The organism is Runella sp. MFBS21 (genome assembly GCF_029433105.1).
Lineage (GTDB): Bacteria > Bacteroidota > Bacteroidia > Cytophagales > Spirosomataceae > Runella.
On the sequence record NZ_JARNTW010000031.1, the window covers coordinates 1 to 50,960 of the forward strand.

Here is a 50,960-nt window from a genome sequence, read left to right on the forward strand (position 1 = left end):
TCGATACAGTTCAATGACATGCCATCGAAAGGCACCTGTTTTGTACTTTTTCTTTAAATTAATAAAGCTGCTCACTTTCATAACTTTACACAATTTGTGTCAAGCTATTTCAGGGATATACAGTTTGTTTTATAATTTACATTATGTTAAATAAAACATTTAAAAATAAGGAGCAAGTTACCTTGCTCCTTATTTTTGCTATTTTACTTCTTCACAAACAACTTTGTTTGTCTCAAAATCTTTCATTACTATTTCCAATTGCTTAAGGATTTCAACTACTTGTTCTTCCTCTTTAGCTGCCTTCGCTTTTATGAAATAAGGCTCTGATTGCTTGAATTTACCACAAACTTTACCTTGAAGTGCTTTCCCTTTGGTATTGTAATCTTTCATATCCATGCTATCGATTTCTTTTTTCATCTCGACGGCTTCGTTAAAATAAAACACACCCATGTTGAAAAGTGCATCGTAATTGTTTGGATCAGCAGCCAAAGCTTTGTTATAAGCCTCTTTTTCGGCAGTACGAGCTAGAGTTAACTTTTGATTCAGTTCGGCGATTTTAGCACTTACATCCCCTAGCTTAGCGGCTTCTTCTTTTGCTTGAGCTAGCTCCGTTTTTGCTTCTTCCCAAGCAGCTTTATTTTCCTTCAATTTGGTTTCAAGCTCTGCTTTTTGGCGCTTTAAGTCAGCGTTTTTAGGTTGCTTTACAATTAGACCTGAAATACGTTTTACTTCATCATTAAAGACTTTCTCTGTCTCTTCTGCCTCTTTGATTTTCTTCTCAATTGGAGCTAATTTTTTACTAGACTCAGTCAGCTTACGAATCTCTGCGGCATGTTGAGTAGCTTCATTTCCATTTATAATACCCAAATTGAGCGCATACTGTGCATTTTTAGGCTCCAATTCGATGAGTTCTTTTAGAGCTACTTTCGCTTCTTCCAACCGTTGAGTATCAAGCAGTACATTAACACGCTCAGCTTTAAAAGCATTTTTACTTTCAGGCAAAACTTTCATACCTTTATCAAGTACCGCCAACGCCTTATCATTTTGCTTCTCCATACGATAGAGCTGCGCCAAAATTGCAAAGTTACCAGCATCCTTACCGCCTTTATCGATATAGCTTTCCATCATCGTAGCAGCTACGTCGTTTTTGTTACTTTTCATGGCACTATAAGCGCCATACAAAGGCGCTAGCGTATCTTTGGGGTTTACTTCTTGCGCAACATTGAAAAACTTAATAGCACCGTCATAGTTTCCAATTTGAAATTTCTCGGCACCTTGTTTCACCAAAGACGTCCCGAGGTTGGTACCAGCATCATCTGTTCCACCAGTGAGGTATTTTTGAGCTTCTTTGGTCACTTTGCCAGGCTTAGCCGCATCCACTTCTACTGCTTTTTTGAAGGAGTCGTAGGCTACAAGAGCTGCACTTGAATCCATTTCTGTATAAAGACGCGCGATTTCATCATATAGCTTACCACGGTCGAGCCAAGTACTTGATTTGGCCATGGCCTTAGGATCCGTAATCGCTTTATCGCTTTTTTCTTTGTCCTTTTTTTTCTGCTCTAGCAATAGTTTGTCCACTTGCCCAAAGGCAGTGATTGCAAAAAAACTTAAAGCAGATGTTACAATCAACTTTTTCATTTTGAGATAAGTTAGTATGATGTTAAAAATTTGTGCAAAAAACGGGATTTTGTGGGAGATATTATGGATTTTTAGATTGTTGAGATTAATAAAAATTATGAAAGCTTTCATTACTAATAAATTACGTTCATAATTCTACTTATTTTTTCTCAACAATCTATTCCATTAAATTTCGCTTGATGGCTCAGTTTGTGGGGTAGCCCCCTCCTCCCCTGCTTCTAGTTCTTCTTTTTCTATACGCGTCACGGAGGAGATTTCGTCTCCATCGGTGAGTTTAATGAGACGAACTCCTTGAGTATTGCGACCGGCGATTCTGATTTCTGAGACCGACATTCTAATCGCAATTCCTGATTTATTAATAATCATCAAATCGTCACTTTCCACTACTTCTTTGATAGCGACTAGATTTCCTACTTTATCAGTAATGTTCAACGTAGTTACGCCCTTCGCTCCGCGATTGGTTACACGGTATTCTTCAATAGGCGAACGCTTCCCATAACCATTTTCAGAAACTACCAATAGCTGCTTATCTAAGCTACTTACACAAAGCATTCCAATCGCCTTATTGGTAGTGCCTTCTTCGCCTAAGTCAATTCCTTTTACGCCAGCGGCGGTACGTCCCATTGGGCGTACTCGACCTTCATGAAAACGAACCGCTTTTCCTTCTTTTGAGGCGATGATGATTTCGTTGTCGCCATTGGTAAGTGCCACGTCCAAAAGTCGATCACCTTCATTGATTGTAATAGCTGCAATTCCATTCGCACGTGGACGTGAATAAGCCTCTAGCAACGTCTTCTTGATGGTTCCTTCTTCTGTACACATCACAATGTAGTTGTTATTGATATAATCTGCATTGCTCAGCGTGCGTACATTGATTACCGCTCTTACCTTATCTCCAGATTCAATATTAATCAAGTTTTGAATAGGTCTGCCTTTTGCTACTTTGCTTCCTTCTGGTATTTCATACACTTTTAACCAAAACAACTTACCATATTCTGTAAAAATAAGTAGGTAGTTGAGCATAGTAGCAGAGAAAAGGTGTTCGGTAAAGTCATCATCTTTGGTCGTAACGCCTCTTGATCCGACTCCTCCCCTGCCCTGTGTACGGTATTCGCCCAGGGGTGTGCGTTTGATATATCCTTGATGCGAAATTGTAATGAGCATTTCTTCATCCGCAATCATGTCTTCATCAGCAAACTCCTCGGCAGCGTATTCAATCTTTGAACGTCGCTCATCGCCATAGCGCGCCCTTAAATCGACCAATTCATCTTTAATGATTTGGAATTTTCGGGCTTCATTAGCAAGAATATCCTTCAAATCCTCAATCAATTTCATGAGGTCTTGGTATTCCTGAACGATTTTATCACGCTCCATACCCGTCAATCGCTGCAAACGCATATCCAAAATCGCGCGCGCTTGCACTTCGCTGAGGCCAAATTGTTCGATGAGGCCATTACGAGCTGTTTCTGGGTCTCTTGCACTGCGAATAAGCGAGATTACGGCGTCTAAGTTATCAAGTGCAATCAAAAGCCCTTCCAAGATATGCGCTCTTTTCTCGGCTTCTTTTAGGTCGTATTGTGTGCGGCGTGTGACCACTTCCAACCGATGCTCCACATAATACTTAATGAGGTCTTTTAAATTCAACATTGCAGGTCGCCCTTTAACCAAGGCGACATTGTTGATACTAAACGACGATTGGAGTGGTGTATACTTATAAAGGTGATTTAAGACAATATTGGGGATACTATCTTTTTTGAGCTCAAATACAATCCTTATCCCCTCACGATCTGACTCATCTCTGATAGCCGATATTCCTTCTAGCTTTTTATCGTTAACCATATCAGCGATGCGTTTGATCATCTCTGCTTTGTTAACCATGTAAGGAATTTCGGTAATCACTATTTGGTCACGGCCAGTGCGGGTTTGCTCAAAATTAGCCACCGCTCGCATAATAACCCGGCCACGTCCAGTTTCGTAGGCAGCTCTTACTCCTTGATACCCATATATAATCCCCCCCGTAGGAAAATCAGGGGCTTTGATATATTGTATGAGTTCTTGGATCGTAATATCATTATTTTCAAGATAGGCGATGGTCCCGTCGATTACTTCTGTCAGGTTATGAGGTGCCATGTTGGTTGCCATCCCTACGGCAATACCCGATGAGCCATTGAGCAATAAATTGGGCAGTTTGGCGGGTAAAACGGTAGGTTCTTCGTCCGAGTCGTCGTAGTTGGGCTGGAAGTTAACCGTGTCTTTATTAATATCGGTCAACATTTCTTCGGCAATACGTTTTAGGCGAGACTCTGTATAACGCATCGCTGCAGGCGAGTCACCATCCAACGACCCAAAGTTTCCTTGCCCATCAACCAGCGTGTAGCGCATCGACCATGGCTGAGCCAGACGTACCATGGTATCATAAATAGAGGCATCACCATGAGGGTGGTATTTAGCCATCACGTCTCCAACGGTACGGGCTGATTTTTTGTAGGGACGATTATGCAAAAAGCCCGATTCGTACATCGTATAAAGCACCCGACGGTGCACAGGCTTTAGTCCATCACGGGCATCCGGAAGCGCACGCGAGATGATAACCGACATTGAGTAGTCAATATAGGCCGTCCGCATCTCTTCCTCAATGTTAATGGGGATAATGTTGCTGGTGTTTTCTGACATAAACAAAAATTAAATGCTTTTGTACAAAAATACACCAAATACTTCATAAAGGCAAAATTAGGCCTTCTTACGCCGCTTTTCGTTGGCTTGGTCACGTTTTTCAGCGGCAGTTCTCGGTCGTCCAAAAAAATAAGGCTTTGGAAAGGTACCTCGCCCTCGCACAATAGGTCCCCCGTGGCTATGTTCGTGACGAACTTTACAACCTTTAATAGGGCATTGACGATACCAGCATCCTCCCAGACCCATCCCCAAGAAAATCAGTAGCAGTAATTTTTTAAACATAACAATAATGGGTAGGAATACACTTTTATTTTTTATAACGGCTACATCATTCAATTTATTGGTTTGTGAAGACGCTACTTATAGAGGTTAGGCTATAAAAGCAAAAAACCTGACAGAAATTGTCAGGTTTTCTTGGAGCCCCCAGCCGGGATCAAACCAGCGACCTACTGATTACAAGTCAGTTGCTCTATCAGCTGAGCTATGGAGGCGTTCCGTATTTTGGTGATGCAAAGGTACGTGTTTAGTTTATATCACGCAAGCTTTCTAGCAAAAAAATTACAACTTTTTTAGAGTGCTTCACGCAAAATTTTCAGTTGATGCTTTAAATCAGCAAGTTGCTTTTGAGCTACTATAATTTTTTTCTCAAATTCTGCACGCACTTTTTCTCCATTTTTGGAGCGGCCAAAGAATTCGATATTATTTTGCCATATAGTCAAATCATTTTCGATTTGAGTCATTTTACGGCGAATATCCCCTTCTTTACGCTGCAAGCTACGAATTGATTCGCCGTCGGTAGCCATAGCTACTTCATTTTCCAAAATCACCTGCTCTTTTTCTTTAGTAGAGAGCTTCCCGATGGCACTTACATAGGAATTGACGGCATCAATGTAGCGTTTGTTGATACTTTGCATATCTTTTTTGGGCACAAAACCTACACTCGACCATTCTGCCTTAAAGGCATTCAGATCATTGAGATTGGCTTCACCTGGTTTAGCGCCTGCTTCTATTTTGGCACAAATGGCTTGTTTTTTAGCCAAGTTTTCAACAAACTCTTTCTCAACTTCTGAATTTTTAGCGCGTTTGCGATCAAAGTAAGCATCACAGGCCTTCTTGAATCTATCAAAGATAGAATCTTTAAATTTCTCTGGTACTTGCCCGATTTGTTTCCATTGCTTTTGTAGCGCAATTACTTTATCCGTATTCGACGAGTTATCTTCGCCCGTTGCCAAGATAGCTTCAACGGCTTCACAAAGCTCGGTTTTCAGTTTGAGATTTTGCTCTCTCTTAGCCTCCAATTGACGGAAAAACTCTCCTTTGTTATGGAAGAATGTTTTTAAGGTAGCCCAGAATTTTTTGCTTAACTCACGTCCTTCTTCACGTAGCATTTGTCCTTTGGCACTTACCCATTGCTCTTGAAGTGCGACTACCTCTTTGGTCTTGTCATTCCATTCATTGATACTATTGGAATTGAAAGACGTATAGGGTACTAAGGTCTCATATATCTTCGATTTGATTTCGTAGTTTTGAGCTAGTACTTGTTTTTGCTCTTCTGATTGGGCTCTACGAGCATCATAGAGAGAATCAAGCGCCGTTTTCATGCGTTGCCACAGCAACTCTTGTTCTGCTTTGGGGCCGGGTCCGATGTGCTTATATTCCTCAAACAAGCTATTAGCTTCTTCGAGCGCAGCTTTACCTAGTGACTTTTCCTTGAGATTCTCAGCGATAGCTTCTACCTTCTCTACCAGCTCAGCCTTCAACTGAAGGTTTTTTTTGCGGTCTAGCTCTTTAAGTTCAAAATAGATATTTCTGTTGCTGTAATATCTATCAATAAGTGCATGATAAGTGGCCCACAAGGTACTATTATGTGGAGAGGCTATATTGCCCGCAGCTTTCCATTCATCCTGAATTTTCTTAAACTCTTGCCAGCTAGTACCTGGATTTTTGGTATTGACTTCGTCGGCGTCCACTAGTTCTCTCAAGCGTTGAAGTAGCTGTGTTTTAAGGGCGAAGTTTTTATCTTTAGATTTTTCTAAATCTTGAAAATAATGATTTTTAATGTCCTTGATTTGACGATACAGCGTCTCAAAGCGCTGCGTCAAGTCATCGGGCTTGAATTCAAATCCGTCTTCTGAGTCATTTTCAGCAACAAACCGTTGCAATGCTTCCTCCCGTTCGGATTTTTTTATTTGGTCAAAAAAGACCTTTGCCTCCTTTAGGACTTCATCTACCCGTTTAAAATCACCAGGCTTGGCATTTTCATTTTTTGCAATTGCCAATTGGCTTTCCAACAAGTTTACAAAGCCGTTTTTGTCTAGTTGACTATAGTCAACTGACTGTTCCTCAACCACTTCAAAATCTTCCATGGCATCGACACTCTGTTGAGTGAGTTGTTCGCTTTCGCTTAGTTCTGCTCCGTCGTTAATCATCGTAAATGTGCTAGTCATCGCTTAGATTTGCAAAAATAATAAATATAGCCGTTTTTCGGTGTTTAAAATAGGTTTTTAGTTTTTCAAAAAAAATATACGTATGCCAACCTCCAAAATTGCAGACCTTCGAAAAGATTATTCATTAAACGGATTTTCGGAACAAGATGTTTTAGAAAACCCGATTGACCAGTTTAAAAGATGGTTTGACGAAGCTCTAAACGCCCAAGTGATTGAGCCTAACGCTATGCACCTAAGTACCGTGGATAGTGAAGGGCAACCTCACGGCCGTATTGTTTTATTGAAAGAGGTATACAATTCTAGTTTTGTTTTTTATACCAATTATAATAGCAATAAAAGTGCCGATTTAGAAAAAAATCCCCTTGCCTCACTCACCTTTTGGTGGGCCGAACTAGAAAGACAAGTACGGATTTTGGGTAAAGTCGAAAAAGTAAGTGATGCGGAGTCTGACGCTTACTTTGCCATTCGGCCGCGAGGAAGTCAGATAGGAGCTTGGGTATCTGACCAAAGTAAAGTAATAGAAAGCCGAGATGTATTGAATCAAAAACTTGCTTTTTATGAGGCGAAGTTTGCTAATATTTCCATTCCTAGACCTCCTCATTGGGGTGGCTATCGTCTGATTCCCAGCGAGATAGAATTTTGGCAAGGACGCCCTAGCCGACTCCATGATCGGATCAGATACCAATCCCACGAGCAAAATTGGAAATTCGAACGTTTATCTCCTTAAATAAGACCAAAGCCTTCTAAGTCTCTTCCTCAAACAATCCGTCTTCAATCACGGTTAAAGTTTTTGAAGTCGACTACTTGTATTCTTGTTTTAATCAGTATATTATTACCAAATTACCCGCAATCATACCCTACTTTCAACTTATATATTTACTTAAAATTATGTTTAACAAAAATCCCAATAGTCTAACCCGTATCGGAGTATTTTATGACGGCAACTATTTTTTGCATGTAAGTAATTACTATAATTACACTCACGAACGTCGCAGTCGAATTAGTATCAATGGCCTTCACGATTTTGTCAGACAAAAAGTAGCCGAATTAGAAAATAGCGAAACTAGATTATGTCAAATTGTTGATGCTCATTATTTTCGGGGGCGCCTCACCGCAGGCGAAGCTAGCCAAAGAGGAGATTTACTGTATTATGAACGCGTTTTTGACGATATCTTAATGTCAGAAGGTGTCACTACTCATTATCTTCCAGTAAGAAGCTCACTTGGAAAAAAATACGAAAAAGGAATTGACGTTTGGCTTGCACTCGAAGCTTTTGAAATGGCTTTTTACAAGCGTTTTGATGTGTTGGTACTGATTGCAGCTGATGGCGATTATGTACCTCTTGTTCGGAAACTTAATACTCTAGGGACTCGTGTCATGGTATTAGGTTGGGATTTTGAATATACCGACGAGGATGGTAGCAGATTTTATACGCGCACTTCTCAAGACCTGTTAGCCGAAGTAACCTACCCTGTTGCGATGCAAGATGTCATTAATGGTCGCGATGAAGCACTTACTAATCAACTATTTGTACCCAGAAACAAAGGAAAGATATTTACTAAACAAGGAGAAGTAGCTTCCGAAAACACCTCAGAGGTCTCGCCCGATACTGACTTAACGGGCGACCACCGTAAAGAAAGTTATATTTTATCTTTAAAAGAAGGTTTTGGATTTATAAAGTATCCTCCCAACAACGTATTCTTCCATTATACAAGTCTTCGTGATTATGATTTCAATGACTTACTCATTGGTGATCGGGTACAATTCACCCTCGAAGAAAAAGAAGGCGGCAGAGCAGTTGGGTATGATGTAGTGGTTTTACAGTAGTACTTTTAATTTTATATCAAAAACCTCCCTTGAGTTGCCTCTTAGGGAGGTTTTTGTATTTAGCCCCCCACTCTTTTCACTTAATGTTTATTACTTAATCGGCGTACTACCTCATAGCAAGCGCGACTGTTGTGATAAGGGCATTTCCAAAAACTCACTTTATCGCCTTTCACCTGACTATGGTCTACCTTGACAGTACCGTACCAATCTCCCTTTTGACGATCAATAAAATACATCTTGATAAACGCCCAACTCTTATCGGCTTTTACCCGAAAATGGCTTTCTCCGCTGAGTTGATACGCATTCAAAAACCCTACCATCTGCTCGGCTAGTACCCACCAGCTCCGGTCTTGGTTGCGGTGGCCGGTAGCGGGATCAAACTCATAGTCCAACGCCCCGTCTTCGCCAAGTCCAGTGCATGCGGCTTCGGCCATTTTGAGACACACTTTTTTGACGCGTTCGCTACGCTCATGGTCTCCAAGTACTTCGGCGGTCTCCCACAGAAGCCAAGAAGCTTCAATATCATGCCCATAAGAAATCGTCTCATCTTTGGGTTTCCAATTTTGGTCAAAAAACAAACGCAATCGATAAGTATCTGGACTTATTAATTTATCCAAAAAAGCATCTGTCAAATGAATCACCCGCTGACGCAGCAACGCGTCAGGCCACACTCTATACAAATTAGTAAAAGCTTCGATGATATGTAAATGCGTATTTTGGGATTTGTTCCAAGGCATCTTACTCAATATCAAATCATCCACGACACTCCAATCACTGCCAAAAGCCTCGAAATATCCTCCCTGAGACGAATCGTACCCATGCTTGTCTACCACTTGAAAAAGCTCTTTTGCAAAATCCAAAGCAGGCAAAAACTTGGATGCCGCATAGTATTCACTCAACCCATAGATGGCAAAAGAATGCCCATAAAGCTGCTTACGGGTTTCGAGCGGCGCGCCCAAAGCCGTAACCGACCAATACACCCCGCCGTTTTTAGAATCACGAAAATGATTATAGAGATAATGATAAGCTCTATCGGCCAATACCAAATACTTACGGCGTTTGAAGTGACGATAAGCCAAAGAGAACGTCCATAATACACGACTAATAAGAATAATAGACCGAGGAGCATCTAGCACAGGCTGGTTTTCGTAGGTAACACGACCGTGGAATCCTCCCCGCTCATAATCGGGCGTGTACTTTTCCCAATAAGCCAATATACGTTTCCATTCAGCAAGGTTTTCGCGGGCAAGAGTTTCCATATGTTGCGGAATTAGCAATAGTTTTGTTGTCCATTCTTAAAGAATCCCTTGACAAATATATAATCACTGATTTTAGTTTTCGGCTTCCGAACGTACATTCAATAAGCGTTTTAGCCAGTTTCGTTTTTCATCCTCTTCTGCCGTCTGTTCTTCTTGATTTTCTTTCAGCGTTGCCAAAGACACCATATCAGGCTGTCCTGCATCCACCCAGCATGTATACCAAAAATCGCCTATCATCTTCACTGATGTCCTCATTTGCCGCTCCACTTGTCGGTCGAGCATTTGATGATACTTTTGGCTAAATTCGCGAGAATAGGTTTTTACAATTACCCCATTCCGGTCTTCAAGTACAAACTTTTGCTCTGGTCTTATTTTTTGAGACAACTCACGCTCAAATCGCAACACACTGTCTAAAGCGGCATTGGCCTGACGTACCGCTTGCCATGCCCTATGGGCGACCTTAGGCTCATAAGAAGCGGCTCCTACAAACATATCATATTCTTCGGCAAACAATTCCGCTAAACGTGATTCCCAAAAAGCGTGGATTCCTTCCTGTCCAGTAAGCTGTCCGTTGTAGTTGCGAGTGGTATGCAATGGCACATTGGCATCGGCAATATAATGACCCAAGTCAGCGGCTACCCGCAGAATACGACTTGCGTTTCGTTGCCGAAATGCCTCTGTAAGTTGATATTTATACATCTGAATGGCCCACGGGACTATTCCATGAAGAGCCAAGGTATCTTCTCCGTATCGTTTGACAGCATCTGGCCAATAATAGGGCAACTTATACAAAGCACTATCTCCATACGCTTCTGCATCGATATAATGCCGAGGCGCTTCTCCCACTACTGCGTAGCGACGCTTATCGGGATTGACGGCATTGTCGGTAAGATAAGCGATATGTTTTTTGAAAAAAGGCTGCATTTCAATGGGCAATGTAAATACGGCCAAGCGATTGATACGCTGATGCGCCCAAAAACCCCACATCATTCGCTCTTTTGCGCCTAAAAAAAACAAACTGAGCCCAATGAGGAGATACATTTTATAATTAATCGCCCTCAGTATCCTCAAAAAAAGGATTATCCAACAAAATTTTATTTTGTTTTGACCCAAAAACCTATATTGTAAAATTGTGATTTTTGGCTTCATAAAATATGATTTCTATAAAAAAAATTGAATCAAACATAAAAATTACCCTTACAAAACAACTGATATTCAGAAAAATGAGCACTTTTTGATTTTTTTCACTTAAAACAGTAGTCAGCAATCTAAAAAGAGTGTTTTGAACATTTTAATATCATCATAATTTGATTTGGCAAAATTGTATATATACAAAATAGATACAATTATTTATTAAAAATATACAATTTTATTTTTTAAAAACGTTAATTTTGCAACGTATTCTAAAAATCAGTTTTTACCGTTATTTCAATCGATTCAATAAGTTTTCAATCATGAACAAGAAAAAAATCATCGGATACATCAAACCAATCTTTGGACTTTGCGTTTTTATGCTCATCATTTATGGTGCATATACTCCAAGCCAAAAAGCAAACATCCAAAAAATCGTTTGTATCAAGTTTAAAAGCGATGCTTCAGTGGCTGACATTGAGCGTCACATGAACGAATTTGCACAACTGCGCCGCGAAATTCCTCAAATGGTAGCTTACTCAGGAGGTAAAACTTTGAGCGTAGCTAGTAAGCCTGAATACGATGCGATGCACTATCTTACTTTTCGTAGCCAGGATGACATAACTGCTTTCCAAAATCACCCTAAGTACCAAGATTTTGTTAAAAACAACCAGAATATTTGGGAAAAAGAGCTGGTAATTGATGCCAATATCCTAAAGTAAGAGACGCTGATTATCAAAAAAGTCACAAAAAAACTCCGCTACTGGTAGCGGAGTTTTTTTTGTTTGTTCCTAAAAGGAAGCACCTAGCTAGTCACCTTACCCATCACATACAACTCCGATAAAGTAGGCACTGGATTTCCTCCTTTGCGTTCGAGGGTCACGGCAAAAGCATCCGCTTGCGGAATTGCTTTCATTTTTTGTAAGGAACCCGTCACATCAAACACCCCCAAATCTACTGGTTTGCCGCCTACTAATGCCCACAACTGATATTGCTTATCGGAGGCTGGTGTAGGCAATGAAAGCACATTTAGCTGTACTTCTTGGGTTTTGGCATTCCACACTACTCTCACCGCACTGCTGGGCGACTTCTCTACGCCTTTCAGGGTCACAAATTGATTATCGACACTGCTCAGCCCTGCTACTAACTCGGTTTGCTGTTGGAGCTGTTGTGTTTGTTGTTGCAACTCAGTTTGCTGCTTTGCTACTGTTTGAGATAGGGTATCTACTTTAGCATTAAAGTACACTACCGAGCCAATCAATGCGGCTACCGAAGCGGCAGCAACCCATCCCCACTGAAACGAATTATTGCGGGAATTGAGCGGTAATACCGGCGTCTCGTCTTCAGTACTTACTTCTTCTTGAACTTCTTCCTCTTTAAATTCCAATTGCGCCATAATTTTCTCTTTAAGCGACGCAGGAGGAGACACACTATGGGCAAAAGCATAGCGTTCGACTGCTTCACTAAGTTGTTCAAGCTCAGCCTTTATTTCAGGATAGATTTTAGAAAGGCACTCCACTTCTCGACGCTCTTGTTCTGAAACATTGCCCGAAAGGTAGTCTTCCAAAACCCCCGATTCGATATATTCTTTTGTGTTAATCATGAACTAAAAAATTTTCTTAAATCCCTGAGGGCACTTCTTACACGAGTTTTTACCGTTCCAAGGGGCATGCTAAGCCGCTGGGCGGCCTCCTCATGCGTGTAACCTCCCCAATATACCATTTCAATCAGCGTCTGCTGCTCCGGTTTGAGTTGCGAAACTATTTCACGCAGCTCGTTGCTATCTAGCTCGTTGTAGATGTTTTGATTCCCTTCTACCCAATATACGGCAGAATCAATCTCTTGGATTTCTGGACGATTGACCCTTAAGTAGTCGATAGAAGTGTTACGTGCGATATTGAGCATCCAAGTAAACAACCGTCCCTTTCCCACATCGTATTGGGAAATATTTTTCCAGATTTTAACGAAGATTTCTTGCAACAAGTCTTGTGCCGTTTCTTCTGAGCGAACGACCTTCAACACTATGCCATACAAAGCATCGGAGTAGTTGTCGTATAAATAATTGAATGCTTGACGATCTTGCCTTCGCAGCATTTCAACCAATTCGCCTTCATTGTATTTTGGCAATTTTCCTCCCATATAAAGGTTTTAGAGTCTTTCTGATTGTACTTATGTACACTTATCGTTAAAAGAGAATGGATTTATTCATTTTGCGAAGATGCAATTTCAAAAAAAAAAATCAACCCACGAAATCTATTTTAAGGACACTTGCCGTAAGTACGACAAAACAACCTCCAATCATGAAAGCAATCTTATCAAAAACACTAAAAATGTCGGCTTATACCTTGGCTATACTCTTTGGAGCTTTTGTGGTATATGCCAATTGGGAACCTGCTCCTATGCATGCTTATGTAAAACCCATAAGCATGACTATTTTGAAAGTAAACGGCCTTACTAATCTCAATGAAGCTAATGAAGTAAAGGAAAAAGTAAGTAAAACTTCGGGTGTGACTGCTTGCGCAGCCAATCCTACCAATCAGCTCGTAAGTATTACTTTTGACCCTGATCAAACATCCGCCCAATCACTTACGCAACTAGTGAGCAACATTACAAGCACAGATGTTCAAAACGCATCCTTTGAAGGTGAGGAGCCATCGGGCCCTGAATGCCCGGTTCCCCATGAGTACATTTTAGCTTTTGAGCGTGCAAAGTATGCCCTTTGTTTTCGATAAATAAACCCCCTCTAAAAAGACAACTATCCCAAACGTATGTTTTTATTAACACCAAACAATTAAAATTTTAAAGAACATGAAAAAGACATTATTGATTTTCTCGGTAGCATTAGTAACCTTGATGAGTTCTTGCAAAAAAGAAGAAGAGACTCCCGCACCTACCTTATACGAGCGCCTCGGAGGTGTCAATGCCATCTCAGCGGTAGTTGACCAATTCATCGCAAACGTAGCTGCCGACCCCAAAATGGTGCGTACTTTTAAACCATTACTTGATGAAGTAGCGGCTGGAAAAACGACTCGTGTAACTGCCCTACGCAACAATCTCATCGATCAAATCGGCCAAGCAAGTGGAGGACCACAAGTATATAAAGGCAAAGACATGGTGACTGCCCATAAAGGAATGAAAATCACCGACGATGAATTTAACTCCCTCGTTAATGATTTGGTAATGGCACTTGATAAGTTTAAAGTACCAACTACCGAAAAAAATGAGCTACTTGGCGTATTGGGAGGATTAAAAGGAATGATTGTAAATCAATAAAAAAGTACCAAACAGGTCATGTTAGATATGCACGGCCTTCGTTGATACTTCTACATAGATAGTTTTCAAGTAAGTAGTAAGAGGGTTGGATAGTTGAGTGTTACATCAGGGTCTTACTGAAAGACCCTGATGTTTTTGCTATTCAACCCATAGTACCAAACCTTTGAGGTAGCTTCCTTCTGGATGAAAAAGATTGACTGGATGGTCGGGTGGCTGGGTAATCTGATGTAGTACCCGCACCTGACGCCCTGCTTCGATAGCCGCCGCCACTACTGTGTTATAAAACAATTCGCGATCTACCACCTGCGAGCAGGAAAAGGTAAACAAAATGCCATTGGACTTAAGATGGCGAATCCCCTCTGCATTGAGTCTTTTATAGCCCTGAACTGCCCTGTGCCGAGCTGACATACTTTTGGCAAAAGCGGGAGGATCTAGTACCATCACGTCATAAGTATCAGAAGTTTTTTTCAAAAAAGCCATTACATCTTCCGCATAAGCTTGGTGGCGCTGTTCTTCTCCGAAATTAGCTTCAACGTTTTTGTTGGTTAGTTCAATGGCTTTCTTTGAGACATCTACCGAATCTACCGACTTGGCTCCCGCAGCTAGCGCATAGATGGAAAACCCACCCGAATAACAGAAAGCATTTAAAACGTCTTTGTCTTTGACATACCTCCCCAATAGTTGACGATTGTCGCGCTGATCTAGGAAAAAACCCGTTTTTTGGCCTGTCTCCCAGTCTATCATAAAAGTATGACCGTTTTCTTTGACACCATGCGGTACCTGACTTGTACCCATCAAATATTGATTCTGAATCGTTTGTCCAAATTGTTCGGGCAGGGTATCGGCACTTTTATTGTAGATTGCTTTGAGTTCCGTACCAAACACCTCAGCTAAGGCTTGGCTTATCTCTCCCAACGAACGGTACATTCCTATCGAATGGGCCTGTATCACCAACACCCCGTCATAATAATCCACAATGAGTCCTGGTAAGCCATCTCCTTCGCCATGAACAAGCCGATAGCAATTGGTAATATTTTCTACAATGCCTTCATGTAAGATTGATTTTCTTAGCATCCACGCTTTTTGAAGCTTTTGTTTCCAAAACAAAACATCTGGGGTAACCTGCTGAAAACTAAAAATTTTAACGGCAATATTGCCTTGGTGAAAATGCCCCGTAGCAAGGTACGCTCCTTTGCTGTCACATACTTCTACTACGTCGCCATCTTGGGGTTGGCCTTTGATGCGCCCTATGGCTCCCGAAAACACCCAAGGATGAAAACGCCGAATAGCTTCGTCTCGATGAGGCTTTAAAATAACTTGATGAAACAAGGACACAGTTTTTAGATTGATTGGTTTGAGGCGACAAAAATACTTAGACCCATGCAAGTAGAATGCTTTTTATTCGTTTTTTTGTTTTTTGAATACATCACTAACCAACTTATTATTCATGAATCGTCGCGATTTTATTAAGCAGTCTACCGCACTTGGAGCGGGTATAGTCCTAAGTAGCAGCCTTTTTGCAGAAGCCAAACGTCTCAAAAAATTTGGAGTACAACTATATAGTGTTCGTGATTTGATGCCCAAAGATCCCAAAGGTACCATGAAGCAACTGGCCGAAATGGGCTATACTCAATTTGAAAGCTATGGTGGGCCTGATTTTTTGTGGGGAATGAGTCCTAAAGAATGCAAAACATTTCTGGGAGATTTAGGGGTAAAAATGGTCAGTACTCACTTCGATATGAACAAAGACCTTGACAAAAACATCGAAAGAGGAGCAGAAGCAGGTCTAAAGTATATGCTGTGCCCCTATTTGGGCCCCCAAAAAAGCCTTGACGAATGGAAGAAAAAAGCGGAACTCTTCAACCAAGTAGGTGAAAAAGTAACCAAGGCTGGAATGAAATTTGGGTATCACAACCACGACTATTCATTTAAGGCAATGGAAGGACAAATTCCTCAAGAATTGTTGCTTGCCAATACGAACCCTAAATATGTAATGTTTGAGCTAGATTTGTGCTGGATTGTAGCCTCAGGACAGAATGCCGTAGCTCACCTCGAAAAATATGGCAAACGCTACGAGCTAGTTCACATCAAAGATATGGTCCTGGACAATGGTCGCGTATCCCAAAAGGACTTGGGCAAAGGCGCCATGGATTTTGATACTATTTTGAAAGCGGCGAAAAAAGCTGGAATTAAGTACTACATCGTGGAGCAAGAGCAATATCCTAGCTCTTCGATTGAAAGTATGAAAGTAGATGCTGAATGGATGAAACAGCTTTCGGTATAAGAAGGCGGATACTTACTTTCCGAAAGCCTTAGCAGCTTTCGGAAAGTCAAATATTTGGGTTTCTCTTACTCCTGCTTCAGGCTTCAATACATATACATCGAGCATTGCTTTGGGGCGCGCGAGGTATTCTCGAATGAGCGTTCTGACTGAGTAACCTTCTGGCACATCTTGTGCCGCAAACCCAATGGCATCAAGGCCTTCGTGCTCGGCCAAATACAGAGCACGGGCATTGTGAAAATTTTGCGAAATCACCGTCACACGCTCTTGCCCATATACCTCCCTACAGCGCACTACCGAATCATAAGTACGATAGCCTGCCGTGTCTAATAGCATAGCGTCTTCGGGTACACCTAGCTGGGTGAGTGCCTGCTTCATGGCTTTGGGTTCGTCGTAAGTCTCGGCTTCTTTGTTACCACTCAAAATTAAGTATTTTACTTTTCCTTCTTTGTAGAGAAGTGCCGAAGCTTCCATGCGATACCTAAAAAACAAATTTTCTTTTCCTCTTGCCACATACTTGCTCGTCCCTAGTACCAAACCTACATCCGTAGAGGGAAGTAATTTCAGATCAAAATAAACTTTACTACGGGTGGTATCAACGACAATCCAATTACATAAAAGCACTAGCACGACCACACTAAAGCCCACCCACAAACCAGCCTTAACGAGTTTTTTCATCAAAGAAACCCGAAGCCTACGTGAATAAAAAAACGCCCTAATATGGAGGAGTCCTGCTTTCAAAGTCAATTACACAAAATGAATCAAACCAAATCATTAACCATCCTAAAGTACATTTTTTAGGTTGATATCCCTAAAATTCTAACACTATTAAAAAATTATACACATTTAAAACAAACCTAACTGCCCATTATCATTTGGGGTATCATCACCGCCATTCGCGCCCTTGCCTTCCTCACTATCAGCACCTTCCACACTTTTCTCTTTTTTAGTTTCTGGCAATGAGCTAATTTGTTTAATGTCCTTAATTTTAAAATTAGATATTTTATTACCCAATGCTTTCCAACCTCTCACCTCTACCAAAGTATCGAGTACCATTGTTTCTTTTTGGATTTCGTGCTTGCTTTTTTCGATGACTACCTCCATACGAGGGTGGGCATCGGTCGACACAAACACTAGCTTTGACCCTTTGGTATCTCCAATAAAAGAAAACTTCTTATCTACCGTCGAAGTTTCTATTTTAAAACGTTTGGCAAAATGCTGCTTTTGTCCTGCCTCAAAATATACCACCGTGATAGGGCACTCTGGCTCAAACTTTTCTAGATGTACAATGTCTTTGGGTTCGTAACGGTTCGTGATATCAAAGCTCGTCAATTCATAACTACCTTCTTTGTAGAGCACGAGTATCAAATCACCGTTGTCGAAGTTTCCTAGGTAAGTCCCCCTTTCGTCACGATTAAGTCTGCCCATTACCTCGTCGTACCATAAATCCACTCCGCCCAAAGTAGACGCTCCTGCCGACTTAAAGGCTAGTTTTCGCACAGGATACTTAGTCAAAACATTGCCCATCGCAGAGCGATTTTTGACTGATAATTGGGCAAAGTTAAAATCAAACACCTTGATTCGCGCCGTAGACTGAGCCGTAAGGTTGACTGTAATCACCTCCGCTTCTCCGTTGTCGTTGGCACTAAAATACGTAATTTTTGATTTGTTGGTACCCAATGTTACGTCATATTCCTTATCTCGCGTGATACCCGTAACCGCAAAACGCTTCACATAAGACACTCCAGACTTACCATCTAAATAAGCCAAATTGTAGACTTTACGTTCATCATTTTTCTTGAAAACTGAAACATAAATAATGTCTTTTCCCACAAAGACTTTGTCCGAAACCCTTACTATTTTGTATTTGCCATCGCGTCTAAAAATAATAATATCATCAATATCAGAGCAGTCCATGACATACTCGTCTTTTTTGAGTCCGTACCCGATAAACCCTTCTTCCCGATTGACGTACAGCTTTTGGTTGGCCGCCGCCACCACTGTGGCTGCGATGGTATTAAAGGAACGAATTTCGGTACGGCGTTCGCGATTTTTTCCGTATTTTTTGAGTAAATCTTTGTAGTAATTAATCGCAAAACGGGTAAGATTCGCTAGATTATCTTCTACTTCTTTCAGCTCTTCTTCTAGCTTTTTCATGGCTTCATCAGCCTTAAAAGCATCAAACTTCGAAATGCGCTTGATTCGAATTTCAGTCAAACGAATGATGTCTTCGTCGGTAATCTCGCGATAAAAATCCGACTTATAGGGTGTCAGCCCCGCATCAATCGTCCGAATGACTGCTTCAAAACTCTCACACTCCTCAATGTCTCGGTAGATACGATTTTCAATAAAAATCTTCTCTAATGAACTGTGTAAAAGCTTTTCTTTCAACTCAAACCGCCTGATTTCTAATTCTCGCTTAAGCAGATGAACTGTCTGGTCATTACAATCTCTTAAGATTTGAGAGACCGTCACAAAATGCGGTTTTTCATCGATGATGACACAGGCATTGGGCGAAATACTCACTTCGCACTCAGTAAAAGCATAGAGCGCATCAATCGTAATATCTGGAGACACACCAGGAGCCAAGTGAATCACAACCTCCACGTCTCTAGCGGTGAGGTCTTCAACCGCTTGCATTCCTTTTTCGGGCTTTTTAATTTTGATTTTACCCTCTTCACTGGCTTTAATGATAGAGTCTTTGACGGAGGTAGTGGTCGTACTGAATGGTATCTCTTTGATGACCAACGTTTTTTTATCCACCTCCTCAATTTTGGCCCTTACTCTAACTTTACCACCACGAAGGCCATCATTATAATTGCTCACATCTATGTATCCTCCCGTCGGAAAATCGGGATACAGAGCATAAGGTTGTCCTTTCAAAAGAGCAATGGATGCTTCGATGAGTTCTATAAAATTGTGAGGTAAAATTTTGGTAGAAAGCCCCACCGCAATCCCCTCCACTCCGGTAGCCAATAGCAATGGAAATTTGACCGGCAAAGTAACAGGCTCTCGTTTACGCCCGTCATAACTCATTTGCCACTCGGTGGTGTCTTCGTTGAAAACAACGTCATTGCCGAACTTCGACAGTCTCACCTCAATATAACGAGCCGCAGCGGCACCATCCCCTGTTCGTATATCTCCCCAGCTTCCTTGGGTATCAAATAATAAATCTTTTTGTCCCATGTTGACAATCGCTTCGTTGATAGAAGCATCGCCATGCGGGTGGTATTGCATGGTAGCACCGATGACATTGGCAACCTTATTGAAACGGCCATCATCCATTTCTTTAAGGGCATGCAATATACGCCTTTGCACGGGCTTAAGGCCATCTTCTATGTTAGGGACTGCACGCTCTAGAATGACATAAGAAGCATATTCTAAAAACCAATTTTGGTACATATCAGCCACAGCCAACTGGTCGTGTAGTGCATCTTTATCGGGGTCTTTGTCTTCAGGTTGGGTTTCGTAGGTCTCGTTCATATTGGAAAAATGTGACTTGCAAAAGGTGCGTTTAATTCATTCAAAATCACCGCTTGCAATCAGCTTAGGCACTAAATTTAAAGTGTAAATATACGAAAAAAAGTCCAGATTTTAGCGTTTAAACCCAAGGAATGCCTTTTTTTAAAAGTGAAAGTGTATGGGCTTCTGGAGTATCAGGCTGGGGGCTATGATTGTACTCCCACTGCGCCTGCGGTGGAAGACTCATCAAGATAGATTCGGTACGACCACCCGTTTCGAGACCAAATTTTGTACCCCTATCCCACACCAGATTAAACTCCGCATAGCGACCTCTACGTAGGTATTGCCAGTGTTTTTGCTCTTCCCCAAAAGGCAATGATTTGTTTTTGGACATTAAATGGGTATAAGTAGGAGCAAAAGTCTCCCCCACCGCTTTTACAAATTCAAATAGCTCTTCGGTAGTTTGTTGTGATGGTTTGAGATAATCAAAGAAAATCCCTCCCACACCCCGCGTTTCTTGACGATGGGGAATATAGAAATAATCGTCGGCCCATTTTTTGAACCGGGGGTAATATTCGGGATGATACCTATCACAGGTATTTTTTAATTGTTGGTGAAACCACCGTGCATCGTCTTCTATTACATAATGCGGCGTGAGGTCTATTCCCCCCCCAAACCAATTGGTGCCGTTTGACATCTCAAAATACCGCACATTCATGTGAATAATAGGTACCATCGGGCTTTGGGTATGCATCACAATCGACACGCCAGTAGCAAAATAATCGGCCCGTTCGTTGAGATTCATCTGGCGCATTAGTGCCTCTGAGGTTTGGCCTTCTACTGCTGAGAAATTGACGCCCCCTTTTTCGATAATATCTCCCTGCTGAATCACCCTAGTACGTCCACCACCACCACTATGATGCTCCCACTTATCCTCCTGAAACTTCCCGGTGCCGTCAGTCAGTTCGATAGCCTGACAAATCTGATCTTGTAATTGTTGAAAATAGGTAGCTATAATTTTTCTCATGAGTTAATTTTTTTTGTTTTTTCTGTCTTTATTTTTTAGAAAATACAGAAGTTAAAAATTCAAATAATAGTCTTGTAATAAATCTTTAAAACTTTGAGCATACGTACCGTCCGCATTGTGAATATATAGATTTTGGACCTCGCAAGGTCGATTTTCTCGCTCAAATGTTGTAATCTGCCGAAACAGTGGCTTGTCTAGTTTTTGATAGATATTGCATTGTCTAACAGGGACAAAAGCCGTTTTGCCAGCCACTTCAACCAAACGTTGTGTTTCGTAAGGGGGCAGTAATACCACAAAGCGCCCCTTGGGTGCAATCAAACGCCTCACACTCTCCCACAACTCCTCTAAAGTAAGGGTTTCGGTATGCAAGGCGCGGTTACGCCTTTGATGGGTTGAGGGCAAATGATTCGCAAAAAAAGGTGGGTTACTCACAATAAGCTCATAAAGACGGGAATCTTTAGGTTCCCAATCCTGAATAGAGCTATGGTACAATTTTATTTGCGACCCAAAATCACTTTGCTGTATATTCATAGTGGCTTGTCGATAAGACGCCTCATCAATTTCGACGGCGCTGATTTCAATCGCTCTGTTGCGCTGAGCCATCATCAAGGATAGCAAGCCCGTTCCCGCCCCAATATCAAGTCCGTATCTAAAACCTTCTACTGATACATACGCTCCTAATATACACGCCTCAGTGCACACTTTCAGCGCGCTTTGGTCGTGCCAAACCGTAAATTGCTTGAATCTAAAAAAAGGATTTTTGGTGCGCATCGTCTGGTTTCGAAATGCCAAAATTACCTATTTTAACCGCTAAAGCACAAAACAAACGACACATACCTACCAAAATCCTCTTTTGACGAAGGCTGACGATTATTTTTTGGAAACCAAAAAGTATCCTACTTTTGCATCCAATAGATTTCTAAGGCATTAGATATTTAGTTTTTAAGCACCTCAAACTTCTCAATTTGTGAGCACCATTCCTCTCTTGCGTTCTGTCAATGTGACACGCTACGTCACTCCTCTACGAGAAGGAGGTTCTTTACCTGCCATCGTCGATGCCGACGATGATTTCATGTACGTGATGAAATTTAGAGGTGCAGGCCAAGGCCCTAAAGCCCTTGTTGCAGAACTGATTTCGGGTGAAATCGCCCGAGCGTTGGGGCTTCGAGTACCCGAAATTGTATTTGGCTATCTCGACGAAGCCTTTAGCCGTACCGAGCCTGACGAAGAAATCCAAGATCTCCTCAAAGCAAGCGTAGGTCTTAATTTGGGAGTACATTATTTGTCGGGTGCCATTACTTTTGATGCTCTTGTTACTAACGTCGGGACTCGCCTCGCCTCCCAAATCGTGTGGCTAGATTGCCTCATTACCAACGTAGACCGCACCCCACGCAATACCAATATGCTGATGTGGCACCGCGATTTGTGGCTGATCGACCACGGTGCTTCACTCTATTTTCATCATAACTGGGATACGTGGGCAAGCCAGTGTCGTCGTCCTTTTGCGGCTATTAAAGATCATGTATTGCTTCCACGTGCGGCCGAATTAGAGGTAGTGGACGAAGAATACCGCGCCATTTTGACACCTGCCCTAATAGAAAATATCGTGGCACTCGTTCCTGACGAATGGCTGAGCGACGACTCCACTAGCATGTCGCCCCAAGAGCGTCGCCATGTATATGTCCAATTTTTAAATGAGCGCCTAGCCGCCTCCGCTATTTTTGTCAACGAAGCACAAAATGCAAGAAAGACACTTATTTGAGTACGCCGTCGTTCGGGTGGTGCCTCGCGTAGAACGCGAAGAATTCATCAATGTGGGCGTCATTGTATATTGCGCCTCTCAAGGATTTTTACAGACTAAGTTTGAAATCAACGAAGAAAAACTCAAAGCTTTTTCATCCCCGCTTGATAGTGCCGAGCTATACGAGCGGCTTCGTTCGTTTGAACGTATCTGTGCTGGTCGAAAAGAAGGTGGAGTGATTGGTCAGCTTCCTATTGCTTCTCGTTTTCGGTGGCTGACCGCCGCGCGCAGCACCGTAGTCCAAACCTCCGCAGTGCATCCGGGTATGTGCATAGATGCTGAGCATACACTTAGCCAATTGTTTTCACAACTAGTCCAATAACACCAAAGAGGCTACCCAAAAAGTAATTGGACAGCCTCTTTGCAGCAAGTGTTTTTATTAGAAATTCGGTTTCAACAAATACTTGGCATAAAAATCATCAATTACTTTGACAGCCTCGTCGGCGGTATCTACCAAGCTAAAAAGCTTAAGGTCTTCGGGATTGATATTTCGCTCCGTCTCCAGCATTACTTCTTTGATCCAATCAATCAGCCCCGACCAATACGCACGGCCCACCATTACAATCGGGAAACGTCCAATTTTTTTGGTCTGAATCAAAGTTAAGGCTTCAAAGAGTTCGTCCAAGGTCCCAAATCCTCCTGGCATCACAATAAATCCCTGAGAATACTTGACAAACATTACCTTGCGGACAAAGAAGAAATCAAAGTTGATGTTTTTGTCAGGATCGATATACAAATTGCTATGTTGTTCAAAAGGCAGTTTGATATTGAGCCCAACCGACTTACCTCCCTGTTCAAAAGCACCTTTGTTACCAGCTTCCATGATACCAGGGCCACCACCGGTGATTACCCCATAGCCATGCCGTACCAACTTAGCGGCAATCTCTTCGGTCATTTTAAAATAAGGATGATCAGGTTTGGTACGGGCCGAACCAAAAATAGACACACAAGGGCCTATTTTTGCTAATTTGTCAAATCCTTCCACAAATTCCGCCAACACTTTGAATATTACCCATGAATCGGCGGTTTTTATTTCATTCCAGTTTTTATCTTCAAAGGCTTCTCTGATTCGTTTTTCTTCATTTAATAATTCAATTTCTGACATGGCTTTTTTCTTGCGTTTAAGGGTCTACTTATTTTTGTAGCTTCTATAAAGAAACTCAAAAACACCGACTTTGGTTACAAAAATATTAAAGTAGCAGGGTTTTTCGTGTGCATTACACTCGTACCTTTGCAGGACAACAATAACGAAAATAATTCTTAATATAGTTCAATTCATGGCTAAAAAAATTGCAATAGGTGGTGACCACGCAGGTTTTTTCCTCAAGCAACCTTTGGTAGAGTGGCTTACCCAACAAGGATATGAAGTAAAAGACTTTGGTACCTTCAGTGCCGACTCGGCCGACTACGCCGATTTTGCTCACCCAGTAGCCTTGGCCGTCGAAAAAGGCGAATTTGACCAAGGTGTATTGGTGTGTGGCAGTGGGCAGGGTGTGGCTATCACTGCCAACAAACACCAAGGTATCAGGGCTGCACTGGTATGGGACACTCCTTTGGCGGCGTTGGCTCGTCAGCACAACGACGCCAATATTATCTGTCTACCAGCCCGGTTTATTGCCCAAGAGACGGCGTTTGAGTGTGTTAGGATTTTTCTGACTACCGAATTTGAAGGAGGGCGTCACGCTATTCGCGTTGGTAAAATAGCTTGTTAGTGAAAAAAGAAATAGGCTAAGAATATAGCCGCCGTCACGCCAATAAAATCAGCAATCAAACCTGCTATAATCGCATAGCGGGTTTTTTTGATACCTACCGATCCAAAATAAAGCGCTACAATATAAAAAGTAGTATCTGCCGAACTCTGAAACATACACGACAATCGCCCCACAAACGAATCAGCACCAAATTGTTTCATTGAATCTATCATGAGTGCTCGTGCGGCACTCCCACTGATAGGACGCATCAAGGCCACTGGCATTGCATCCGTAAAATCGGTGTTAATCCCCGTAAGCGCAATCATGTATTTGAAACCTTCTACCACATAGCTCATCACGCCCGCATTACGAAAGGCGCTGATTGCTACCAGCATCCCTACCAGATAAGGAATAATTTTTACGGAAGTTTCAAAACCTGCCTTAGCTCCGTCGACAAAAGTCCCAAACAAATCGATTTTTTTGCGCAATCCTCCAAGCAAAAACGCCACTACGATTACTAGCAAGATTAGATTCCCGCCAACTTTTGAAATGATTTCAATTTGCTCCTTCGATTGTTGAGACAAATACCACAACAGCAAACCTAAGAGAAGGCTTATTCCACCTACCCAAGTCACAAAAATTCGATTGAAAAGATTGATTTTTTGCCAAATTCCCGTAATCACCATACTTGCCACCGTAGCGATATAAGTAGCGATAAGACAAGGTATCAGAATATCGGAAGGATCTTGAGCACCCAAAATCGACCGCTGGGCCATCACCCCCAATGGTATAATCGTAAGTCCCGATGTATGCAATACCAAAAACATGATTTGGGCGTTGGAAGCGGTCTCTTTGCTAGGATTAAGATCTTGTAAACTTTGCATAGCACGCAATCCAAAAGGAGTAGCGGCATTGTCTAGCCCTAGCATATTGGCCGAAAAATTCATAATCATCTGCCCATTAGCGGGGTGATTTTTAGGAACTTCAGGAAAAAGCTGGTGAAAAAAGGGGCCAATAATTCTAGCCAAAAAATTGATAGCACCCGCTTTTTCTCCAATATTGAGCAATCCCAAAAAAAATGTCATTACCCCAGCCAAAGGAAGCGCAATATCCATCACTGCCACTTTGGCCGAATCAAACATACCTTCGACAATCAGCTTGAATATTTCGGTATCCCCTAGGAAAATAAATTTGAGAAGTGCTACTACAAACGCAATCAAAAAAAACGCAAGCCAGATATAGTTAAGAGCCATAAGTGATGAAGGTGGTTAGGAAAAGCTAAAGATAAAGAAATGTGTTAATTTGAAAATAAGCGAATCGGAAAATAGGATATAAAATTTTGCTTATAAAAACAACAAAGCACTCAATTGATAGCAAGCCGCTAAAAATTGAGCGCTTTGTTGACTGTCTTATTTTAGGCTTTACCGATTACTTTCTTGGCAAATCCATACGTATGAATGATGCCCAGCCATACTTTACGCTTGATGGTATCGTAAGTATTGGCGCGGTTTACGTAAGAACTAAAACGGAGAGGGCCAAAGTTTTCGTTGATATATTTCTCGGCATTCTTTTCAGCATTCCAATAAGTCTCAGAGCTTGAATTGGCTTTGGTACCGCTGCCAGTAGTATCAAAAGCTGCGTGACGTGTATAATCTTCCAAAGTAAGATGCCTGAAGGTATAGCCTCTTTGGTACATATCATGCGACCAAATTGTAGCCGTATCCACTCCTTTCCAGCCTCCACCATAGCAGCCAATATCACCCTGTGGCAGAGTTTCTTTACGGTATTTTTCTACATCAATCATCGCACAATATTCATTGAGGCGGCATTCGGGCAATATATGCACACGCCCTGCTTTAAGCACCCGAAGCTGAATATCTTTACGAGGGGTATCGTGCGCCTCTGCCAAAGCAATGGCTTCTGCTTGCGTAGGTACGTACTGCTCAAATTTTGTCGAATCACACTTATTCCCCCAAGTTGGTCCCGCTGGGCAGCTCCAACATTGACCAATCGATCCTACGCCCGCGAGATTTTTAGGTCCTTTTTCAAACTCCTTAAGCATGTCTCCAATCATATCTCCGTAAAAAAGCATATCATTGTGCATGATACAGAGGTATTTTTTATCGGTCATTTCCAAAGGATATTGGTACAAAATACTATGCCGAAAACGGGTATCATTTTTAGCTCGCTCATAATCCGACACGCCCAGTCCCAAAAAATGGTGAGGATATTGAATTTCTAGCTTGACATCAGTGTTTCGGAAATAATCGATGATTTTGTAAATACCTATATAATCATTGTGGGGTTGGAGACGCTCGCGTGATATATAAATTTTGTCAATGTGCTGGCCACTATATTTCATCAAAGTCTTGATTGTTATAATGGCCTGATAGGGCTTTCCGTAAAAAGCAATACTGACATCTACTTTTTTACTCATTTGTAAGGGAGAATTGTGGTTTGTTTTGCTTAGATTCGCATTTATAAAAATTAAAAGGTCAAAATTACAACGAGTGACTCATTTTGCCAAAGTAAGTTGATTTTTCGTAACTTTACGGCAAGCAACAATTTGGCTTTTATTCACAAAATCGCTTTTTTGTTAAAAAAATACAAAAGTACTTAAACAGTCCTCTCCCTTGAAAGAATACGGAAGCAACGTCCAAAAATTAGCTGACTACCTTGTCAATATCCAAGATCGTGAAAAGCGCACTTTATATGCGCATATCTTGGTCGAATTGATGCGGCAAATACACCCCAATATGCGCGATGGCCAAGATTATTCCCAAAAACTTTGGGATGATCTCTACATTATGACCAATTTCAAACTTGATGTAGACAGCCCTTTCCCGCCTCCTTCGCCCGAAGCTGTGGGAAAAAAACCTTTACAAGTACCTTATAGCCAATCTGCTATCAGATATAAACAATACGGAAAAAGCCTATTGCTACTGGTCGAAAAAGCAATCAATTGCTCTGACCGTGAAGAAAAATTGGCTTTTATCTCTTATTTGATTCGTCAAATGAGAACATTCTACAACACTTGGAACAAAGATAATCCCGATGACAATGTCGTTTTTACGCAATTAGACGAAATCTCCAAAGGGCATCTCAGCGAAGAATTGGCTTATCTAAGACAAAATGGGCTGGTAGAATCTACCCCGCGCGACAAAGGTACCAATGTCGAACGCTACCAACGCAACTTACAAAACAACCAGCGGAATTTTAATAACAATAATAACCGCGACCGTAACAACAACAACAATCGTAATAATAATAATAACAACAATAATAATAGTAATAATAATAACAACCGCAATCGCGACAAATTCCGTAATAACAAGAATAATCGCAGACGATGATTGCGTTTGGTATGGGGTTTGAGAGAAGTTTATAAAGCTCGTTTCAGACTCATTTTCTCTAGTACTGATTATGCAAATCCTAAAAAGCAACCGCCTCGAACATCTCCGCTACGATATCAGAGGCCCTATCTACGAAAAAGCTTTAGAGCTTGAAAGTCAAGGATATAAGATTATCAATCTCAATATCGGCAACCCTGCTCCTTTTGGGTTTGATGCGCCTGATGAGATTATTCACGACATCATTCTTAATATCCGAAACGCCCAAGGATACGTTGACTCAAGAGGATTGTTTGCCGCGCGCAAGGCAGTGATGCATTATACCCAAACCCAAGGTATCAAAGGGGTAGAAATCAATGATGTTTATATTGGAAATGGGGTCAGTGAATTGATTGTAATGGCCATGCAAGCCTTACTCAACGAAGGAGACGAAATTCTAGTACCTTCGCCAGATTATCCACTATGGACTACATCGGTAGCCCTAAGTGGCGGCAAACCAGTGCATTATATTTGTGACGAACAAAGTGACTGGAATCCAGACCTGGATGACTTAGAAAGGAAAATCACGCCCAAAACCAAGGGGATTGTGATGATCAATCCCAACAATCCAACGGGAGCCGTTTACGAAAAAGAGACGATTCAGCGCATTGCCGAAATCGCCGAAAGACATCGTTTGATATTATTCTCAGACGAAATCTACGACAAAATCCTCTTCGACGGAGCGAAGCATTATCCCGTTGCCACGATGGTACAAGATACCCTTTGTGTTACTTTTGGGGGATTATCAAAAAACTACCGCTCGGCAGGCTTCCGAGGTGGATGGCTTATGTTGAGCGGTGCTAAACACAAAGCAAAATCATACATTGAAGGACTGACGTTTTTGGCAAGTATGCGTTTATGCGCCAACGTACCTACCCAATATGCCATCCAAACTGCCTTAGGGGGCTATCAAAGTATCAATGATTTGGTACTTCCCACAGGCCGACTTCATAAACAGATGAATCTCGTTTACGAAAGACTCGTTTCGATTCCGGGCATTAGCTGCGTCAAACCCAAAGGGGCCTTGTATGTTTTCCCAAAAATCGACCTGCGTAAGTTTGATTTCAAAAACGACGAAGATTTTGTCTTTCAACTTCTCAACGACCAAAAGGTATTGCTCGTGGCTGGTACAGGCTTTAATTATATTACACCCGACCACTTCAGGATTGTGTTTTTACCCACAGTCGATGAACTGACAACGGCCATGAACCGTATTGAGACTTTTTTGCACAATACTAGCATTCATGCCGAAAGTACCGTAGAAGAATACCTCCTTTAGATTTCACGAAGGGTTTGGCCATCAAAAAAGGGAACTGTATCAGTTCCCTTTTTTGATAATACGATTTTCTGTCCCAAATCAGATTTCTTCTTAATTCAGCTCAGTTTCAAGAAGATTGGCTTTTTTTTCATCTGAGAAAACAAACGTCATCGGTTTCTCTACTTTTTCGGGTAAAAGCGCAATCGCCAATACTTCTTCTACATTATCTACATAGTGAAATTTGAGGTCTTTAACATAAGACGCCTTGATTTCTTCTACATCTTTCCGATTTTTATAACACATGATGATTTCGGTAACACCAGCGCGCGAAGCAGCCAAAATTTTCTCCTTAATCCCTCCCACCGGTAATACCTTACCACGGAGTGTGATTTCGCCAGTCATCGCAATCTGAGCTTTTACACGGCGCTGCGTAAAAATCGAAGCAATCGACGTAAGCATGGTGATACCCGCCGAAGGACCATCTTTAGGAACAGCCCCCGCTGGAATATGAATATGCAAATCGTAATTACTAAAAATCCGATAATCAATATCCAAAGTATCCGAATGAGCTTTGAGATATGACAATGCCGTTATGGCCGATTCTTTCATCACATCTCCCAATTGTCCCGACAACGTCAAAGCACCTTTTCCACGGCTTAGGCTCGACTCAATAAACAAAATTTCGCCTCCTACCGACGTCCACGCCAAGCCTGTTACTATCCCTGCGGTATGATTGTCTTGGTACAAATCTTTGTCGAAAATCTCAGGCCCTAGCAATTTTTCGATATGCTCAGCTTTGATGATTTTGGGGTATTCCTCTTCCATAGCAATCGATTTAGCCACTTTTCTGATCAGCGTTCCAATCTTCTGCTCTAGGTTTCGTACCCCTGACTCACGGGTGTAGTACTCTATTACTTTCAGAATCGCTTTATCATCTAAGCTAAAAGATTTGGTATCCAAACCGTGATCTTTCCGCTGTTTTGGAACAAGGTATTTTTTCGCAATTTGTAATTTTTCTTCGACCGTGTAGCCTGTTAGCTCGATAATCTCCATCCGATCGCGAAGAGCAGGGTGAATGGTATCAAGCGAGTTGGCAGTAGCAATAAAAAGTACTTTTGACAAATCATACTCTACCTCAAGGTAGTTGTCAGTAAAAGCATTGTTTTGCTCAGGATCAAGCACTTCCAAAAGAGCCGATGCCGGATCACCTCTAAAATCAGAACCTACTTTGTCGATTTCGTCCAGAATAAATACCGGATTGGAAGAGCCCGCTTTTTTGATATTCTGAATCAATTTGCCAGGCATTGCGCCGATATAAGTCTTACGGTGGCCTCTAATCTCCGCTTCATCGTGCAATCCTCCGAGGGCCATTCTGATATATTTACGTCCGAGTGCTTTCGCCACTGACTTTCCCAAGGAGGTTTTGCCCACGCCCGGAGGGCCGTACAAGCACAAGATAGGTGCTTTTAGACTATTTTTAAGTTTCAGTACGGCAAGGTATTCGATGATACGCTCTTTGACTTTTTCCAATCCAAAGTGATCAGAGTCCAATATCTTCTGAGCACGCTTCAGGTCAAAATTATCTTTGGTATATTCTCCCCAAGGCAAATCCACCATGAGCTCAAGATAATTGAGCGTCACGGGATAATCGGGCGCCATGGGATTGATGCGTTGTAATTTTTGGGTTTCTTTATCAAAGTGCTTTTGCACCGTCTCCGACCATTTTTTCTTTGAGGCCCGAAAACGAATATCCTCAAGCTCGCGCTCGGGAGTTTCCATGCCAAGTTCATCTTGCAACACTTTGATTTGCTGACGCAAAAAATAGTCACGTTGTTGTTGGTCAATATCTAAACTAGCCTTGCTCTGAATATCCCGTTTAAGCTCCAACATCTGAATTTCTTTCAGCATAAATTCCAGCAGCTTTGTGGCTTGTTCTGGAATAGTAGGCTTTTCAAGAAGTTCTTGTTTATCAGCAACTTCGGCGTTTATGTTGGACGATAAAAAATGCGTCAAGAAAGTAGGGCTTTCGATATTGTCAAGGGCAATTCTAGCTTCTTGTGGAATATCGGGATTGAGCCTTAATATTTTATGAGCCGAATCTTTAAGCGTCTGAATCAACGCCTTCGACTCTTTTTTGTTCTGATTTGGAAAATAATCTTCTATTGGCGACACCTTCGCAATCATGTAAGGCTCTTCACGAACGTAGTCTTTGATTCTAAAACGCTGACGCCCTTGAAGAATAATCGTAGTGTTGCCATCAGGAAGTGTAATCATTTTGATGATATGCCCCATGGTTCCGACTGTATACAAATCTGTACTAGCGGGCTCGGCTTTATCTTGGTTTTGCTGAGCAATCACCCCAATGATACGATCTCCTTTGTAAGCTTTTTTGACAAGTCTGATCGATTTTTGACGCCCCACCGTCACAGGAATCACCATTCCAGGGAATAAAACGGTGTTTCGGAGTGGAAGAATAGAAAGCTCTTCAGGCATTTCGATGGGTTCATCATCACCTTCACGTCCTCCTAATGGTACGATTTCAAGGCTATCTAAATCTGACTCAGCAAGCATCAGTCGTGTATATAATTCGTTTGGATCAAGATTCATACGCAGGGCTGTCAATTTGACAGAAAAGTTTGGACAATATAACGAAAATTTTTATCGGGCTAAAGGATTCTACATAACAAAAACATAATACGACAAAAACAGATACTTTACCAACAAATTTCTGTCTCCTTCTCCACTTTCTGTCTTTGTAAAAAAACTTAAGTTTTCACTAGGGCTGTAAAATAATGGTTTGAACAGAAAGTAACCCGCTGTGCGGTGCTATATTCTTTATAAAAAATAGGTGTAGCTTTAATATAAATCCCCCTTTACTTCAAATCAGCTAAATAACTATCCAAACAAACTTAAAAAAGCCCCCGGAAGTCCGAGGGCTTTCGTATAATAAATAAGGCTAAAGCCGATTCTTACATCATGCCACCCATTCCACCGCCATGTCCATGACCAGCTGCAGCGGCGCCAGCATTTTCTTCTGGCTCGTCAGCAATCATACATTCTGTGGTCAACAACAAACCTGCGATAGAAGCAGCGTTTTCGAGGGCTAGACGAGTTACTTTTTTAGGATCGATGATACCTGCTGCAAAAAGATCTTCGTAAGTATCATTTTTAGCATTGTATCCATAACCACCTTCGCCTTCTTTGATTTTGTTGATTACCACAGACCCTTCGCCACCTGCGTTGGCAACGATTGTACGAAGAGGTGACTCCAAAGCTTGGCGGATGATATTGATACCTGTAGTTTCGTCATCATTGATACCTTCAAGGCTATCCAATGCAGAGATAGCACGGATAAGAGCCACACCACCACCAGTCACGATACCTTCTTCTACGGCAGCGCGAGTAGCATGGAGGGCGTCATCTACGCGGTCTTTTTTCTCTTTCATTTCTACTTCAGTAGCAGCACCAATATAAAGGATAGCTACTCCACCTGACAATTTCGCCAAACGCTCTTGCAATTTTTCGCGATCGTAGTCAGAAGTAGTATTTTCGATTTGTGACTTGATTTGGTTAACGCGAGCCTTGATTTGCTCTTGGTCACCTGAACCATTCACGATAGTTGTATTGTCTTTGTCGATAATGATTTTTTCGCAGTGACCAAGGTAAGAAAGGTCAGCGTTTTCGAGTTTGAATCCACGCTCTTCGGCGATTACAGTACCACCTGTCAAGATAGCGATGTCTTCCAACATAGCTTTGCGACGATCGCCAAAGCCTGGGGCTTTTACGGCACATACTTTCAATGCTCCGCGAATTTTGTTGACTACCAACGTAGCAAGGGCTTCGCCATCTACGTCTTCAGCAATGATCAACAAAGGACGGCCAGTTTGAGCTACACCTTCCAATATAGGAAGCAACTCTTTCATTGAAGATACTTTTTTCTCAGAAATCAAAATGAAAGGCTTCTCCAATTCGGCTTCCATTTTTTCGGCGTTTGTCACAAAATAAGGCGACAAATAACCACGGTCAAACTGCATACCTTCTACAGTCTTAACTTCTGTTTCGGTACCACGTGCTTCTTCTACTGTGATTACACCTTCAGTACCTACTTTTTTCATAGCATCGGCAATCATGTTACCGATTTCTTCGTCGTGGTTGGCAGAGATAGTAGCAACTTGAGCAATTTTGCTAAAGTCATCCCCTACCGTTTGAGCTTGGGCAGCTAAGTTAGCAACAACCGCTCCAACGGCCTTATCCACACCACGTTTCAAATCCATTGGGTTGGCACCAGCGGCTACGTTTTTAGATCCGATTGTATAGATAGCTTGCGCCAAAACAGTAGCTGTAGTAGTACCGTCACCTGCGGCATCCGCAGTTTTTGAAGCTACTTCTTTCACGAGTTGAGCACCCATGTTTTCCATAGCATCCTTCAATTCGATTTCTTTAGCTACAGTTACACCGTCTTTAGTAATAGCTGGTGAGCCGAATTTTTTATCGATGATAACATTACGACCTTTAGGACCAAGCGTTACTTTAACAGCATTTGCAAGGGTATCAACACCCTTCTTTATTTTGTCACGTGCTTCGGTATCGAAAAATATTTTCTTAGCCATTTTTTTAAATTTGAAAATTTGTGAATTTGAAAATTTGAAAATAAAACAATTGAAAGCTTGAATCAGTAACTGAATCCCAATTACCGAATTTTCAAATTGTCACATTATGCATTAATTAAAGATTTAGATAATAGCGAAAATGTCAGATTCGCGCATAATGAGATACTCTTGACCTTCTACAGTAATCTCAGTGCCTGCATATTTGCCGTAGAGAATAGTATCCCCTACTTTCACAGTAAGAGGCTCGTCTTTTTTACCAGGGCCTACTGCTACTACGGTTCCACGTTGGGGTTTCTCTTTCGCAGTATCAGGGATGATGATACCAAAAGCGGTTTTTTCTTCTGCAGGTGCGGTCTGAACGAGCACGCGATCTGCTAACGGCTTAACATTTACTTTTTCTGCAACTGCTGACATAGTTATCAGGGGTTTTAATTAGTTTTATAATTGTTGAAACTTACCGATAAGTTTTCCGAGGGCAAATATAGCATTTTCTATGCCAACGGTATCTTAAGCTCATTTTCTGCCATTTTTGCAGTAACAACACAATCGAATCTATAAAATCTGCCATACCCAAAATAATCATTGGCAGTATCAATATTTTTATTGTATTTTATTTGGCAATATTGTTTTTTTTCATAAATTGGCTTATAATTATCTATGAAGCATCATTTTACGAAGGTTTTATTGAATATTCAGACTATGGAGGCGGCATATGACCAAAGTAGTTTTTTAAAAGTATATGTCTATGGCTAGTTTAAAACAAGATTGGATAACCGAAGGATGGATTGATTTTGAATACAAGAAATACATCTTAATGGCTTATTTACAAGGAGTTAATCAAAATTTCAAGCAATCGCGCCTATTCCCTGACTTGCCTTCTGTGGAGAAGCACTACAAAGCAGCCTTAAACCTCAAAGATTCTAAAGAGCAAATCGTGGCTTCTTTTCCAAAAAAGCTCAAAGGAATAGACCTCAAAAAAAAACAATTTATTTACGAAAAATTTCAGGAAAGCGAACACTTATCCGAAATTGACAGCATTTTGGAGTATTCTCTGCCACTTTTTCAGCAAACGCTGACAGAGGGTCAATCTCACTATGCCGACATCGAAGCCAAACTCAGTTTTATGCCCGTGGGTATTATTCCCCTCCACCTCAAAGAAGGATATGTGTTTATATATCGGGGTCACAATAGCGAAACCCAAATCTACCACTATCAAATTCGACTCGTCCAACACAGCAATCAAAGCAGTGTACATACAACGCTCGTAGACACGGTGCGCAAAAGTTTTACGACTACGTTTGAAAACCTCAAATTGAACCTTATCCACAAGCGTCGCGAGCTTCCAAACCCTGCCACCTACTTGGTCGAATCCCCTGCTGAATATCCAGTGCAAGAAACAATACTGCCTATTGCAAAAAAATGGATTGTCAATTTTGATAAACAATACACTATTCGGTAAAGATAGTATCGCTATTTTCGTCCGAAATCGGCTGGATTTTCGCCCCAATACTCCGTTTCCCACTTGAGGATAGGATTAGCATACTTGTTTTTAGACAACCACTCTTCGGCTCGTTGAAGCAATTCGAAGAGTGGTTTGTTTTCCGGCGTCACTTCTAATTTCGTGTTGGCATGTTTGCGTTTTATCCAACTAATTGCTGTTTTAGAATCCGAATAAATCGGCAGGTTGCTTTGGTGCTTTTGAAGATAGGCCAACCCGTGCACAATAGCCAAAAATTCTCCGATATTGTTGGTACCATCTTTAAATGGGCCTTGGTGAAATATCTTTTGTCCCGTACGAAGGTATACTCCTTGGTATTCTACATCTCCCGTGGCGGTGTTCCAAGCAGCATCTACAGCAATGCTATCTAGGTTGGGCTTACCGATATTGGCAGGTGCTACTTTTAAGGCTGGTTGGGCGGTTTTGGGCGATATATACTCCCAATAACTTTTTTGTAAGGCTTCTTCCGCCTCCTTTAGATTGTCAAATGATTTGTACTTTGCCTCTGCAAAACCCCTGATTTGCGCCTCACATTCTTCCCACTCCGTAAATACGCCACGTTTACGGCCTTCCCATACTACATAAAATTTTCTCTTTTTTGCCATGCTGCAAACTTACATAAACTGCGGGTAAAATAAGGTGCTTCGCCACTTTTCAATAGTACTTTCAACCTAAAATTACGTATTGATAAGGTCATAAAATTCGTTTTACAACTGTACTAAAATCATACGTTTTTATCATCCAAGACAATTATTAATCCGTTTTTTTAAAACATGACCAAATCCTTTTCAACTCTTGTACTCGCCCTGACTGCTTCTGTGTGCCTAGCGCAAAAAGAAGTCGTACTAACCAACCATGCTGCCGACAAAAAAGTAGAAGTAACGATTGACGGTAAACCTTTTACAGCTTATTTTTATCCCGGACCCGATGTGCTGAAGAAGGCTGTTTTGTATCCCTTACGAACCGTCAACGGCACCGATATTACGCGTGGGTGGCCCATCAATCCACGTCCAGGCGAGCGTGTAGATCACCCGCACCATGTAGGTATGTGGCTCAACTATGAAGATGCCAATGGGCACGATTTCTGGAACAATTCACTATCCGTAAATCACGCCAAAAATACCTACGGAACAATCGTTCATACAGGCATCAAAAGTATAAAAAGTGGCAAAAAACAGGGAGAACTTACCGTCACAGCCGACTGGCTCGACAAAAACGGAGGTCTTATGCTGACCGAAACCACCACTTATGTATTTAAAGGAGATGACCAAACCCGCACCGTAGATCGTATCACAACCCTAACGGCCAAAACTGATGTCACGTTTAAGGATGTCAAAGATGGCTTTTTTGCGATTCGAGTAGCCAGAGAATTGGAGCACCCTTCTGACAAACCTGAGGTATTTACGGATGCGAGCGGTATCGCGACCAAAGTCCCTGTCATGAACAACGCCGGTGTCACTGGAAGCTATCGCAATAGTGAAGGGGTAGAAGGCGAAGCTGTGTGGAGCAAAAGAGCCAAATGGTGCAATCTACGCGGCAAAATGGGCAACGAAACCGTCAATCTAGTAATAATAGACCATCCCAAAAATGTGGGCTATCCTACTTATTGGCACGCCCGAGGCTATGGGCTTTTTGCGGCAAATCCTCTAGGCCAAAAAATATTTAGCAATGGAGCCGAAGAACTTAATCTCAAACTCAAAAAAGGAGAATCAACTACGTTTCGTTATCGTACCGTTATTGCATCTGAATCTCTGAGCGATGCTCAAATCAACACCATTACCGCCGATTTTGCAAAAACAAAGTAATCATCGCTTTACCAAAATAAAAGTCGCCGTGATAGAACTATCACGGCGACTTTTATTTTGGTAGAAAGTTATTGTTTTTTTCTTAGTTCGACTGTGCCAAGATCCAAATATTGAATTACAATTTTGTCGCAACTATTTTCTTTGATTATATACTCCAACGACAACGCATTAAACCCTTTGCTTACCCGCAAAATAAGCCTATTGGCTTCTATCTTCCAAGTTCTGTCGGTCAGCACGATGTCATTGATTTCGCCACCCAACAATAGCTCCTCGGGGTCAGCATAAGTACCGTCTTCATTAAAAGTTACATCAAAAGGGTCAGAGGTTAAATCATCGACTTTGGCAATGCCAGACCAAGCACCCAAAATATTTTTTTCGACGGCAGGAGGAATGCATTCTTCTTCTTTGTCTTTGTTGCAAGCAACCAACGCAAATACTAGAAATAAAAAAAGGAGACTTTTTTTCATAAAAATAAATAAATGGTGATTAAAGAAATGTGGGTTCAAAACTAAACATTTAGCTGAACAATTACTAGAGACAATTGCCTTTCAATCGCTCTATCAATATAAAATAGCACCCCAAAAAGCTGATAATAAGCACTATCGTCTATCATCTTTTACAATCAAAAATAAATCATTTTCGAGCGATAAATAGCCGTATTCGTACACAAAAAAGTAAGTAGCTCCTTTTTGGGTGGTGCGGGTACTGGTAAAATAAGTAAAATCAAAACCCTCTCTCTGAAGGGTATTTTTGGAAACTTTCGCTTTATCCTCTGGGCAAATCTCTTCCAAAATCCGTCGATTTTTGCGCAATTTGTTATTGACATTTCTGACAAAATTGTTGGAATCCGAATTAAGCTTGTTGTTGTAGGCATTGCGACACAAATCCGAACAAAACTTTTTATCTGCTCGTCCAATAATCTTCTCACCGCATTCTAAACATTCTTTCACTGCTGCCATTGGTAGGATCAATGTATTGTTTTACACTGCAATATATAAAAAACATTATCCGATTACAAACGTTTACAAATAATTTTATCCATATAGAAACGAATACCAACCGAATCGAGCGACTCAGATGCTGCACCTTTGTATCGCCGATTCAGCAAGACGGCCGAAACAAATATCAAACACATAAATTTTTAAGGAACATGAACAAGGTAACATTGATTGGCAACGTAGGCAAAGACGCTCAAGTACGTAATTTTGATAATGGCAAATTGGCCTCATTTACGCTCGTGACCAAAGAAACCTACACCAACAAAAACAATGAAGAAATCACTAGCACTACATGGCACAATGTAGTGGCATTTGGGAAAGTAGCGGAAGTGTGTAAACGTCTCGCGTTTAAAGGAAAAGCGGTTTCGGTAGAAGGCAAGCTCAATTATCGTTCTTACAAAAACAAAGACAACAAAACAGTATACGTTACCGAAATACAGGTCTATAGAATCGAACCTGTCAATACAGTCGAACACTAAGCCTCTCCACGCTATTTGTCTTTCTATTAACAGCTCAAAAGTAATCTATTAACAGCCCTTTTTTGTTTCAAATGCCCCGTAAATGCGTTGGTAGCGGGGGCTAGTCTCCCCTCCAACGTTTACGTTTAGGCCAAGTAGGTAGCATAACGCTGGTAAGGTTCAAAACCTTACCAGCGTTATCAATTGGTATTTTATTTTTTCTTATCAAATCTTCATCAAAACAAAATATATTATTGCTTTGCAGTAGAGACCTTGCCAAGTAAGGCTTTGTAACAAAAACAAACCATTTTAACGAATGACTTCTTTTGAAACTCACAACTCTCGAAGAAATTTTATAAAAACCCTAACGGGAACTATTGCTAGTGTAGCAGCTACCAACGTATGGGCTCAATCAGAATCTCTATTCGAAAACCGCAAGGGGCTATTGCTTCCGCTCGGGATTTGTACTTCTTACGATAAAGCTGATTTTCTTAAAGGTCTGGGGTATTCATTTATTGAAGAAAATGTAGGTCGTTTTTTGATTCCAGAAGCAGGTGATGCTCAATACAAAAAAAACCTAGAATCACTCAAGGCACACCAATTTCCGGTGCGTTCATATGTAAGTTTTTTTCCAGGTAGTCTCAAATCGGTCGGTAACGACACCCACCACGATGCCATTCTCCAACGTGCCGATTTGGCTCTTAAAAGAGCCAAAGAATGCGGTTCGTCACATATTGTATTTGGCAGTGGCGGCTCACGTGCCATTCCAGATGGCTTTGATCGTCAGAGAGCCAAAGAGCAGCATATTGAGTTAAGCAAAAAAATGGCGCTTTTGGCCGAAAAACACGGTGTCACACTGGCAATAGAGCCGCTCAATCGAAGCGAGACCAATTTTATCAATAGCCTGAGCGAAGGCGTCGAAATCATTGAAGCCGTCAATCATCCTCGTTTTAGATTGCTCTGCGACATTTATCACATGATGAAAGACAACGAAGGTCCCGAAGAAATTGTAAAATACGGCAAATACATCACTCACTGCCATATTGCCGAAAAGCAAGGCCGTACCGCACCTGGTGCGCAAGGCGACGATTTTACGGCTTATTTCAAAGCCCTCAAAAAGATAAAATACAAAGGCGGACTATCAATTGAATGCCGTTGGAAAGATTTTGACAATGAAGCCAAAAAAGCCGTAGAAGTACTAAAAACACAACTGGCTTCGGTCTAGTTTTTTATAAAAAAAATGGTCCGTTTATCTGTTTACAATAGCTATTGTTTCGCAGATAGACGGACTTTCTTTTTTAAAAGCTATAGCGTACTCTCTATTTTCGAGCGTTGATTTTGGCTAACTCAGCTTTTAACTCTTGTGCTTCGGGGCTATTGGCAGCCGTCAAGGTAAGGGCTTTGTTGACCCATTTTCTAGCTGTCGGTACAAAACTCGCATCCGAAGCGCGATTGTTAAAAAGCTTGATGATGTACATGTAATCAGGCAATTGTGCTTTGGCATTGTTGAGATAGTCTTCTGCACGTGCCGTAGCCTGAGGGGTTTGGCGTTTGGCAAAATAATAATTCACTTCAGGCAACAAGGTACGGGCATTGGCAGCCGATGGCTCAATGCCGATTTTGACCAAATACTGGCGCATTTGCTGAATCTTAGCCGCGTCGTATTTGGCTCCTCTCCCACTATACAACGACCCCATGATGAGATTTTCGGCCACGAGCTTCACTTCTTTGGCGCCATATTTAGCTTTGTATGCTCCCATGTTGTTGATAAGGTATTTTGACATCGGGTTTTCGACATCCATAACTAGCTTCGATATCGCCAACCAATTGTTTTTGTCTGCGTACTGAGCGGGTGTCTTTCGGCGAGCATATTCTTCCATGATTTTGATATTGAGCGTAGTATCACATACCACTCTGCAATACATGGCCATGTCGATCAAAAAATTATCGCTTCGCTCACCTGATGCATAACGACTCCGAAAAGTAGCCGCTCGCACTGAAGGATTGAGCGCATTTTGGGCATGTTTGATAGTTTCGGCGGCGGTAGGGTTGCTCATCGCAAAGTGAAGTAAGTTTTCGTTGCCATCAAAAAACAAAAACAAAGGCAGCGAAGGCGCATACAAACGCTTAGGAGTCAAGAAGTTGCGTACATCAGGACTTGTTACTTCCAATTTATAAGAAATAAAATTTTTATTGTAAAAATCAGCGACGGCCTTTTCTTTGAAAATAGGCTCAAAAGCCGCGCAATGCTCGCAAGTTTTAGAATATACCTCCACAAAAACCAATTTCCCCTGTGCTCGCGCCATGTTAAATGCTTGACGAATGTCGTTGGTAAAGAAATTGATTTGTTGGGCGGAAACAGAAAGCTGGAAAAGCAAGCAACTTAATAAAAGAAGTTTTTTCACGATTAGTACAGATTATAGACTTTCTAAAGCTTAGAAAGCTTCGTTTTGAAATTGATTTAACCACTTTACCGAAAAACAATTCCCGCAGTTTGCGGAGTTTGACAAATTTCGCTGATAGTATCAACAAAATTTACGCCAATCTGCAAAATCTGCGGGAAAAAGTAATTCGTAATTTTGGAAAGAATACCTTTTAGTTTTTGGGCTGCACAAAAATACTCTCATCCACGGTTGGATTCACTTCGAGTTTTTTGGTATTGACTACTACTGCCCCTTGAGGAGAGTTCACTTCCATCAAAAACGGAAACGCAATTCCATCAATCACCCGATAATCCGACATCTTGGTTTGAGCACTAAACGCCTGCCCATTCACTTCGCCCGACATATCCATTCTGATAGGATAGAAATTTTTAGCGCTAATGAAGTAAGTCGATACCCCTCCTTCTTTGGTCGTCATTTTGATTTTATAGGCATCGTTGCCGTCTACGGCCTCTTTCCCGAGCAATTCTACGGTAGCTCCGGCTGCTTTGTAGTTGGCCATACCCGAAAGATCCATTTGGCTCATCGAGTTTTTGAGTTGGTCGTCGGGCATCGGAATAGGCGTGGTTGAGCCAGTCATGGGATTAACCATCCAGCCTTTATTTCCGTCAACTCCTACCACTATTTTTTGGCCCATTACCTCGGTTTCGTTACGCATTCCTCTGTTATGAACAATCACCGACGTAGAGGGTATCTCCATACCCATTACACTGATTACGTTTTCCATACGCATCGATTTGAGGGCGTTTAGTTTTGCCGCTCCTCCCCGTGCTTCTATCGACTTGGCGATAATTTCCTCAGCGGTTTGGGCGGTAGCAGCCGTGATAGTACCCAGCACTATTACGAGCGAAAGAGCAATTTTTTTCATGTTTTCAAGCATCATTATTTTTTTAATTATTGTCGAAAGGTAAGACGAAAAAAGGATTTATTTACCTTTTACGCTCATTACGTAAGATGCAATTCCGTTTTCCAAATCTTCACTTTCTTGAAGCACTCTGATAAAAGCACTACCGATGATAGCCCCACTGGCATGTTGGCAGGCTTTGGTAAAAGTTTCATGGTCTTTGATTCCAAACCCAATCAAGCGGGGATTGCGAAGCTGCATGGCATTGACCCGTTCAAAATACGCTTCCATGTCATGACTTACGCCTGACTGAGAGCCTGTCACACTTGCCGACGATACCATATAGATAAACCCTTCGCTGTTGTCATCAATCTGCCGAATGCGTTGTTCGGATGTTTGTGGCGTAATCAAGAAAATATTGAGAATACCGTATTTATCAAAAATGGGTTTGTACTCCTGCATATACTCATCCATGGGCATGTCTGGCAAGATAAGACCATCGACACCCACTTCGGCACAATGTTGACAGAAATTTTCGACCCCAAACTGAAGCACAGGATTGACGTATCCCATAAGCAATATCGGCAGCGATATTTCGTCACGCATCCCCTTCAATTGGGCAAACAGCTCTTTCACACTCATTCCATTTTCGAGGGCTTTTTGATTGCTCAATTGGATAGTTTCGCCATCAGCCACGGGATCAGAGTAAGGCATGCCGATTTCGACCAAATCAGCCCCTGATGCTTGTAAAGCTTTCAAGATGCGACGTGTATCGGTAAGTTGTGGAAAACCAGCGGTAAAGTATACGTTAAGGTTGTGAGTAGCTTGACGTTGGAAAAGTTGGACGATTCGATTCATGAAATCCTGAAAAAATGATTAGTACTTGATTAGGGAAAAATGACAGCAGTCTTTACCAAAAAACCACGGCAAAAGTAGTTTTTTCGATAACGACAACCAAAGAAACAAACGGACTTTGACTAGGATAAAGCTAAAAACGTCAGAGACGCCATCGAAAGGATTTGTCGTCGATAGCACGCATCGTACACAGTACTCCGTTGAGGTGGTCGTACTCATGTTGAAGCAATTCGGCAAGGCTATCGTGCATAGTCCAGCTTTGGGGCTGCCAGTGATGGTCAAGATAGTGAACCGTAATCGATTGGTACCTTTTGACTTTCACCAACAAATTGGGGAAACTCATACAATCGTCCCAAAGCTCAAAAAGTTCGTCACTTAGGTCAGTGAGGGTAGGATTGATAAAGACCACAGGCTGGTCAATATTCATATAAATGAGCCGTTTCATAATACCAAGCTGAGGCGCGGCGATAGCTCTTCCAAAGCCATGTTTAGCGCGTACCTCTTGCATCACATTGTGGAGATCTGCGACCCAATCGCCCACCAAGTGTTTTTCGGTAGGCAAGATAGGCTCACAGTTTTGGTACAAACGTGGGTCGCCCAACAGTAACAAATCGGCTAAAGTTTTCATGCAAAGAGATTGGGGGTTTCTTGGGTAACTCTTTTTTGTTCTCACAAATTCACCCCGCAATCAAAATCTTTCAATTTCTATAATGGTACGATTAAAAGACTATATAGACAGTGGCATTAGCAGTTGGTTTACGAAGTTTCAATTCCTAAATGGTACAATTAAAAGTATTCAATATCTATAAACTTATCCCTAATATACTTCAGTTTCAATTCCTAAATGGTACAATTAAAAGTTCGGCTGCTTCTGAGAAGGTAATTCTGATTGAAATTTTTCAATTCCTAAATGGTACAATTAAAAGAAGAAACCTATTAGTATTACTACCAAGGTTACTTGTGTTTTTCAATTCCTAAATGGTACAATTAAAAGATTATTGATAGCTGCGGATAACTTCATTTTCGTAGTTTTTCAATTCCTAAATGGTACAATTAAAAGTGTTAAACATACCTTTCGTTTACCTGTAAGTCAAATTTTTCAATTCCTAAATGGTACAATTAAAAGTAGAGGTTCCCAACGACCTAAACGAAACTATAACATTTTCAATTCCTAAATGGTACAATTAAAAGAAACTTTTGAGCTAATTCGTCTTTACTCATTTCACTTTTTCAATTCCTAAATGGTACAATTAAAAGTTCTTAAATACAAAGGATGTTTAGGGAACCCATCTTTTTTCAATTCCTAAATGGTACAATTAAAAGGCGTGAAAGATTGTCATTTGTTTCAGATGTTTTAGATTTTCAATTCCTAAATGGTACAATTAAAAGCCGCAAAAACAAAGGTAGATACCGATTTCAATACGATTTCAATTCCTAAATGGTACAATTAAAAGGAGGTGGGGGTGGAGGAGAGGTTCCTATTTCAAATATTTCAATTCCTAAATGGTACAATTAAAAGTAAAACAACTTCCGTCATCTCCTACATTGTACCCGTATTTCAATTCCTAAATGGTACAATTAAAAGAGGCGAAAATAGAAGAAAGTAAGCTAAATGATTTGTAATTTCAATTCCTAAATGGTACAATTAAAAGAAAAAAACATTTGGCTTATATAAAGAAGCCGATTTATTTCAATTCCTAAATGGTACAATTAAAAGGCCTGGTTATGTGACGCTCTACGCCAGTGGCGGGCTGATTTCAATTCCTAAATGGTACAATTAAAAGCTTCCTTCTAATCTACTGCCATCTTTACCATCTGCATTTCAATTCCTAAATGGTACAATTAAAAGTTCAAATTCATTTAGATATGAAAAACACTTATTTTTATTTCAATTCCTAAATGGTACAATTAAAAGGCTATTCTGACGTTGAAAACTTTCCAGATTTTGATTATTTCAATTCCTAAATGGTACAATTAAAAGTTTTGCTTTTGGGTTCCTTCTTCTCTTTTTCGGCATCATTTCAATTCCTAAATGGTACAATTAAAAGTTTTTTTGCAAAGTTTCTAATGACCTAAAAATTGTTATTTCAATTCCTAAATGGTACAATTAAAAGTTTTGTGCGGAGTGTCACATTTTGCTAGAAACACATATTTCAATTCCTAAATGGTACAATTAAAAGTAGATCCATTTTGAGGATGAAGTTTTCGTTAAAAAAATTTCAATTCCTAAATGGTACAATTAAAAGAATCTCATGGCCGGGTAAGGCCATTGTATTCACAATATTTCAATTCCTAAATGGTACAATTAAAAGTCCCCCCTAGTTGCGCCGCCCCCCCCTCCTTATTTCATTTCAATTCCTAAATGGTACAATTAAAAGAAAAAACCTTGATTGATTGGATGTGATTGTATGTTTCATTTCAATTCCTAAATGGTACAATTAAAAGGAGGAAATGTAAGAGATGCCAAATTGAACCGTTCAGATTTCAATTCCTAAATGGTACAATTAAAAGATTTTTGACATTGTTGTCTTCACTAGCAGGAGCATATTTCAATTCCTAAATGGTACAATTAAAAGAGTATGTTTTTTGATTTCATCGTGGATGTTATTTTGATTTCAATTCCTAAATGGTACAATTAAAAGTCAATCCAGATAAATACCTGATGCTCGTAGTTGCCATATTTCAATTCCTAAATGGTACAATTAAAAGTCGAAATACCTTTTCGGTAGGCCTTGACTTGTATTTATTTCAATTCCTAAATGGTACAATTAAAAGCTTTGGCGCGTTTAAATATCCGAACATATCTGTATATTTCAATTCCTAAATGGTACAATTAAAAGCCATCTCAATAGCCCTTTGCAGGTCGTCTAATAACTATTTCAATTCCTAAATGGTACAATTAAAAGCTGTATTATACCTTTGTATCAGTAAACAAAAGGATAATTTCAATTCCTAAATGGTACAATTAAAAGTGTTTCCATAGCGGGCATTGGCACGCTGGTACATTTATTTCAATTCCTAAATGGTACAATTAAAAGGGCGTCACTTTCGCGCCGGCGTCAGCCTTCAGAAGCATTTCAATTCCTAAATGGTACAATTAAAAGTCCCATGTTTCTAGGTTGACTTGCCAGTCGCCGTTTATTTCAATTCCTAAATGGTACAATTAAAAGAATCCGCATCGACGGAGATAGCATGGAGCCGCGTCATTTCAATTCCTAAATGGTACAATTAAAAGAAAATTGTTACTTTCATGGTAGTCGGGTATTTGGAATTTCAATTCCTAAATGGTACAATTAAAAGATCACTATCGGCGGCGTCAACCCCGATAAATGTTTCGATTTCAATTCCTAAATGGTACAATTAAAAGCCCCTCCGACACCGTCTTCATCGATAACTATATTTTATTTCAATTCCTAAATGGTACAATTAAAAGTGAAAGATGCGAAAAATTAAGAGTTTTCGACCCTTATTTCAATTCCTAAATGGTACAATTAAAAGGCGATTATTTCCGTGCCGTCTGCCGCTATAAATGTTTATTTCAATTCCTAAATGGTACAATTAAAAGTAGTAATAATGGCAAAAATGGGCTGCTTCGAATGCACATTTCAATTCCTAAATGGTACAATTAAAAGAAAATGATGACGGTTCACTTGTTGACCCAAGACAGATTTCAATTCCTAAATGGTACAATTAAAAGGAAGTGCTAGGCTACAAAATACAAGCTTCGCACACCTATTTCAATTCCTAAATGGTACAATTAAAAGACTCTTTTGACCCCAGTCGTTCATACATGGGGTCTGAATTTCAATTCCTAAATGGTACAATTAAAAGTCTCATCCTACCGACGTGCAGCGGATGCGGTAGAAGTATTTCAATTCCTAAATGGTACAATTAAAAGTTGGACTTGCTTTGGTATGTGCTTTGGACTTGCTTATTTCAATTCCTAAATGGTACAATTAAAAGTATCTAATCCATGCGATGGGCAAAGCACTGCGGATGTTATTTCAATTCCTAAATGGTACAATTAAAAGTATTATCAAAAAATTCAGGTTCCCGCGTCATATCGGTTTCAATTCCTAAATGGTACAATTAAAAGGCTTGTGGGTAACTCAATTATTTTGCCGTCATCAAGTTTCAATTCCTAAATGGTACAATTAAAAGCCGTGCGAAAAACGGCTTTTTTGACTCAATTTTAAGGTTTTTTATTGGATTTTTCAACTAAAAAGTCGTCGAAGGTTAATTGCTTGATTTTGCTTGGCCTTCGACGACTGCTCATTTTCAGGCACTTACCTCTCTCAAAGGATAATAAAGGATAATTTTTAGCCAATATGTCAACGAACTTTTGTCAGTTTTGGGACTTCGACGACTTTCGTCCTACAGAAAATTATCAATATTGCTGCGCTCTACCCCAATGATCTCTTTGTCCAACCACCGCTCATTCCGACTCTTGAACAAAATTACACTGTCTTGCTCTTCATTCATAATCGCACGCGCACCCATTAGCATTTCTTTGAGCTTTACTTCTGTAATTTCTCCTTCAAACACCGAATTTTGAATCCAATTCAAATACTTGCGGCAATGCTTCAACATCTTTGCCACCCGCTTTTCACCAATATCATATACCAAAATCACATACATAATCTCTTCAAATTATAGTAGGGGCTTTTACCACATCATTTTAAAGGGTTTGTAGACTTCGATACCCAACAAATGCTTCTGCAACTTATAGCACTCTAATTTTACCAAATGCTTATAACTCACATTTCTACCCAACGACCGATGCTTAAACGTCTCCTTCAACCGTTCTTCAAATGCTTGTACAAATGTCTTTTTAGCACTTTCTTTCAATACGCACCGATTGACATCTTGCCGAAAATCATTGGCTTGTATTTGTTTTTTGTTGAGTACCGTAAAAATTGTTCGGTCTACTAGCAATGGCTTAAAAATCTCTGACAAATCCAACGCTAACGAATACCGCCTTGCTCCTGGTTCATGCAAAAAACTGATGGTTGGGTTAAGTTGGGTATGGTAAATTTGATCCAAACACACTGTGTAGCACATCATATTGCCAAACGAAATCAACGCATTCACCTCGTTTTGAGGGGGTTGCTTGCTTCGAGTTCCCATCTCAAAGTCAGTTATAATTTCCCCAAAAGCACCATAATACGCTTGTCGGATATTGCCCTCAATGCCCATCAGCTCTGCAATATTTCCAGCTTCAGCAATCAACGATGAGTAATTTTCAATCTGACCCAGCGACTTCGCCACGTCTTTACCTCGCCCTTGATAGTACTTCAAGTTTTTGGACATATTAAAAGCCGCCCCTTCTACAAAGGTCCTCGCTACTACCATCCGCTTTTTGTCAGATAAATAATACCGCGTTTGTTCTACCTGCATTTTGCCTGCCAACAAATAATCCTTCGCCATAAACGAGCCCGTATAGTGTTCATAGTAGTCAAAAAAATGTACCGATACGTGGTTTTTCCCCAAGAAATTGTACATGGCACTGTTGGCATCCAAACTTCCGAAACAATACAAATTGTCGACCCCTTCAACTGGGATATAACGCGCTTGCCCTTCATGGCCTTGCTCATCTACCGGTACAAAACACAGGGTATTGTCCTTACGGCTCAGTCGGCCTGGGTTAAAGAGATAATAGCTTTTTTTCATTCTTTAAATAATTTCTGTATTTCTTATTCATCGCCAACCCAGCAAAATTCAAAATAACTACAAGCCTTACATTTTGAAATCGGTAACCTTGGCGGACACTGCTCTTGCTCTAAAATCTCCCTGATTTTTTCGATACTCGCTTCTATTCTTAGTACATCTTCTTCGTCTAACGTCACCCGTTCAGTTTGGCGTAACTTCGGATATTCAATAACACCGTGGCTAACTTCAACGCCATTTTTTTTCAACAAATACAGATAAAACTGTACCTGTGCCACGTGCGCCCACTCCTTTGCGGCCGATTTTTTGGTTTCGTGGACAATTCCCCGTTTGGCGTCAAAAAAATCTATTTTGGCGGTCAAAACAACCTCCTTCTTTGCCGCACTTTCGGGCATCGTATAGCTTATTTCCAGTTCTTCGTTTTTATCAGCCCTAAAAGGATAGCTCTCCTCCCCTATCAACTTACCTTCATACACCACTTCTGAGGTATGCTCCATCCTGATGACATGGTAATGAAGCCACATTTTGCGGTGACAAAGCTGGTAATAGTTGAGTAGAGTGGCGTTGATGTTCATGGTTCATAAAATTTATCTTTATCCCAATTGGCAGGATTGGTGACGATATAGTTGCTTATCTTATCCCAAGATGCTTCATCTCGAATGATCGTATCCCAAAAGCGCTCTTGCCACCCAAAATTTTGATTCGGAAATACGGCTCGGATATGTTTAGTACAAACCGATTTGAATGACCGAACCACTGTGGCTATTGACCCCGCATTGGGCGAAATCGCCTGATAAAATGCAGGTGGTTGTGGTTGTGGTTGTGGTTGTGGTTGTGGTTGTGGTTGTGGTTGTGGTTGTGGTTGTGGTTGTAGAGACGTTGCATGCAACGTCTCTACGTCGTCATTGTCATTGTCATTGTCATTGTCATCGGCGGCATTTTGTCCTGACAATGATTTATCCAATACCAATATCCCGTGAATATGGTTGGGCATCACCACAAAAACATCTAACCTAATCTGCGGAAAATGGGCAGGTATGTCATACCAAAATCCTTGTACAATCGCCCCCATTGTTGACAATTTCATCTTACCATTGAGACATTCTCCAAAAAAATGTTCTCGGTCTTTTGTACAAATGGTGATGAAATAGGCCCCATCCGACGCATAATCCCAGCCTTTCAACCGTGCTGATTCGATACGGTATTTGTTATTGAACAATTCTCCCATTTTATGTCTAATTTTTTATGATTTAGACGTATATAAGGATGATTGGTCAATCTTGTTTTCTTTCTATTATGTATGACGATGACATACGTTTTCTTATTATTCGTTATTCCGCCTATCTGCCTCGTTTTTATAATAAACCGATACAGAAATTGGTTAATGGTCGGTATAGACGTTGCATGCAACGTCTATACACATCATCCGCAGATTCGACCAAAAATATCGCAGGGTTACACCGTGGTATTTTATCACACCAAAACATAATCCATAATCGACGACGTAGATACGTTGCATGCAACGTATCTACACATCATCCGAAAATTCATCATAAATATCGCAGGATTACATCGTGGCACGTTTATTTTTTCCTCCTATCAAAACGTAATCCATAATCGACGGCGTAGATACGTTGCATGCAACGTATCTACATATCATTCGCAAATTCATCATAAATATCGCAGGATTACATCGTGGTACGTTTATTTTTTCCTCCTATCACGTTACCCCGAAAACATAATCCATAATCCACGACATAGATACGTTGCATGCAACGTATCTACGTATCATCCGCAGGTTCATCATAAATATCGCAGGATTACATCGTGGCACGTTTAATTTTTTCATTCTATCAAAACGTAATCCACAATCGACGGCGTAGATACGTTGCATGCAACGTATCTACATATCATCCGCAGGTTCATCATAAATATCGCATCATTACATCGTGGTATGTTTATTTTTTCTTCGTATCAAAACGTAATCCACAATCAACGGCGTAGATACGTTGCATGCAACGTATCTACATATCATCCGCAGGTTCACCATAAATATCGCAGGATTACACAATCATACGTTGTTTCTTCATTCTATCAAAACCTAATCCACAATCGACGGCGTAGATACGTTGCATGCAACGTATCTACACATCATCCGAAGGTTCATCATAAATATCGCAGGATTACACCGTGGTATTTTATCACACCAAAAACGTAATCCACAATCGACGACGTAGATACGTTGCATGCAACGTATCTACATATCATCCGCAGGTTCACCATAAATATCGCATCATTATGTCGCGGTACGTTGATTTTTTCTTCCTATCACATTCACGCAAAAACATAATCCATAATCCACGACGTAGAGACGTTGCATGCAACGTCTCTACACACCATCCGCAGGTTCACCATAAATATCGCATCATTATGTCGCGGTACGTTGATTTTTTCTTCCTATCACATTCACGCAAAAACATAATCCATAATCCACGACGTAGTGTATATCCCTGAAATAGCTTGACACAAATTGTGTAAAGTTATGAAAGTGAGCAGCTTTATTAATTTAAAGAAAAAGTACAAAACAGGTGCCTTTCGATGGCATGTCATTGAACTGTATCGATTGG

General features: G+C 40.9%; 45 protein-coding genes, 1 tRNA gene and 1 CRISPR repeat array. Of the genes, 15 read left to right on the forward strand and 31 right to left on the reverse strand.

Annotated elements, in window-relative coordinates; all coding sequences use genetic code 11:
• Positions 1-198 precede the first annotated feature (198 nt).
• The 5 genes from P1X15_RS30520 to P1X15_RS30540 all read right to left on the reverse strand — a co-directional run bounded on the left by P1X15_RS30520 (position 199) and on the right by P1X15_RS30540 (position 6,758).
• Complete coding sequence (locus P1X15_RS30520; RefSeq protein ID WP_277341898.1) at positions 199-1,638, reverse strand: tetratricopeptide repeat protein; 1,440 nt, start codon at positions 1,636-1,638, stop codon at positions 199-201.
• Between the two features lie 165 nt (positions 1,639-1,803).
• Complete coding sequence (gyrA, locus tag P1X15_RS30525; RefSeq protein WP_277341899.1) at positions 1,804-4,311, reverse strand: DNA gyrase subunit A; 2,508 nt, start codon at positions 4,309-4,311, stop codon at positions 1,804-1,806.
• Between the two features lie 57 nt (positions 4,312-4,368).
• Positions 4,369-4,593, reverse strand: a complete 225-nt coding sequence (locus P1X15_RS30530; protein WP_277341900.1) for a hypothetical protein — start codon at positions 4,591-4,593, stop codon at positions 4,369-4,371.
• A 133-nt stretch (positions 4,594-4,726) separates the two neighbouring features.
• Positions 4,727-4,802, reverse strand: a tRNA-Thr gene (locus tag P1X15_RS30535).
• Between the two features lie 78 nt (positions 4,803-4,880).
• Positions 4,881-6,758, reverse strand: coding sequence for a DUF349 domain-containing protein (locus P1X15_RS30540; protein WP_277341901.1), 1,878 nt, complete (start codon positions 6,756-6,758; stop codon positions 4,881-4,883).
• Between the two features lie 82 nt (positions 6,759-6,840).
• Here P1X15_RS30540 and pdxH point away from each other — a divergent pair, with 82 nt between their 5' ends.
• Both pdxH and P1X15_RS30550 read left to right on the forward strand, forming a co-directional pair.
• Positions 6,841-7,485 carry a pyridoxamine 5'-phosphate oxidase gene (gene pdxH / locus P1X15_RS30545; protein WP_277341902.1) on the forward strand — a complete coding sequence of 215 codons (645 nt, stop codon included), beginning with the start codon at positions 6,841-6,843 and terminating at the stop codon, positions 7,483-7,485.
• Positions 7,486-7,646: 161 nt separating this feature from the next.
• Positions 7,647-8,585, forward strand: coding sequence for an NYN domain-containing protein (locus P1X15_RS30550; RefSeq protein WP_277341903.1), 939 nt, complete (start codon positions 7,647-7,649; stop codon positions 8,583-8,585).
• Between the two features lie 80 nt (positions 8,586-8,665).
• On the opposite strand, the gene P1X15_RS30555 is transcribed toward P1X15_RS30550, so the two are convergent.
• Both P1X15_RS30555 and P1X15_RS30560 read right to left on the reverse strand, forming a co-directional pair.
• A complete protein-coding gene (locus P1X15_RS30555) occupies positions 8,666-9,844 on the reverse strand; it encodes an AGE family epimerase/isomerase (protein WP_277341904.1) in 1,179 nt (392 codons plus the stop codon).
• 72 nt (positions 9,845-9,916) lie between these two features.
• Entirely contained in the window at positions 9,917-10,885 is a 969-nt protein-coding gene (locus P1X15_RS30560) for a zinc dependent phospholipase C family protein (RefSeq protein WP_277341905.1), read from the reverse strand.
• 413 nt (positions 10,886-11,298) lie between these two features.
• Between P1X15_RS30560 and P1X15_RS30565 the strand changes: the two genes are divergently transcribed.
• Positions 11,299-11,697 carry a Dabb family protein gene (locus tag P1X15_RS30565; RefSeq protein WP_028667871.1) on the forward strand — a complete coding sequence of 133 codons (399 nt, stop codon included), beginning with the start codon at positions 11,299-11,301 and terminating at the stop codon, positions 11,695-11,697.
• An 83-nt stretch (positions 11,698-11,780) separates the two neighbouring features.
• Here P1X15_RS30565 and P1X15_RS30570 read toward each other — a convergent pair whose 3' ends face one another.
• Both P1X15_RS30570 and P1X15_RS30575 read right to left on the reverse strand, forming a co-directional pair.
• On the reverse strand, positions 11,781-12,578 hold the full coding sequence (locus P1X15_RS30570) for an anti-sigma factor (RefSeq protein ID WP_277341906.1): 798 nt from the start codon (positions 12,576-12,578) through the stop codon (positions 11,781-11,783).
• A complete protein-coding gene (locus P1X15_RS30575; protein ID WP_028667873.1) occupies positions 12,575-13,114 on the reverse strand; it encodes an RNA polymerase sigma factor in 540 nt (179 codons plus the stop codon). Before P1X15_RS30575 ends, P1X15_RS30570 begins: the two co-directional genes overlap by 4 nt.
• A 161-nt stretch (positions 13,115-13,275) precedes the next feature.
• Here P1X15_RS30575 and P1X15_RS30580 point away from each other — a divergent pair, with 161 nt between their 5' ends.
• Both P1X15_RS30580 and P1X15_RS30585 read left to right on the forward strand, forming a co-directional pair.
• Complete coding sequence (locus tag P1X15_RS30580; RefSeq protein ID WP_277341907.1) at positions 13,276-13,707, forward strand: cation transporter; 432 nt, start codon at positions 13,276-13,278, stop codon at positions 13,705-13,707.
• 76 nt (positions 13,708-13,783) lie between these two features.
• Positions 13,784-14,248 (forward strand): group 1 truncated hemoglobin, encoded by a 465-nt coding sequence (locus P1X15_RS30585; RefSeq protein ID WP_277341908.1) that lies wholly within the window; start codon positions 13,784-13,786, stop codon positions 14,246-14,248.
• A gap of 138 nt (positions 14,249-14,386) precedes the next feature.
• Here P1X15_RS30585 and P1X15_RS30590 read toward each other — a convergent pair whose 3' ends face one another.
• The gene (locus P1X15_RS30590) at positions 14,387-15,577 is read right to left on the reverse strand and encodes a class I SAM-dependent rRNA methyltransferase (RefSeq protein WP_277341909.1); all 1,191 of its coding nucleotides are present in this window, start codon (positions 15,575-15,577) and stop codon (positions 14,387-14,389) included.
• 118 nt (positions 15,578-15,695) lie between these two features.
• Between P1X15_RS30590 and P1X15_RS30595 the strand changes: the two genes are divergently transcribed.
• The gene (locus P1X15_RS30595) at positions 15,696-16,532 is read left to right on the forward strand and encodes a sugar phosphate isomerase/epimerase (protein ID WP_277341910.1); all 837 of its coding nucleotides are present in this window, start codon (positions 15,696-15,698) and stop codon (positions 16,530-16,532) included.
• Between the two features lie 12 nt (positions 16,533-16,544).
• On the opposite strand, the gene P1X15_RS30600 is transcribed toward P1X15_RS30595, so the two are convergent.
• The 4 genes from P1X15_RS30600 to P1X15_RS30615 form a co-directional block, all read right to left on the reverse strand.
• Positions 16,545-17,207 (reverse strand): vancomycin high temperature exclusion protein, encoded by a 663-nt coding sequence (locus P1X15_RS30600; RefSeq protein WP_277341911.1) that lies wholly within the window; start codon positions 17,205-17,207, stop codon positions 16,545-16,547.
• A 168-nt stretch (positions 17,208-17,375) separates the two neighbouring features.
• A complete protein-coding gene (locus P1X15_RS30605) occupies positions 17,376-20,012 on the reverse strand; it encodes a DNA gyrase/topoisomerase IV subunit A (protein ID WP_277341912.1) in 2,637 nt (878 codons plus the stop codon).
• A gap of 118 nt (positions 20,013-20,130) precedes the next feature.
• The gene (gene hemF / locus P1X15_RS30610; RefSeq protein ID WP_277341913.1) at positions 20,131-21,018 is read right to left on the reverse strand and encodes an oxygen-dependent coproporphyrinogen oxidase; all 888 of its coding nucleotides are present in this window, start codon (positions 21,016-21,018) and stop codon (positions 20,131-20,133) included.
• A 51-nt stretch (positions 21,019-21,069) separates the two neighbouring features.
• Positions 21,070-21,789, reverse strand: coding sequence for a tRNA1(Val) (adenine(37)-N6)-methyltransferase (locus P1X15_RS30615; protein ID WP_277341914.1), 720 nt, complete (start codon positions 21,787-21,789; stop codon positions 21,070-21,072).
• A gap of 196 nt (positions 21,790-21,985) precedes the next feature.
• Between P1X15_RS30615 and P1X15_RS30620 the strand changes: the two genes are divergently transcribed.
• Complete coding sequence (locus tag P1X15_RS30620) at positions 21,986-22,780, forward strand: HipA family kinase (RefSeq protein WP_277341915.1); 795 nt, start codon at positions 21,986-21,988, stop codon at positions 22,778-22,780.
• Positions 22,758-23,141 carry a DUF3037 domain-containing protein gene (locus tag P1X15_RS30625; RefSeq protein ID WP_277341916.1) on the forward strand — a complete coding sequence of 128 codons (384 nt, stop codon included), beginning with the start codon at positions 22,758-22,760 and terminating at the stop codon, positions 23,139-23,141. Before P1X15_RS30620 ends, P1X15_RS30625 begins: the two co-directional genes overlap by 23 nt.
• A gap of 57 nt (positions 23,142-23,198) precedes the next feature.
• On the opposite strand, the gene P1X15_RS30630 is transcribed toward P1X15_RS30625, so the two are convergent.
• Positions 23,199-23,924 carry a TIGR00730 family Rossman fold protein gene (locus P1X15_RS30630; protein ID WP_277341917.1) on the reverse strand — a complete coding sequence of 242 codons (726 nt, stop codon included), beginning with the start codon at positions 23,922-23,924 and terminating at the stop codon, positions 23,199-23,201.
• 172 nt (positions 23,925-24,096) lie between these two features.
• Between P1X15_RS30630 and rpiB the strand changes: the two genes are divergently transcribed.
• Positions 24,097-24,531, forward strand: coding sequence for a ribose 5-phosphate isomerase B (gene rpiB / locus P1X15_RS30635; protein ID WP_277341918.1), 435 nt, complete (start codon positions 24,097-24,099; stop codon positions 24,529-24,531).
• Here the strand turns inward: rpiB and P1X15_RS30640 are convergent.
• Both P1X15_RS30640 and P1X15_RS30645 read right to left on the reverse strand, forming a co-directional pair.
• Positions 24,528-25,763 carry a nucleoside recognition domain-containing protein gene (locus P1X15_RS30640; RefSeq protein ID WP_277341919.1) on the reverse strand — a complete coding sequence of 412 codons (1,236 nt, stop codon included), beginning with the start codon at positions 25,761-25,763 and terminating at the stop codon, positions 24,528-24,530. The two genes, rpiB and P1X15_RS30640, sit on opposite strands and share 4 nt — an antisense overlap.
• A gap of 161 nt (positions 25,764-25,924) precedes the next feature.
• Positions 25,925-26,947: a hypothetical protein gene (locus tag P1X15_RS30645; protein WP_277341920.1), complete on the reverse strand. Its 1,023-nt coding sequence runs from the start codon at positions 26,945-26,947 to the stop codon at positions 25,925-25,927.
• A gap of 196 nt (positions 26,948-27,143) precedes the next feature.
• On the opposite strand from P1X15_RS30645, the gene P1X15_RS30650 reads away from it, so the two are divergent.
• The gene (locus P1X15_RS30650; RefSeq protein ID WP_277341921.1) at positions 27,144-27,863 is read left to right on the forward strand and encodes a DUF4290 domain-containing protein; all 720 of its coding nucleotides are present in this window, start codon (positions 27,144-27,146) and stop codon (positions 27,861-27,863) included.
• 70 nt (positions 27,864-27,933) lie between these two features.
• Positions 27,934-29,178 carry a pyridoxal phosphate-dependent aminotransferase gene (locus P1X15_RS30655; RefSeq protein WP_277341922.1) on the forward strand — a complete coding sequence of 415 codons (1,245 nt, stop codon included), beginning with the start codon at positions 27,934-27,936 and terminating at the stop codon, positions 29,176-29,178.
• 90 nt (positions 29,179-29,268) lie between these two features.
• Here P1X15_RS30655 and lon read toward each other — a convergent pair whose 3' ends face one another.
• The 3 genes from lon to groES all read right to left on the reverse strand — a co-directional run bounded on the left by lon (position 29,269) and on the right by groES (position 34,181).
• Positions 29,269-31,764, reverse strand: a complete 2,496-nt coding sequence (gene lon / locus P1X15_RS30660) for an endopeptidase La (protein ID WP_277341923.1) — start codon at positions 31,762-31,764, stop codon at positions 29,269-29,271.
• A 362-nt stretch (positions 31,765-32,126) separates the two neighbouring features.
• Complete coding sequence (gene groL / locus P1X15_RS30665; RefSeq protein ID WP_277341924.1) at positions 32,127-33,767, reverse strand: chaperonin GroEL; 1,641 nt, start codon at positions 33,765-33,767, stop codon at positions 32,127-32,129.
• 123 nt (positions 33,768-33,890) lie between these two features.
• Complete coding sequence (gene groES, locus P1X15_RS30670) at positions 33,891-34,181, reverse strand: co-chaperone GroES (protein ID WP_028667890.1); 291 nt, start codon at positions 34,179-34,181, stop codon at positions 33,891-33,893.
• A 331-nt stretch (positions 34,182-34,512) separates the two neighbouring features.
• Here groES and P1X15_RS30675 point away from each other — a divergent pair, with 331 nt between their 5' ends.
• On the forward strand, positions 34,513-35,226 hold the full coding sequence (locus P1X15_RS30675) for a hypothetical protein (protein WP_277341925.1): 714 nt from the start codon (positions 34,513-34,515) through the stop codon (positions 35,224-35,226).
• 11 nt (positions 35,227-35,237) lie between these two features.
• On the opposite strand, the gene P1X15_RS30680 is transcribed toward P1X15_RS30675, so the two are convergent.
• Positions 35,238-35,870 (reverse strand): ribonuclease H family protein, encoded by a 633-nt coding sequence (locus P1X15_RS30680; protein WP_277341926.1) that lies wholly within the window; start codon positions 35,868-35,870, stop codon positions 35,238-35,240.
• Between the two features lie 168 nt (positions 35,871-36,038).
• Between P1X15_RS30680 and P1X15_RS30685 the strand changes: the two genes are divergently transcribed.
• Entirely contained in the window at positions 36,039-37,070 is a 1,032-nt protein-coding gene (locus P1X15_RS30685; protein ID WP_277341927.1) for a PmoA family protein, read from the forward strand.
• A gap of 68 nt (positions 37,071-37,138) precedes the next feature.
• On the opposite strand, the gene P1X15_RS30690 is transcribed toward P1X15_RS30685, so the two are convergent.
• Together P1X15_RS30690 and P1X15_RS30695 are read right to left on the reverse strand one after the other, a co-directional pair.
• Positions 37,139-37,537, reverse strand: a complete 399-nt coding sequence (locus P1X15_RS30690) for a hypothetical protein (protein ID WP_028667894.1) — start codon at positions 37,535-37,537, stop codon at positions 37,139-37,141.
• A gap of 132 nt (positions 37,538-37,669) precedes the next feature.
• Positions 37,670-38,029: a hypothetical protein gene (locus tag P1X15_RS30695; RefSeq protein ID WP_277341928.1), complete on the reverse strand. Its 360-nt coding sequence runs from the start codon at positions 38,027-38,029 to the stop codon at positions 37,670-37,672.
• Positions 38,030-38,220: 191 nt separating this feature from the next.
• On the opposite strand from P1X15_RS30695, the gene P1X15_RS30700 reads away from it, so the two are divergent.
• Positions 38,221-38,547, forward strand: coding sequence for a single-stranded DNA-binding protein (locus tag P1X15_RS30700; protein ID WP_277341929.1), 327 nt, complete (start codon positions 38,221-38,223; stop codon positions 38,545-38,547).
• A 295-nt stretch (positions 38,548-38,842) separates the two neighbouring features.
• The gene (locus P1X15_RS30705) at positions 38,843-39,751 is read left to right on the forward strand and encodes a sugar phosphate isomerase/epimerase (RefSeq protein ID WP_277341930.1); all 909 of its coding nucleotides are present in this window, start codon (positions 38,843-38,845) and stop codon (positions 39,749-39,751) included.
• Positions 39,752-39,845: 94 nt separating this feature from the next.
• On the opposite strand, the gene P1X15_RS30710 is transcribed toward P1X15_RS30705, so the two are convergent.
• From P1X15_RS30710 to P1X15_RS30745, 8 genes are all read right to left on the reverse strand, one after another.
• Positions 39,846-40,931, reverse strand: a complete 1,086-nt coding sequence (locus tag P1X15_RS30710; protein WP_277341931.1) for a thioredoxin family protein — start codon at positions 40,929-40,931, stop codon at positions 39,846-39,848.
• A 190-nt stretch (positions 40,932-41,121) separates the two neighbouring features.
• Positions 41,122-41,835, reverse strand: a complete 714-nt coding sequence (locus P1X15_RS30715; protein WP_277341932.1) for an outer membrane lipoprotein-sorting protein — start codon at positions 41,833-41,835, stop codon at positions 41,122-41,124.
• Between the two features lie 57 nt (positions 41,836-41,892).
• Entirely contained in the window at positions 41,893-42,669 is a 777-nt protein-coding gene (trpA, locus tag P1X15_RS30720; protein ID WP_277341933.1) for a tryptophan synthase subunit alpha, read from the reverse strand.
• A 139-nt stretch (positions 42,670-42,808) separates the two neighbouring features.
• On the reverse strand, positions 42,809-43,294 hold the full coding sequence (locus P1X15_RS30725) for a peptide deformylase (protein WP_277341934.1): 486 nt from the start codon (positions 43,292-43,294) through the stop codon (positions 42,809-42,811).
• Between the two features lie 135 nt (positions 43,295-43,429).
• Positions 43,430-46,827: direct repeats of the CRISPR family, unit length 30 nt; unit sequence ATTTCAATTCCTAAATGGTACAATTAAAAG.
• Between the two features lie 213 nt (positions 46,828-47,040).
• Positions 47,041-47,304 carry a CRISPR-associated endonuclease Cas2 gene (cas2, locus tag P1X15_RS30730; RefSeq protein ID WP_277341935.1) on the reverse strand — a complete coding sequence of 88 codons (264 nt, stop codon included), beginning with the start codon at positions 47,302-47,304 and terminating at the stop codon, positions 47,041-47,043.
• Between the two features lie 27 nt (positions 47,305-47,331).
• Positions 47,332-48,336: a type I-B CRISPR-associated endonuclease Cas1b gene (cas1b, locus tag P1X15_RS30735; protein ID WP_277341936.1), complete on the reverse strand. Its 1,005-nt coding sequence runs from the start codon at positions 48,334-48,336 to the stop codon at positions 47,332-47,334.
• Between the two features lie 23 nt (positions 48,337-48,359).
• Positions 48,360-48,908, reverse strand: a complete 549-nt coding sequence (gene cas4, locus P1X15_RS30740; RefSeq protein WP_277341937.1) for a CRISPR-associated protein Cas4 — start codon at positions 48,906-48,908, stop codon at positions 48,360-48,362.
• Positions 48,905-49,561, reverse strand: a complete 657-nt coding sequence (locus tag P1X15_RS30745; protein ID WP_277341938.1) for a transposase — start codon at positions 49,559-49,561, stop codon at positions 48,905-48,907. The genes cas4 and P1X15_RS30745 overlap by 4 nt, the downstream gene beginning before the upstream one ends.
• Positions 49,562-50,960 lie beyond the last annotated feature (1,399 nt).

Bases quoted from the DNA above. Each gene is read 5' to 3' on its own strand.
- P1X15_RS30520 (WP_277341898.1), bottom strand. From the start codon at position 1,638: ATGAAAAAGTTGATTGTAACATCTGCTTTAAGTTTTTTTGCAATCACT.
- gyrA (WP_277341899.1), bottom strand. From the start codon at position 4,311: ATGTCAGAAAACACCAGCAACATTATCCCCATTAACATTGAGGAAGAG.
- P1X15_RS30530 (WP_277341900.1), bottom strand. From the start codon at position 4,593: ATGTTTAAAAAATTACTGCTACTGATTTTCTTGGGGATGGGTCTGGGA.
- P1X15_RS30540 (WP_277341901.1), bottom strand. From the start codon at position 6,758: ATGACTAGCACATTTACGATGATTAACGACGGAGCAGAACTAAGCGAA.
- pdxH (WP_277341902.1), top strand. From the start codon at position 6,841: ATGCCAACCTCCAAAATTGCAGACCTTCGAAAAGATTATTCATTAAAC.
- P1X15_RS30550 (WP_277341903.1), top strand. From the start codon at position 7,647: ATGTTTAACAAAAATCCCAATAGTCTAACCCGTATCGGAGTATTTTAT.
- P1X15_RS30555 (WP_277341904.1), bottom strand. From the start codon at position 9,844: ATGGAAACTCTTGCCCGCGAAAACCTTGCTGAATGGAAACGTATATTG.
- P1X15_RS30560 (WP_277341905.1), bottom strand. From the start codon at position 10,885: ATGTATCTCCTCATTGGGCTCAGTTTGTTTTTTTTAGGCGCAAAAGAG.
- P1X15_RS30565 (WP_028667871.1), top strand. From the start codon at position 11,299: ATGAACAAGAAAAAAATCATCGGATACATCAAACCAATCTTTGGACTT.
- P1X15_RS30570 (WP_277341906.1), bottom strand. From the start codon at position 12,578: ATGATTAACACAAAAGAATATATCGAATCGGGGGTTTTGGAAGACTAC.
- P1X15_RS30575 (WP_028667873.1), bottom strand. From the start codon at position 13,114: ATGGGAGGAAAATTGCCAAAATACAATGAAGGCGAATTGGTTGAAATG.
- P1X15_RS30580 (WP_277341907.1), top strand. From the start codon at position 13,276: ATGAAAGCAATCTTATCAAAAACACTAAAAATGTCGGCTTATACCTTG.
- P1X15_RS30585 (WP_277341908.1), top strand. From the start codon at position 13,784: ATGAAAAAGACATTATTGATTTTCTCGGTAGCATTAGTAACCTTGATG.
- P1X15_RS30595 (WP_277341910.1), top strand. From the start codon at position 15,696: ATGAATCGTCGCGATTTTATTAAGCAGTCTACCGCACTTGGAGCGGGT.
- P1X15_RS30600 (WP_277341911.1), bottom strand. From the start codon at position 17,207: ATGAAAAAACTCGTTAAGGCTGGTTTGTGGGTGGGCTTTAGTGTGGTC.
- P1X15_RS30605 (WP_277341912.1), bottom strand. From the start codon at position 20,012: ATGAACGAGACCTACGAAACCCAACCTGAAGACAAAGACCCCGATAAA.
- hemF (WP_277341913.1), bottom strand. From the start codon at position 21,018: ATGAGAAAAATTATAGCTACCTATTTTCAACAATTACAAGATCAGATT.
- P1X15_RS30615 (WP_277341914.1), bottom strand. From the start codon at position 21,789: ATGCGCACCAAAAATCCTTTTTTTAGATTCAAGCAATTTACGGTTTGG.
- P1X15_RS30625 (WP_277341916.1), top strand. From the start codon at position 22,758: ATGCAAGAAAGACACTTATTTGAGTACGCCGTCGTTCGGGTGGTGCCT.
- P1X15_RS30630 (WP_277341917.1), bottom strand. From the start codon at position 23,924: ATGTCAGAAATTGAATTATTAAATGAAGAAAAACGAATCAGAGAAGCC.
- rpiB (WP_277341918.1), top strand. From the start codon at position 24,097: ATGGCTAAAAAAATTGCAATAGGTGGTGACCACGCAGGTTTTTTCCTC.
- P1X15_RS30640 (WP_277341919.1), bottom strand. From the start codon at position 25,763: ATGGCTCTTAACTATATCTGGCTTGCGTTTTTTTTGATTGCGTTTGTA.
- P1X15_RS30645 (WP_277341920.1), bottom strand. From the start codon at position 26,947: ATGAGTAAAAAAGTAGATGTCAGTATTGCTTTTTACGGAAAGCCCTAT.
- P1X15_RS30655 (WP_277341922.1), top strand. From the start codon at position 27,934: ATGCAAATCCTAAAAAGCAACCGCCTCGAACATCTCCGCTACGATATC.
- lon (WP_277341923.1), bottom strand. From the start codon at position 31,764: ATGAATCTTGATCCAAACGAATTATATACACGACTGATGCTTGCTGAG.
- groL (WP_277341924.1), bottom strand. From the start codon at position 33,767: ATGGCTAAGAAAATATTTTTCGATACCGAAGCACGTGACAAAATAAAG.
- groES (WP_028667890.1), bottom strand. From the start codon at position 34,181: ATGTCAGCAGTTGCAGAAAAAGTAAATGTTAAGCCGTTAGCAGATCGC.
- P1X15_RS30675 (WP_277341925.1), top strand. From the start codon at position 34,513: ATGGCTAGTTTAAAACAAGATTGGATAACCGAAGGATGGATTGATTTT.
- P1X15_RS30680 (WP_277341926.1), bottom strand. From the start codon at position 35,870: ATGGCAAAAAAGAGAAAATTTTATGTAGTATGGGAAGGCCGTAAACGT.
- P1X15_RS30685 (WP_277341927.1), top strand. From the start codon at position 36,039: ATGACCAAATCCTTTTCAACTCTTGTACTCGCCCTGACTGCTTCTGTG.
- P1X15_RS30690 (WP_028667894.1), bottom strand. From the start codon at position 37,537: ATGAAAAAAAGTCTCCTTTTTTTATTTCTAGTATTTGCGTTGGTTGCT.
- P1X15_RS30695 (WP_277341928.1), bottom strand. From the start codon at position 38,029: ATGGCAGCAGTGAAAGAATGTTTAGAATGCGGTGAGAAGATTATTGGA.
- P1X15_RS30700 (WP_277341929.1), top strand. From the start codon at position 38,221: ATGAACAAGGTAACATTGATTGGCAACGTAGGCAAAGACGCTCAAGTA.
- P1X15_RS30705 (WP_277341930.1), top strand. From the start codon at position 38,843: ATGACTTCTTTTGAAACTCACAACTCTCGAAGAAATTTTATAAAAACC.
- P1X15_RS30715 (WP_277341932.1), bottom strand. From the start codon at position 41,835: ATGAAAAAAATTGCTCTTTCGCTCGTAATAGTGCTGGGTACTATCACG.
- trpA (WP_277341933.1), bottom strand. From the start codon at position 42,669: ATGAATCGAATCGTCCAACTTTTCCAACGTCAAGCTACTCACAACCTT.
- P1X15_RS30725 (WP_277341934.1), bottom strand. From the start codon at position 43,294: ATGAAAACTTTAGCCGATTTGTTACTGTTGGGCGACCCACGTTTGTAC.
- cas2 (WP_277341935.1), bottom strand. From the start codon at position 47,304: ATGTATGTGATTTTGGTATATGATATTGGTGAAAAGCGGGTGGCAAAG.
- cas1b (WP_277341936.1), bottom strand. From the start codon at position 48,336: ATGAAAAAAAGCTATTATCTCTTTAACCCAGGCCGACTGAGCCGTAAG.
- cas4 (WP_277341937.1), bottom strand. From the start codon at position 48,908: ATGAACATCAACGCCACTCTACTCAACTATTACCAGCTTTGTCACCGC.
- P1X15_RS30745 (WP_277341938.1), bottom strand. From the start codon at position 49,561: ATGGGAGAATTGTTCAATAACAAATACCGTATCGAATCAGCACGGTTG.